This window comes from Streptomyces sp. NPDC001668 (genome assembly GCF_042893155.1).
Lineage (GTDB): Bacteria > Actinomycetota > Actinomycetes > Streptomycetales > Streptomycetaceae > Streptomyces.
In genome coordinates this window covers 57,672-114,026 of sequence record NZ_JBIAUQ010000024.1, presented here as the reverse complement: position 1 = coordinate 114,026, position 56,355 = coordinate 57,672, and the positions used below count along the sequence as shown (strand labels likewise).

Below are 56,355 nucleotides of genomic sequence, written 5' to 3'. Positions count from 1 at the left end.
GAAGACTTCCGAGATGTGGTGCCTGCGCTGCTCCATGCGCACCAGGCCGAGGCCGAGGTCGGCGACGACGTCCCGGACGACGTCGTAGGTCTCCTCGCCCTGTGCGGTCAGCAGCAGGATGTGGCCGGCGCCGGGCAGTCCGCTCTGGGCGTCGAGGATCTCCACCCCGCGCGCGTGGAGCGCCTCGCGCACCGCGCGGGTGCCGTCGGGGTGCTCGTCGGTGTCGGTGACCTCGACCGCGAGGGTCGTCGTGGTCTGGGTGAAGTCGGTGGTGGAGCTGGAGCGCAGGAGCTTGCCGCCGTCGATGACGACGACGTGGTCGCAGGTGCGCTCCAGCTCGCCCAACAGGTGCGAGGTGACCAGGACCGAGATGCCGAAGTCGGTGTGGATACGGCGGATCAGGCCCAGCATGTCGTCGCGGCCGACCGGGTCGAGGCCGTTGGTCGGCTCGTCGAGGAAGACCAGCTGCGGGTCGTGCACCAGGGCCTGGGCGAGCTTCACGCGCTGCTTCATACCGGTGGAGTAGCCGCCGATGGGGCGGTAGCGCTCCTCGTACAGGCCGACGTGGCGCAGGGTGTCCGCGGTGCGCTCGCGCGCGGCGGTGGGCGGCAGGCCGGACATGCGGGCCATGTGCACGACGAACTCGGTGGCCGAGACGTCGGGCGGCAGGCAGTCGTGCTCCGGCATGTAGCCGACCCGCTCACGGATGGCGGCGCCCTTGGTCGCGACGTCGAGCCCGAGCACTTCGGCACGGCCCTCGGTGGCGGGGGACAGGCCCAGCAGGATCTTGATCATGGTGGACTTGCCGGCTCCGTTGGCTCCGACGAGTCCGGTCACACCGGGTCCGACGTCCAAGGAGAGCCGGTCAAGCGCGGTCACCCGGGGGAACCGCTTGGTCAGGCTTTCGGTCGCGATCACAGTCACACCGTCGACAGTAGTGACGTGGGCCACGCCGGTCGTCACTCCGGAGAGCTGTCTCGGCATCAGACTCCAGACGTACGGGCACCTAGGGGTCACCCTGAGGTCTCATCCCCCCTATTGACGCAACCTCTGACAACTGTCACATTCGACAGTGTCACGTTACGGACACGTACCGCGATCGACGGGGGCGGACGGTATGACGACGGCGCTGAGCAGCGAACTTCCCGCAGGGCTGCGGGGGTTCAGGAAGGTCCAGCGGCTGGCGTACGAGTGCGCGGAAGCGGTCGCGGCCCGTCTGGAGCCCGGCGTGAGCGAGCGGCAGGCCGCCCGCATGCAGCGCGATTGGCTGCGCGGGCGGGGGGTCCGGGACTGGTTCCATCTGCCCTTCGCCTGGTTCGGGGACCGCACGGCGTTCACCGGCTTCCGCGTCCCGCTCCAGTTCTTCCCCACCGACCGCCGCCTGGAGCCGGGGATGCCGTTCATCCTGGACATGGCCCCGGTGTACGAGGGCTGCACCGCGGACATCGGCTACTCCGGCTCGCTCGGCGTCAACCCCGTCCAGGACCGGCTGATGGCCGACCTGGAGGCACACCGCGAGCTGATCCTGCGCGAGGTCCGTGAGCGGCGGTCACTGCGCGAGATCTACGAGGACGTGGACCGCCTCATGGTCCGCCAGGGCTACGCCAACCGGCACCGCGCGTACCCCTTCGGCGTGATCGCCCACAAGGTCGACCGGGTCAGGCAGCGCCGCTGGTCACCCCACGTCTTCGGGTTCGGCGTCCAGTCCCTGAAGGGGCTGGCCGCCGACGCGCTGCACGGCCACCGTGAGGGCTGGTCGCCCCTGTGGTCCCCGTACCGCTTCTCCGACCACCCGCCGCAGCCGGGCCTGTGGGCGGTCGAACCCCACCTCGGATTCCGGGGCACGGGCGCGAAGTTCGAGGAGATCCTGGTCGTCACCGACTCCGCGGACCCCGAGCAGAGCGCCTTCTGGCTGGACGACGACCTGCCGCACGTGCGGCGCTGGGCGGAGGAGAAGTGACCTTGCTCGAAGGTGCGCGCGAGCGCCGGGTACGCACCGGCGGCGTCGAACTGTGCGTGGCCGAACTGGGCGACCCCGGGCAGCCGACCGTCGTCCTGGTGCACGGCTACCCGGACAGCAAGGAGGTCTGGTCGCCGGTGGCCGCCCGCCTCGCCGACCGCTTCCACGTCGTCCTCTACGACGTCCGCGGCCACGGCCGCTCCACGGCACCGAAGCCGCTGCGCGGCGGATTCACCCTGGAGAAGCTGACGGACGACTTCCTGGCCGTGGCGGGCGCCGTCAGCCCGGACCGGCCCGTGCACCTGGTCGGCCACGACTGGGGCTCGGTGCAGGCCTGGGAGTTCGTCACCGTGGGGCGCACCGAGGGCCGCATCGCCTCCTTCACCTCGATGTCCGGCCCCTCCCTCGACCACTTCGGCCACTGGATCGCCGGCCGCGTCAGGCGCCCCACCCCCCGGCGGCTCGGCCAGCTCCTCGGCCAGGGCGCCAAGTCCTGGTACGTGTACGCGCTGCACACCCCCGCCCTGCCCGAGCTGGCCTGGCGCGGCCCGCTCGGCAAGGCCTGGCCCCGCATGCTGGAGCGCGCCGAGAAGGTGCCCGCCGACGGCTACCCGACCCCCTCGCTGCCCACCGACGCGGCCCACGGCGCCTGGCTGTACCGGGACAACGTCCGGGCCCGGCTGCGCCGCCCGCGCACCGACGCGTACGCACACGCGCCCGTGCAGCTCATCACGCCCCTCGGGGACGCTTTCCTCTCCGAGAAGCTCTACGACGGTCTGGAGCAGTGGGCACCGCAGCTGACCCGGCGCACCCTCCCCGCCAAGCACTGGATCCCCCGCTCCCGGCCCGACCAGGTGTCCGCGTGGATCACGGAGTTCGTGACGTCCGTCGAGGGCGGCCGACCCCCCGTGCGGGCGACCGGGAAGTACGCCGACCGGTTCGGCGGACAGCTCGTCCTCGTCACCGGCGCGGGCAGCGGCATCGGACGGGCCACCGCGTTCGCCTTCGCCGAGGCGGGCGCGCGCGTGGTGGCCGTCGACCGGGACGCCGAGTCCGCCGCCCGCACCGCCGAACTGTCCCGGCTGCTCGGCGCCCCGAAGTCCTGGGCGGAGACCGTCGACGTCTCCGACGAACAGGCCATGGAGAAACTCGCCGACAAGGTCGCCGCCGAGTACGGCGTGGTCGACGTCCTCGTCAACAACGCCGGGATCGGCCTCGGCGGCTCCTTCCTCGACACCACCACCGAGGACTGGAAGAAGATCCTCGACGTCAACCTGTGGGGCGTCATCCACGGCTGCCGGCTCTTCGGCAGGCAGATGGCCGAGCGCGGACAGGGCGGCCACATCGTCAACACCGCCTCCGCGGCCGCCTACCAGCCCTCCAAGGCACTGGCCGCCTACGGCACCTCCAAGGCGGCCGTCCTCATGCTCAGCGAGAGCCTGCGCGCCGAACTCGCCGGCCAGGGCATCGGCGTGAGCGCGATCTGCCCCGGCTTCGTCAACACCTCCATCACCTCCACCGCACGCTTCGCGGGCGTCGACGCCGACGAGGAGAAACGCCGGCAGAACCGCGCGGCCCGCCTCTACCGGCTGCGGAACTACCCGCCCGAGAAGGTCGCCGACGCGATCCTGCGCGCGGTCGTGCGCAACCAGGCCGTCGTACCGGTCACGCCCGAGGCCCGCGGCACACGCGCCCTGGCCCGATGGGCACCCAAGGCGCTCCGGGCCCTCGCACGGCTGGAGCCACCCCTGTGAGCCACGGGATCGCCCCACGCCGCGTGTCCTTCGACTGGTCCCGCACGCCCCTGCACTGGATCCCCGGCGAGCCCACCGCCACCCACGTCATCAACGTGCTGCACCTGCTGCTGCCGGCGGGGGAGCGCTGGTTCGTGAAGGTCTTCAAGGAGGCTCTGCCGCAGGTCACGGACGCCGAACTCCGCTCCGACGTCAAGGGGTTCATGGGACAGGAGGCCACCCACAGCGTCCAGCACACCCACGTACTGGACCACCTGGCCGCGCAGCACCTCGGCACCGCCGACTTCACCAAGTACGTCGACTTCCTCTTCCAGCGCCTGCTCGGCGAGCGACCTCCCCTGGGCGCGCCCGTCCCCGCGCGCGAGTGGCTGCGCCTCAGGCTCTCGGTCATCGCCGCGATCGAACAGTTCACGGCCGTGCTCGGCGACTGGGTCCTGGCCGCCGACAGCCTCGACAGGGCCGGCGCCGACGAGGTCATGCTCGACCTGCTGCGCTGGCACGGCGCCGAGGAGGTCGAACACCGCGCGGTCGCCTTCGACATGTACCAGCACTGCGGCGGCACCGGCACCCCCCGCTACGCCCGCCGGATCGCGGGCATGGCGGTGACGGCCCCGGTCATGCTGTACCTGTGGGCATGGGGGACGGCCTACCTGATGCGCCACGACCCCCAGCTCGCCGGCCGGCTGCGCTACTCCCTCAAGGAGCACGAGAAGGCCGTGCGAAAGGGCCTGCTGCCTGCCTGGCGAGAGCTCGGCGCGGCCGTACCGCGCTACCTGCGGCGGTCCTACCACCCGTCACGGGAAGGGTCGTTGAGCCGCGCGGTGGAGTACCTGAAGCGGTCACCGGCGGCGAGGGCGGCCTCGTGAGCGACACCCCCGCCTACCGGATCGAGGACCTCGCCCACCTCAGCGGCGCCACCGTCCGCACCATCCGCGCCTACCAGGACCGCGGGCTGCTCCCCCGCCCCGAGCGCCGCGGCCGCGCCAACATCTACACCGACACCCACCTCGCCCGGCTGCGCCAGATCGCCGACCTCCTCGACCGCGGCTACGGCCTGGCCTCCATCAAGGAGCTCCTGGAGGCCTACGACTCCGGCCGCGGCCTCGGCGGGATCCTCGGCCTGGTCGCCGAGGTCGACGGCCCGTGGACCGACGAGGAGGCCGTCCGGATCTCCCGCGCCGAACTGCACACCCGCTTCGGCGGCAGCTCCGACGAGGCCGCGGTCGCCGAGGCCGTGGAACTCGGCGTGCTGGAGCCGGTGCCGGGAGACGAGAACACCTTCCTCGTGCCGAGCCCCCAAGAGCTCGCCGTGGCCGTGGAGTTGCATGCCGCGGGGGTGCCGCTCTCCGCGATCTCGGGCCACCTGCGGGAGTTGAGGGGGCAGGTCGAGCACATCGCCGCGAGATTCCTGGAGTTCACCACCGAGCATCTCTTCGCCCGCTACCTGGACGGATCGCACCGGCCGACCGACACCGACGCCGCCGAAGCGGCCTCTCTCGTACGGCGGCTGCGGCCTCTCGCGCAGCAGACGGTGGACGCCGAACTCGCGCGCGCGATGCGGACCTTGGCGGTACGGCAGTTGCGGCGCCACCTCGGTTCCGGGGAGACGCCGGAGGGGCGTCCTGCGTCACGTTCCGTGGCCGTGCCCGAGGAGACGATGCGGGCGGTGGAGGGGCTGGTTGGGGCGGAGCGGGCGGCGGAGTTCTTTGTGCTGGCGGCTGAACGGGAGGTGCGGGCAAGGGCGTTGGATGCGCTCACGTCAAGTGGACGGCCCCCTGTCGATCTTGACGAAGAGGGCTGACATGACAGGGAGTTGTCCACAGAAACGCCAAGTAACCTGTGGATAACTACAGTTGGTTGTGGATCAAACATCCGGCCCAAAATCATTCGCGTGATTCACGTCTCTCCCGGCACCCTGGCGCCATGGACGAAAGACGCACCGTGAAGGTGTCGAAGTACCTCTCGAAACACCTGCGGCACCAGCCCGAACGGATCGGGCTCACGCTCGACGAGGCGGGCTGGGTCGAGATCGACGCCCTGCTCGCCGCGACCGCCGCGCACAACTTCCGCATCAGCCGTGAGGAGCTGGACCAGGTCGTCGCCGCGAACGACAAACAACGCTTCGCCATCGTCGGCACCCGCATCCGCGCCAGCCAGGGCCACAGCGTCGAGGTCGACCTCGGACTGCCCCCGGCGACCCCGCCGCCGTACCTCTACCACGGCACCGTGGCCCGCCACCTGGACGCCATCCGCGCCGAGGGACTGCGCCCCATGAACCGGCATGACGTGCACCTGTCTCCCGACCGCGAGACCGCGACCCGGGTCGGTGCCCGCCGCGGCCGTCCCGTCGTGCTCTCCGTGGACGCGGCGGCCATGCACCGCGACGGCCACGTCTTCCACGTCAGCGCCAACGGGGTCTGGCTGACCCGGGCCGTGCCGCCGCGTTATCTGCGGTTTCCCGAGTCGCACTGACCCCACCCAGGCATGATCAGTGGTATGGACCAATTGCCCACCACTGAGGCCGCCGTCACCGCACTCCGCGCCCTCGCCGCCGAGTACGGTCTCGCCATCGAGGTGAGCCACGACATCGGCGCCGACCAGACCTCGCGCCGCAGCGCCGCGGGCGTCGGCGTCACCACCGACCCGGACGGCACCCTGCCCCACGAGGCCTACGTCGAACTCGGCGGCCGGCCCCGGGTGGATGTGCGCCTGTTCCCGGACGACGACGCCCTGATCACCGTCGACGGCGTCGAGTGCCCCGACATCGCCCGCGACGACGTCCCCGCCTTCCTCCGCGCCCTCTACGAAGGCCACGCCTGGGTGAAGGCACGCCGCTTCCCGCCCAGCCACTTCCTGATGGTGCCCCTCCCGGGCGACCGCGTGCACAAGGAGTTCATCACGGTCGGGCTCAGCCCCTGGCTCAGCGGCCGCAGACAGTGACCGTGAGTCACTGTTTCACGTGAAACACGGTCCGGCGCATACGCTCGGACACATGAGTCTGCGCCTGAGCACCGTGATCCTCCCCTACCGTCGCTGGACCGAGGGAGGGCGTGCGTCATGGCAGCGGGCGGAACAGCTCGGCTTCCACACCGGATACACCTACGACCACCTGTCCTGGCGCACCTTCCGTGACGGCCCCTGGTTCGGTGCCGTGCCCACGCTGACCGGCGCCGCGGGCGTCACCGACCGGCTGCGCCTGGGCACCCTGGTGACCTCGCCGAACTTCCGGCACCCGGTGACCCTCGCCAAGGAACTGATCACCCTCGACGACATCTCCGGCGGCCGCGTCACCCTCGGCATCGGCGCGGGCGGCACCGGCTTCGACGCCACCGCGCTCGGTCAGGACCCCTGGAGCCCGCGCGAGCGCGCCGACCGGCTCGCCGAGTTCGTCCCGCTGCTCGACCGCCTGCTCCGCGAGGACTCCGTGTCCTACGAGGGCGACTTCTACTCGGCGCACGAGGCCCGCAACATCCCCGGCTGCCTCCAGCGGCCCCGGCTGCCCTTCGCCGTGGCCGCCACGGGGCCCCGCGGCCTGAAGCTCGCCGCTCGCCACGGGCAGGCGTGGGTGACCACCGGCGACCCGAAACTGTTCGAGAACGGCACGCCCGAACAGTCCCTCCATGCCCTCCGCGGCCAGGTCGACAGGCTCACCGACACCTGTGCGGCGCTCGGCCGGGACGTGAAGACCCTGGACAAGATCCTGCTCACCGGCTTCACCCCGGACCGCGGCCGCCCGCTGGAGTCCCTCGACGCCTTCGTCGACTTCGCGGGCCGCCATCAGGAGCTCGGTTTCACGGAACTCGTGCTCCACTGGCCCATCCCCGACTCGGACTTCGCCGCCGACGAGAAGGTCTTCGAGCGGATCGCCATGGAAGCGCCGGCACAGCTGGGCTGAGGCGGCAGCCCCGGGGCGGGTGGGGCCGCCCCCGCGTCACCCTTGGCCCGCCCCCGCGTCATCTTTGTCTCACCTGTGCGGGCGCCCGCCCGGTCGTGCAGGCATATGCGGGAGAATGACCCGGTGACCTCAGCGACTCGAGAGCCCGAGACCCCGGCCGCCGACATACCGCCGCGCCTGATCGCCACCGATCTCGACGGCACTCTGCTGCGCGACGACAAGTCGGTGTCCCCCCGCACGGTCGCGGCCCTCGCCGCCGCCGAGGAGGCCGGCATCGAGGTCTTCTTCGTCACCGGCCGGCCGGCCCGCTGGATGGACGTCGTCAGCGACCACGTCCACGGCCACGGCCTCGCCATCTGCGGCAACGGCGCGGCGGTGGTCGACCTGCACGGCGGCCCCGGCGCCCACCGGTTCGTGAAGGTGCGCGAGCTGGCCCGGGAGAACGCGCTGGACGCCGTACGGCTGCTGCGCGAGGCGGCCCCCGGCACGGTGTACGCGGTGGAGCAGACCTACGGCTTCCACCAGGAGCCGGACTACCCCAAGCTGCACATGGAGATCCCGGACAACCTCGCCCCCGCCGAGGAACTGCTGGCCGAGGACGGCCCCGGTGCCGCCGAGCCGGTGCTGAAGATCCTCGCCTACCACCCCTCGATCGAACCGGACGCCTTCCTCACCCTCTCGCGCCTGGCCATCGGCGACCGCGCCAACGTCACCCGGTCCAGCCCCAGCGCCCTGCTGGAGATCAGCGGCCCCGGCGTCTCCAAGGCCAGCACGCTCGCCCTGTGCTGTGCCGAGCGCGGGATCTCGCACGAGCAGGTCGTCGCCTTCGGGGACATGCCCAACGACGTCGAGATGCTCACCTGGGCGGGACAGTCGTACGCGATGGGCAACGCCCACCCGGACGTGATCGCCGCCGCCTCGGGCCAGACAGTCGCCAACAACGACGACGGGGTGGCCGTCGTGATCGAGCGGATGCTGGAACGGCTGTAGCCGTCGACGCGGCCCGGCTCAGCCGACCGGCACCCCGCGTGCCGCCAGCCACGGCACCGGGTCCACCGCTGAGCCCGTCTCGGGCGTGACCCGCACCTCGAAGTGCAGGTGCGGGCCGGTCGAGTTGCCGGTCGTGCCCGACTGGCCGATCCACTGCCCGGGGACGACGCTCTCCCCCTGGTCGACGGTGGCGGCGGCGAGATGGGCGTACTGCGTGTAGTAGCCGTCCGGGTGCTCGACCACGATCTCGATGCCGAAGGCGCCGCCGCAGGACACCTTCACCACCCGCCCCGCCCCAACCGCCCGGACCGGCGTGCCGATCGGCACCGCGAAGTCCTGCCCTGTGTGCCGGTTCACCCACCGCGACCCGCCACTGCCGAACCCGGCGGACAGCTCGTACACCGCCACCGGCGTGACCCAGGCGCCCGCCGGGGCCTGCTGCGGCTGCTCCAGGCGTACGGCCCCCGGACACGACCCGGCCGCCACGGAGGCGTCGGCCTGTCCCTGCAACTGCCCACGAGCCTCTTCGAGTCTGCGCTCGATGTCCTGCTTCAGCGCGGCGAGTCCGGCGTTGCGCTGCTCCAGCGTCCGCCAGGCGTCCGCTGCCTTCGCCTCGTCCGCCGCGAGCCTGGCCTCGGCCCGGCGGCTCTTCTCGACCGCGTTGTCGAGAGCCAGCGAGGTCCGCGAGAAGACGTGCTGACCTCGCATCAGTTCAGTGGTGTCGTCCGCGAAGATGAGCTGGGCGGTGAGCGGGACACCGCCGCCGTCGCGGTACTGGGCCCGGGCGATACGTCCGAGATCCTCGTGCAGCACGGCGATCTCCCGGCGCTCCCGGCCCAGGAGCTGCTCGAACCGCTGTGCCCGCGCCCGCTGCGCCTCCGCCTCCAGGTGCCCCGCCTCGTACCGCTGGGTCGCCAGCGCCGCGTCCTGGTACAGCCGCACCACCTGAGCGCTGACCCCCGGGTCACCGGCCTCGCGGCGGCCCACACCGTCCCCTGCGGCCCCCGCGGGACGAGCCACCAGCACCGCGCACGCACACAGCAGCGCCGGAACGAGCAGCGGATGACGGCGAGGTGATCGCATGTCAGCGATCCTGTCCCGGGCAGCGGGACCCGGTCCTGTTCACGTCGTCCGGCCGGGGGACACGTTGCTGCGGACGGGTCAGTGCGGCACCTGCTTCATCCAGTGAGCCGGACCGGCCTTCCGGAGCTCTGTCTCAGCGCGCTCCCACCAGCAGCTCCGACTCCGCCTCCCGCTCGGCCATCCCCCGCAACGGCCCCTCCACGGCCGTCAACTCCGCGTAGGAACCCCGCTGCACGACCCGGCCGCCGTCGAGTACGACCACCTCGTCGACCGACTCAAGCCCCGCCAGGCGGTGCGTGATGAGGAGGGTCGTACGGCCCTCGGTGGCGGCCAGCAGATCGGCGGTGAGCGCGTCGGCCGTGGGCAGGTCGAGATGCTCGGCCGGCTCGTCCAGGACCAGGACGGGGAAGTCGGCGAGCAGCGCGCGGGCCAGCGCGAGACGCTGCCGCTGGCCTCCGGACAGCCACGCCCCATGCTCGCCGACCAGGGTGTCGAGCCCGTCGGGCAGGCTCTCTGCCCAGTCGAGCAGGCGGGCCCGTCGCAGCGCGTCCCGCAGTTCGTCCTCGGTCGCGTCCTTCTTCGCGAGGAGCAGGTTCTCGCGCACCGAGCTGTCGAAGAGGTGGGCGTCCTGCGCGCACAACCCCACCAGCCGCCGTACGTCGTCGCTGTGCAGCCCGTAGGCGTCCACGCCGCCCAGGGTGTAGGTGCCGGTGTCCGCGTCCAGGAAGCGCAGCAGGACCTGCGCGAGCGTCGTCTTGCCCGAGCCGGAGGCGCCGACCACGGCGATCCTCCGGCCCTCGGCGAGGGTCAGGTCGAGGCCCGCCAGCGCGTCCCGGTCCTGGCCCTCGTGCCGGGCGGCCAGTCCCTTGAGCACGACCGGGAACGGCGAGGCGGGCGCCTGGCGCGCGTGCTCCGGCTCCCGTACCGGCTCGGGCGCGTCCAGCACCTCGTGGACGCGTTCCGCACTCCTGCGCACCCGCTGGCGGTACTGGACGGCGAGCGGCAGCCCGAGGACGGCCTCGAAGGCCGCCAGCGGAGTGAGCACGACCACGGCCATGACGACCCCGCCGAGCCGCCCCGAGGCGACCGCCTGAGCGCCTACTAGGGCGGTCGCGGTCACGGTCAGGCCGCAGATCAGGGCGGTGAGGCCGTCACCGAGCGCGGTGGCGGTGGCGGCGCGGGAGGCGATCCGGGTGAGGACGCCGTCGGCCCGCCGTGCCTCGGCGGTACGGGCCGGCAGGGCACCGGCGACGGTCAACTCCGCGGTCCCGGTGAGGAGATCGGTCACGCGGGTCGACAGTTCCCCGCGGGCGGGGGCGAGCCTGCGCTCGGCACGGCGCGCCACGGCCGCCGTGACGAGCGGGACGCCCACACCGGCGGCGAGCAGACCCACGGCGAGCGCGGCCCCTGCCTCCGGCAGCAGCCAGGCCGTGAACCCCACGGAGGCCGCCGACACCACGACAGCCGCACCGGCGGGCAGCAGCCAGCGCAGCCAGTAGTCCTGGAGGGCGTCCACGTCGGAGACGAGCCGCGAGAGCAGATCACCCCGGCGGGCCGTACGCAGGCCTGCGGGGGCCAGCCGCTCCAGGCGCCGGTACACGGCGACCCGGGTGTCGGCGAGCATCCGCAGCACGGCGTCGTGCGACACCAGCCGCTCGGCGTACCGGAACACGGCCCGCCCGATACCGAAGGCCCGGGTCGCCGTCACGGCCACCATCAGATACAGCACGGGCGGCTGCTGCGAGGCCCGCGAGATCAGCCACCCCGAGGTGGCCATCAGCCCCACGGCACTGCCGAGGGCGAGGCTGCCGAGCAGCAACGCGAGCAGGAGCCGGCCTCGCCGGGGGCCGGACATGGCGCGGACGCGGGCGAGAGCTCCGCGCCCCTCCGCCGGCTGCTCTGTCGTCCCTGGCTCGGCCTCGGCGGAGCCGCTGTCCTCCACGGCGCGCGCCGTGGCCGTCCTGGCCGTGGCGTCCACGGGAGCCGGTGCCGCGGGGGCCGCGAGCCGGACGACCCGGTGCGCCACGCCGAGCAGCGCCGGCCGGTGCACCACCAGCAGCACCGTCCGCCCGGCCGCCAGCCGCCGTACCGCTGCCACGACCTCCGCCTCGGTCGCTCCGTCGAGCGCCGCCGTCGGCTCGTCGAGGAGCAGGACCGGCCGGTCCGCGAGGAACGCCCGGGCCAGCGCGAGGCGTTGCCGCTGCCCGGCGGACAGCCCGGCCCCGTCCTCACCGAGCACGGTGTCGGCCCCCAGGGGAAGCGCGTCGACGAATTCCAGCGCCCCCGCGTCGCCCAACGCCCGCCGTACCGCTGCTTCGTCGGCGTCGGGTCGTGCCAGCCGTACGTTCTCCGTGATCGTCCCGGCGAACAGCTGCGGCCGCTGCGGCACCCACGCGATGCGCGCGCGCCACTTCTCCAGGTCGACCTCGGCGAGATCGGCTCCCCCGATGCGCACCCGTCCCTCGGCAGGCCGTACGAATCCCAGCAGGACGTTCAGCAGTGTCGACTTGCCGGCGCCGCTGGGCCCCACCAGGGCGACCGTCTCCCCGGGCGCGACCTCGAAGGACACGTCCGTGACGGCGTCCCCGGAGCGGCCCGGGTACCTGACCGTGACCTGCTCGAAGGCCAGCGCTCCGGCGGGCACCACGGCCGTGCCCGTCGCCGGTACCGGGGTCTCCAGTACCGAGAAGATCTCCTCGGCGGCCGCCAGTCCCTCCGCCGCCGCGTGGTACTGCGCGCCCACCTGCCGCAGGGGCAGATACGCCTCGGGGGCCAGGATGAGAATGACCAGGCCGTCGTACAGATCCATCTCACCATGGACGAGACGCATCCCGATCGTCACGGCGACCAGCGCCACCGAGAGCGTCGACAGCAGCTCCAGGGCGAAGGAGGAGATGAAGGCGATCCGCAGCGTCCGCATGGTCGCCTGCCGGTACTCGCCGGTGATGCGGCGGATCGACTCGGCCTGTGCCTTGGCCCGGCCGAACACCTTCAGGGTCGGCAGCCCCGCGACGACGTCCAGGAAGTGCCCCGACAGCCTGGACAGCAGCCGCCACTGACGGTCCATCCGGGACTGGGTGGCCCAGCCGATCAGCATCATGAAGACCGGGATGAGGGGCAGGGTCCCGACGATGATGGCGGCCGAGACCCAGTCCTCGGTCACGATCCGCGCCAGCACCGCCACCGGCACGACCCCCGCAAGGCCCAGCTGCGGGAGGTAGCGCGAGAAGTAGTCGTCGAGGGCATCGACTCCTCTGGTGGCGAGGGCGACCAGTGACCCGGTCCGCTGCCCGCTCAGCCACCCGGGCCCCAGAGCCGTGGCCCGCTCCAGCAGCCGCCCCCGCAGCTCCGACTTCACCGCCGCGCTCGCCCGGTGCGCGGCGAGCTCGGTGAGCCAGGAGACCAGCCCGCGGCCGACGGCGACGGCCGCCAACAGCAGCAGGGGAGTGCGGAGTTCAGTGACCGCCAGGCCGTGCTGGAACGCGCCGACCACGACTTCGGCGATGAGCATCGCCTGAGCGATGACCAGCAGGGCGCCCAGGCCTCCCAGACCGACGACGGCCACCAGGAAGAGGCGGGTGGCCCGGGCGTAGCGGAGCAGACGCGGGTCGATTGGTTTCACGTGAAACACACCTCAGTGCGCGGTCTCAGCGATGTGCTGGGTGCCGATGCGCTTACGGAACACCCAGTAGGTCCAGCCCTGGTAGAGCAGCACGATCGGCGTGGCGATCCCCGCGCACCAGGTCATGATCTTCAGCGTGTACGGGCTCGACGAGGCGTTGGTGACCGTCAGGCTCCAGTCCGCGTTGAGCGAGGACGGCATGACGTTCGGGAAGAGCGTCAGGAAGAGCATCGCCACGGCGGCAACGATGGTGACGCCCGACAGCGCGAACGACCAGCCCTCACGCCCGGCCTGGTTGGCCGCCAGCGCGGCGACCAGTGCGGCCACGGCGACCACCAGCGCGACGAGGCTCTTGGCGTCACCGCTGTCGACCTGCGTCCACAGCAGGAAGACCAGCGCGAACGCGGCCGTGACGAGACCGACCCGGGTGGCCAGCTTCCGGGCCCGCTCCCGGATCTCCCCCACGGTCTTCAGGGCCGTGAACACCGTTCCGTGGAAGGTGAACAGTGTCAGCGTCACCAGTCCGCCGAGCAGGGCGTACGGGTTGAGCAGGTCCCAGAGGGAGCCGATGTACTCGAAGTGCTGGTCGATCTTCACCCCGTGCACGATGTTGCCGAAGGCCACGCCCCACAGGAACGCGGGGATGAGCGAGGTCCAGAAGATCGCGGTCTCCCAGTTGCGCTGCCAGTTCTCCTCGGGCCGCTTGGCCCGGTACTCGAAGGCGACCCCCCGGACGATCAGGCAGACCAGGATGACCAGCAGCGGCAGGTAGAACCCGGAGAAGAGGGTGGCGTACCAGTCGGGGAAGGCGGCGAAGGTCGCGCCGCCCGCCGTCAGCAGCCACACCTCGTTGCCGTCCCAGACGGGACCGATGGTGTTGATCAGGACGCGCTTCTCGGCCCGGTCGCGGGCGAGCAGCCTGGTGAGGACGCCGACTCCGAAGTCGAAGCCCTCCAGGAAGAAGTAGCCGGTCCACAGGACGGCGATGAGCACGAACCAGACGTCGTGAAGTTCCATGACTCGATCTCCCTCGGCCTAGTACGAGAAGGCCATCGGCTTGTCGGCGTCACGGGTGTCGCCGCCGATCTTCGTGGGCGGGTTGAGGTCGGCCTCGGTGAGCTCGGGCGGGCCGGCCTTGACGTACTTCACGAGCAGCTTGACCTCGACGACGGCGAGGATGGCGTACAGCGCTGTGAAGACGAGCATCGAGATGAGGACCTCGGCCTGGGAGACGCCGGGGGAGACCGCGTGCCGGGTCTGCAGGACGCCGTAGACGACCCAGGGCTGACGGCCCATCTCGGTGAAGATCCAGCCCCAGGAGTTGGCGATGAGCGGGAAGCCCAGGGTCCAGATCGCCGCGAGCCAGTAGAGCCTGCCGAGCTTGGGGCTGAGGGCCTTGTTCTTGAAGAGGACCAGATGCGGCACCTCGTCGTCGGCGACCCTCAGGTGCTGCGGGAGCATGAACTTCTTGCGGGTCAGCCAGAGTCCGGCGAGGCCGATGGCGAAGGACGTCATGCCGAAGCCGATCATCCAGCGGAACGCCCAGAAGGTGACGGGGATGTTGGGCCGGTAGTCGCCCGGCCCGTACTTCTGCTGCTCGGCCTTGTTGACGTCGTTGATGCCGGGGATGTACGAGGTGAAGTCGTCGTTGGCCAGGAAGGACAGCAGGCCCGGGATCTCGATGGCCACGGTGTTGTGGCCCTTCTCCACGTCGCCGTAGGCGAAGATCGAGAACGGCGCTGAGTCCTGGCCGTCCCACAGCGCCTCGGCGGCCGCCATCTTCATCGGCTGCTGCTTGAACATGACCTTGCCGAGGGTGTCACCGCTGATCGCGGTGAGCATGCCGGCGATGACCACGGTGACGAGGCCCAGCCGCAGCGAGGTCTTCATCACGGGGATGTGCTTCTTGCGGAAGAGGTGGAAGGCCGCGACACCGACCATGAACGCGCCCCCGGTCAGGAAGCACGCGCTGAGCGTGTGGAAGGCCTGGGCGAGCGCGGTGTTCTGGGTCAGCACTGCCCAGAAGTCGGTGAGTTCGGCACGGCCCCTCGCCTTGTTGATCCGGTAGCCGACCGGGTGCTGCATCCAGGAGTTGGCCGCGAGGATGAAGTACGCCGACAGGATCGTGCCGATCGAGACCATCCAGATGCAGGCCAGGTGGATCTTCTTGGGCAGCTTGTCCCAGCCGAAGATCCACAGGCCGATGAAGGTGGACTCGAAGAAGAAGGCGATCAGGGCCTCGAAGGCGAGCGGGGCACCGAAGACGTCGCCGACGAAGCGCGAGTAGTCGGACCAGTTCATGCCGAACTGGAACTCCTGGACGATGCCGGTGACCACACCCATCGCGATGTTGATCAGGAAGAGCTTGCCCCAGAACTTGGTGGCCCTGAGGTACTTCTCGTTCTCCGTACGCACCCAGGCGGTCTGGAGGCCTGCCGTGAGGGCGGCCAGCGAGATCGTCAGGGGGACGAACAGGAAGTGGTAGACGGTGGTGATGCCGAACTGCCAGCGCGCCAGGGTCTCCGGCGCCAGAGCCAGGTCCACGTCGCCGCTCCTTACCTCACAGGCTTGTGGAACAAACGCTTGCAAAGCGAAGCGCTTGTGAAAGCGTTCACATTCACAAGCAATTATGACGCATGGCAGTTCGACACGGGATGGGCGGGGGGTCCCTCACCGGGTCCGATAGGTCACATCTGCAGGGGCCGGTCGGCCCCTGGCGCACCGAGGGCCGGGGTTTCACGTGAAACCCCGGCCCTCAGCCGCACTCACCAGCGCGTCACAGCTCCTTGCGGAAGCCCTCCGCCACCTTCAGGAAGATGTCGTTCGCCTCGGCCTCCCCGACCGTCACGCGCACCCCCTCGCCCACGAAGGGCCGCACGACCACACCGTGCTGCTCGCACATCGCCGCGAAGTCGGCCGTGCGCTCCCCCAGCCGCAGCCACACGAAGTTGGCCTGGGTCTCCGGCACCGTCCAGCCCTGGGCCCGCAGCCCCTCCACGACGCGGTTGCGCTCACAGACCAGGGAGCCGACCCGGCCCAGGAGTGCGTCCTCGGCCCGCAGTGAGGCGATCGCCGCCTCCTGAGCGAGCTGGCTCACCCCGAAGGGCACCGCGGTCTTGCGCAGCGCCGCGGCCACCGGCTCGTGGGCGATCGCGAAGCCGACCCTGAGGCCGGCGAGGCCGTAGGCCTTGGAGAAGGTGCGCAGCACACAGACGTTCGGCCGTGTGCGGTACAGCTCCACACCGTCCGGCACCTCGGGGTCGCGGATGAACTCGCGGTAGGCCTCGTCGAGCACCACCAGCACGTCACTCGGCACCCGGTCGAGGAATCGTTCCAGCTCGGCCCGCTTCACGACGGTGCCCGTCGGGTTGTTGGGGTTGCAGACGAAGATCAGCCGGGTCCGCTCGGTGATCGCGTCGGCCATCGCGTCCAGGTCGTGCACATCGCCCTCGGTCAACGGCACCCGTACCGAGGTGGCCCCGCTGATCTGCGTGATGATCGGGTACGCCTCGAAGGACCGCCACGCGTAGATCACCTCGTCGCCCGGTCCCGAGGTCGCCTGGATCAGCTGCTGGGCGACGCCGACCGAACCGGTGCCGGTGGCCAGGTGGGCGAGCGGGACACCGAAGCGCTCGGACAACTCCTCCATCAGGCCCGTGCAGGCCATGTCCGGGTAGCGGTTGAAGGAGGAGGCCGCCGCCGTCACGGTCTCCAGCACACCCGGCAGCGGCGGATAGGGGTTCTCGTTGGAGGACAGCTTGTAGGCCACCGCACCACCGGCCGCGGCGGGCTTGCCCGGCTTGTACGTGGGGATACCCTCCAGCTCGGCGCGCAGCTTGGGGCTCGTCTCGCTCACCGCAGTCCTCCTCATGACCACCGGTTCCAATGCTGCTCACCTTATGAGGATTGGGCGCCGGTGCGTACCGGTGCGGCGTGACGTGACCGCCGGTGGCCCGCGCACCCCATCTGTCCCACAGGCATCAGGGGCATCACTGTACGAAGGCAGACGAAACAGGGGGCGCGGCCACATATATCTATGCGCCGGTGGCTTGCGCCGTGGCGCGCGTCACCCGTGAAGGTGAGTTGAGACCTCTTCGAAACATCGGAGACTTGGCAGGCTCATGCGTGCCGACAAGTTACGTAGTGCCATTGGATCGTTTAACTGGCTTTGTTTCACAGGTAGTTGACGCCTGATGACCTTGCAGAAACGTGCCTGTCAACGCGTGCATATGCGTCCGCCCTACCCCACCGCATGAGCCCTACTATCGGCTCGCCATGACAGCAGCAGGGAAGCACCAGGTGAGCCGCGCGGAAACCTCACGTCGAGGCAGTCGGCCGGGCCGGGCGGGCATCAGAGACGTGGCCGCCGCCGCCGGAGTCTCCATCACGACCGTCTCCGACGCCCTGAACGGCAAGGGCAGGCTCCCGGACGCCACCCGCCGCCATGTCAGGGAGGTCGCCGACCGACTGGGCTACCGGCCCTCGGCCGCGGCCCGAACCCTCCGTACCGGCAAGTCGGGACTCATCGGCCTGACCGTGACGACGTACGGGGATGAACCTTTCACCTTCACCGAGTTCGCGTACTTCGCCGAGATGGCGCGGGCCGCCACCTCCGCCGCGCTCGCCCGCGGCTACGCCCTCGTCATCCTGCCCGCGACCTCGCGCCACGACGTGTGGTCGAACGTCGCCCTGGACGGCACGGTCGTCATCGACCCCTCCGACCAGGACCCGGTCGTCAGCGAGCTGGTCCGGCAGGGTCTGCCGGTGGTCTCCGACGGCCGCCCGGCCGGCGCGCTCCCGGTCACCGCCTGGGTGGACAACGACCACGAGGCCGCCGTCCTCGGCATCCTCGACCACCTGGCCGACGCCGGCGCCCGCCGCATCGGCCTGCTGACCGGGACGACGACGGACACGTACACCCATCTGTCGACCACCGCCTATCTGCACTGGTGCGAGCGCGTGGGCCAGGATCCGGTCTACGAGGCCTACCCGGCGCACGATCCGTGCGCGGGCGCCGTCGCCGCCGACCGGCTCCTCGCCCGCCCCGACCGGCCGGACGCCGTCTACGGCCTGTTCGACCCGAACGGCACCGACCTGCTGGCCGCCGCCCGCCGCTACGGGCTGCGCGTCCCGGACGACCTGCTGATCGTCTGCTGCAGCGAGTCCACCGTGTACGCCAGCACCGAGCCGCCCGTCACCACGCTCTCGCTCAAGCCCCGGCGCATCGGTACGGCAGTGATCCAGCTCCTCATCGACGCCATCGAGGGGGTCGAATCGGACCAACCGGTCGAGCAGGTGATACCGACCGAGCTGATCGTGCGCACCTCGTCCCAGCGACGGGCCCCGCGCACGACGGTCAGCCCGCCGCGGTCGCCCGAGGAGGAGTAGCCGACGGGCGGCCGGGCAAGGGGGCGAAGCCCGGCCCAATCGGGGCGAATGCCGCGGTGGACAGGAGTCTTGCTCCGATTCACCACCCCTGGGTCATCACACGGCGCGATCCGCATTCCTATGATGGGCCCACGACACCGCGGGCCGCTGCGACCAGGCAGTCCGAAGCGGTGCAGATGCGGCGCGATGGTGGAGGGGTCTGATGACTCAGGGGGCCGGTCAGGGACCCGAGGTGGAGCGCACGGCGGTGCTGCGCGACTTCCGGGTGCCCGCGTACGTCAACGAGACCGGTCCGTACGGCCACAGCGTGCACCCCGGCGACGTCGCCCCGGCCCATGAGGACGCCTACCCGGAGGGGTACACCCCCACCGAGCAGGACCTGCCCGTCATCAGCCCCGGTGACGGACTCCAGGCGGCCGCCGACCCCGCCGCGCAGCCGGAGGAGGGTCCCGGTCCGCTGTTCGTCGTCGGCGACGTCCACGGCTACCTCGACGAACTGATGGCCGCACTCCACGACAAGGGCCTGGTCGACGCCGCGGGCAACTGGTGCGCCGGCACCGCCCGGCTGTGGTTCCTCGGAGACTTCACCGACCGCGGCCCCGACGGCATCGGCGTCATCGACCTCGTCATGCGGCTGTCCGCGGAGGCCGCGGCGGCGGGCGGCTACTGCAAGGCCCTCATGGGCAACCACGAGCTGCTGCTGATCGGCGCCAAGCGGTTCGGCGACACCCCCGTCAACTCCGGCGCGGGCACCGCCACCTTCCAGGCGGCCTGGCTGCTCAACGGCGGCCAGAAGACCGACATGGACCGCCTCCAGGACCACCACCTGCAGTGGATGGCCCGCCTGGACGCCGTAGAGGAGGTCGACGGGCACCTGCTCGTGCACTCCGACACCACCGCCTACCTCGACTACGGCGACTCGATCGAGGCGGTCAACGACACCGTCCGCGAGACCCTCACGCGCAACGACGCGGACGAGGTGTGGGACCTGTTCCGCAAACTCACCAAGCGCTTCTCCTTCCGCGACGAAGGCGGCGCCGACCATGTGCGCTCCCTGCTCGACACGTACGGCGGCACCCGCATCGTCCACGGCCACAGTCCGATCCCGTATCTGCTCGGCGAAGTGGGCTCCGAGGACGGCGAGGACGAATCCGGTCCGGTGGTCGAGGGACCGCACGTCTACGCCGACGGACTGGCCATCGCGATGGACGGCGGGGTGACCATGGCCGGAAAACTGCTGGTCCAGCAACTGCCCCTGGATATCTGAGCATTCACGGGGCAGACATTCCCCCATGGCGGACTGACCGTCGAGAGCGCAGGCCAGAGGCCAATTTCTGGAAACCCCCTGTCACCCTGTGCCGTCACCGCTCTACCATCGGCTTATCCGTAGCAGGCTCCCCTCCGTTTCTGCCCGACGGCTCGTTGGCATGCGAGCCCCAAGCCCTACGGAGCATCGGGGGATGCACATGAACAGCGTTCCGCAGCACCTGCACAGCGAGGACCGCCAGGAGTACGAGCGGATCCTCGACGAGGCGCTGCGCTCCGCACCACACCGTCCCGAACTGGCCGCTGTCGGACAGCGGCTGAACCCCGAACAGCTGCGCACCATGGCGCTGAACGCCACCGCACTCATCACGGCGGCCGCGGCGACCGAGTACCAGCACTACGTGAAGGTCCGCGAGGAACAGCGCCGCCCGGCGCCGTCCACCCTGTCGTCCGTGCACGAACCCGGCCCCGCCGAGTCGGGCACGGGTGCGATGGGGCTCGCCACCACCATGGGAGAGGTCGCCGAGACCGCCGGTGCGGGCGCCGTCGCCGTCGCCGCAGTTCTGACACCTGTCCTCGCCGGCATAGCCGCGGCGATCTTCCTGCTCGTGGGCTACATCCTCCAGATGCTCAGCCCTCCGCCGGCGGTCGCCCCCGCCATGATCACTATCGGATGGGTGTTCGGTGCCCTGACCGCGGTCGCGATCCTGGTCGCCGCCGGCGGCCTGCTGATCACCGCCCTGCGCAACCGGCCCTCGCCGGACGCGGGATACGGCGAGCTGAGCGAGGAGGTGGCGCGGGCCAGGGACGCCTGGCGCGAGGCCCTGCTGGAACGCGGCATCCTCCCCTTCCTCAGGGACGCACTGGCCGACCCGGGTACCGCCGCACTGCACCACACGGCACCGCCCGCACCGACCAGCCGGATGCCCAGCCTCGGCTACGACCGCCCCGGCTTCAGCAGCCCGGACGACGGAGCCTCCGGTGCCCGTCCGAGCTTCACGAGCCCGGACTACACCAGTCCGGACTTCGGGGGGCCGGAACACCAGCCGGAATGACATCCGGCACCGCCCCTCGGCTTGCGCCCCCACCATGGGGAGCGCAAGCCGAAGACCCGGCCGCGGGCCACCCGCCGGCGGTCCGCCGCCCACGGTCGGCGGTTCGCCTGCATCAGTCGACGACCGGCAGGGCGATGATCGCGATGCCCTCCGGCTGCGCTACGGCCAGGCGGATGCCATCCGGGTGCAGGGCGGCAACGGGCGTCGGAATGTGCGTGACCCCGTAGCTGCCGTCTCTCCGGGGCACCTCCACGGTCGGCCATTCCGCCACTACGGCACCCGTCGTGACGTCGATCAGCCGCGGATGCCCGTACAGCGAGACGACCGAGTCGCCCCGGGCGATCAGAGTGCCGATGTGGAAACCGACCCTGCTGCGATGGATCCACCGCTGCGCGGAGAGCGACCACACACCCAACTGCCGTGGGCCCAGGGCAGGCTTCTCCTCGTCGTCGAGGAACTCCTCCCCGGTCGCCACGGCCAGGCGGTCACCGTCGAGCCAGCAGGCCGAGACGACCTCCGCGTCGATGCCCGGGTCCGACGGCAGCACGCCACGGCCATCGAGCACAGCGGGATCCGTCAACGCACCGACCAGGTCGAAGACTTCGACGACCCCGTACGGATGCCAGAACCAGCCGGCCGACAGCAGGTGCGTCCCGTCCGGGCTCACCTCCAGCCGCGAGTGGAAGACGTCCTTCGGATCACGTTCACCACTGGTGAGCCGCTCTCCCGTCTCCGCGTCCTCGATCTCGAGGACGTTGTACTCCTCCGGGCAGTGCACCAGCACCTCGCGGCCGTCCGGCAACGTCCCGAGCGCCACCGGATAGTCGAAGGCATCAGCTTGGTAGTAGCTGCGGTTCAGCTCACGGACGAGCCGGTCACCCTCCAGCAGCAGCGCCTTGGTACCCCGCTCGGCATAGACGACGGAGTAGCGACCGGACGGGGAGACGACGCTCCGGTCGAAGGGAAACCTACGGATGACCGAGGCACACTGCTCCACGCCATCAGGACCCCACCAGCGGCCACCACCGACCACGTCGACCAGATCGTCGCCGTCCCACACCAGCGACTGCGCCTCTTCCGTCACGCTCAGAACGATCAAGACTCCGCCCCCCCTCGTCCCATCCCCGAAACGCACGATGGCGCTGCCCCGAAGCCACCCACCCTCCGGAACAGCGCCAATCTACGGACCTCAGTCCGCCAGCGGCAGGTACACGCGATTGCCGCTCGCTGCGAACTCCTTCGACTTCTGCGCCATGCCCTCCGCGATCTCCTCCTGACTGGCGCCGTGACGGCGGCGGATGTCCTGGGAGATCTTCATCGAGCAGAACTTCGGCCCGCACATGGAGCAGAAGTGGGCCGTCTTGGCCGGTTCGGCCGGGAGGGTCTCGTCGTGGAACTCGCGGGCCGTGTCGGGGTCGAGGGCCAGGTTGAACTGGTCCTCCCAGCGGAACTCGAAGCGGGCGTCGGAGAGGGCGTCGTCCCACTCCTGGGCGCCTGGGTGTCCCTTGGCGAGGTCGGCCGCGTGAGCGGCGATCTTGTAGGTGATGACACCCGTCTTGACGTCGTCCCGGTTGGGCAGGCCCAGGTGCTCCTTGGGCGTGACGTAGCAGAGCATCGCGGTGCCCCACCAGGCGATCATCGCGGCGCCGATGCCGGAGGTGATGTGGTCGTAGGCCGGCGCGACGTCGGTGGTCAGCGGGCCGAGCGTATAGAACGGAGCCTCATCGCAGATCTCCTGCTGAAGGTCGATGTTCTCCTTGATCTTGTGCATCGGGACGTGTCCCGGGCCCTCGATCATGGTCTGTACGTGGAAACGCTTCGCGATCCGGTTGAGTTCCCCGAGCGTGCGCAACTCCGCGAACTGCGCCTCGTCGTTGGCGTCCGCGATCGAGCCGGGCCTGAGGCCGTCGCCCAGCGAGTACGTGACGTCGTAGGCGGCGAGGATCTCGCACAGTTCCTCGAAGTTCTCGTACAGGAACGACTCCTTGTGGTGCGCGAGGCACCACGCCGCCATGATCGAGCCGCCGCGCGAGACGATGCCCGTCTTGCGGTTGGCCGTCAGGGGTACGTACGGCAGGCGCACGCCCGCGTGGACGGTCATGTAGTCCACGCCCTGCTCGGCCTGTTCGATGACCGTGTCCTTGTAGATCTCCCAGGTCAGCTCCTCGGCCCTGCCGTCGACCTTCTCCAGGGCCTGGTAGAGCGGCACCGTGCCGATGGGGACGGGGGAGTTGCGCAGCATCCACTCGCGAGTGGTGTGGATGTTGCGGCCCGTGGAAAGGTCCATGACCGTGTCGGCTCCCCAGCGGGTCGCCCAGGTCATCTTCTCGACCTCCTCCTCGATGGAGGAGGTCACCGCCGAATTGCCGATGTTGGCGTTGACCTTCACCAGGAACCGCTTGCCGATGATCATCGGCTCGATCTCCGGGTGATTGACGTTCGCCGGCAGCACCGCGCGGCCCGCCGCGATCTCCTCACGGACGACCTCGGGAGAGACGTTCTCCCGGATGGCCACGTACTCCATCTCCGGTGTGATCTCGCCGCGGCGGGCGTACGCGAGCTGTGTGACCGCGTTGCCGTCACGACTGCGGCGCGGCTGGCGGGGCCGCCCCGGAAAGACCGCGTCGAGGTTGCGGAGGCCGCCGCGCGGTGAGGTGTGCTTGATCCCGTCGTCCTCGGGGCGCACGGGCCGGCCCGCGTACTCCTCGGTGTCCCCGCGGGCGACGATCCAGTTCTCCCGCAGCGGCACGAGGCCCCGGCGGACATCCGTCTCGGTGAGCGGATCGGTGTACGGGCCCGAGGTGTCGTACAGCGTGACCGACTGCCCGTTGGTGAGGTGCACCTGACGGACCGGCACCCGCAGATCGGGGCGCGAGCCCTCGACGTACGCCTTGTGCCAGCCGATGGACTTCCCGGCCTCCGTGTCGAGCTGGTCGTTCTGCTCGTTCTGGTCGTTCTGCTCGTTCTGGTCGTTCTGCTCGGAGGCAGGCGTGCGCGCGTCCTTGATGGTCATGAGACCTACTCCCTACGCCGGCATTACCCGGTAACAGGTTCGGCGGTCGACGCAGCGGTTTCCGTCTGCCGACGTTTCGTGGGGAACGTCACTCGCTTGAGGTGATGTTCCACGTGAAACATCGCTGGGACGGAGGTCAGCGCCCTCTCAGCCCGGTGCTCCGAGCTCCCGCGTGTACAAAAGGTGGCACCACGCTAGCGTCAATTCGGGCGCGGTGAACAGAGGGCCCCTGTCGTTCTTGCGATGATCGGTCGGTGACCACGACACATCAGCCCCCGTACCCGCCGCCCGAGCCTCCGCGCCGACCGGGCTCCGGAAACGGCCCTGGATACGGCCCGGGCGGCCTGCCCGGAAGAGGGCTCGGAGGTCGGCCGGGAGGTGGGCCCGAGGGTGGGCCGAGAAGTGGCGACGGCCGCACCGATGGACCTGATACCGGTGGCTGGGACGCCTTCGGGCACGGGCAAGGGCACGGGCACGGGGGTGATCCGGGGCACGGGGTCGACGACGGGCACCGGCACGAGTACGGGCCCGGTGTCGGCGGGGGGCCCGGTCAGGGCTCCGGCAGTCATGGGGACGCCGTCGGCGGCGGGCACGGGCGTGGATCGGGTGGTGGTGGCGGTCACGACCACGGCCATGGCTCCGGTGACGGATCCGGCGGTGGCGGCGGCCACGACCACGTGGCAAGGGACGGTAGCCAAGACCACGGCCACGGATCAGGTGGTGGCGGCCACGGTCACTCCCACAGCCATGGCCCGGCGGCCCCCGTCTCCAAGCACCTGCGCAAGGTCATCGCGGCGATCCTGATCCCCTTCGGCGCGGCCGTCGTGGTGGGCCTCGCGGTGCTCTGGCCCGGTGGCGCGCCGGCGCACGAGCGCACCGGGGTCGGCTTCGACCGGCAGACCCAGCAGGCCACGGTCAGCAAGGTCGTGAGCGTCAGCTGCAAGTCGGTGAACGCCTCGGGGGAGGCCCCGACCGGGGACACGTCCACCGCCGAGGGCTCGTCCGCCGAGCAACAGGCGAACGGCACCTGCAAGAAGGCGACGATCCGGGTCGACACCGGCAAGGACACGGGCCGTACCTTCACGGAGATCGTCCAGCCGGACCAGCCGCGGCAGCTGCACGAGGGGCAGAAGGTCGTGGTCGCGTACGAGCCCTCCGCCCCCAGGGATCTCCAGTACTCGGTCACCGATGTGAACCGCCGGATCCCGATGGCCGTGCTCGCCGGCATCTTCGCACTCGCCGTCGTGATCGTCGGCCGGATGCGCGGTGTCATGGCGCTGGTCGCCCTCGCCGTCAGCTTCCTGCTGCTGAACTTCTTCGTCCTTCCCGCCATCCTGCAGGGCTCGAACCCGCTGCTGGTGGCGGTGATCGGGTCGAGCGCCATCATGCTGATCGCCCTCTACATGTGCCACGGGTTGTCGGCCCGTACCTCCGTGGCGGTACTGGGCACACTGATCTCCCTGGTGCTGATCGGCATCCTCGGTTCGGTGTTCATCGACTGGGCCGCGCTCACGGGCAACACCGACGACAACACCGGGCTCATCCACGGCCTGTACCCGTCGATCGACATGAGCGGTCTGCTGCTCGCCGGCATCATCATCGGCTCACTCGGTGTCCTCGACGACGTGACGGTCACACAGACCTCGGCGGTCTGGGAGCTGCACGAGGCCAACCCCACGATGGGCTGGCGCGGGTTGTACCGCGCGGGTATCCGTATCGGCCGGGACCACATCGCGTCCGTCGTCAACACGCTCGTCCTCGCCTACGCCGGCGCCGCGTTGCCGCTGCTGCTGCTCTTCTCCATCGCGCAGTCCAGCGTGGGGACGGTCGCCAACAGCGAGCTGGTGGCGGAGGAGATCGTGCGCACGCTGGTCGGCTCCATCGGTCTCGTCGCGTCGGTACCGGTCACCACGGCCCTCGCGGCCCTGGTGGTCTCGGCCGACCGTCCGGGGGCGGAGACGGTGGGCGTGGCGGCTGGAGCGCCTACGCCTGTACCGGCGACCAGTGCGAGCGCCGGCACAGCCGACAGCCGGCCGGCAACGGGACGCGGAGGGAAGGGACGGCGGCGCAAGCACTGAGAGGGGCCCACGAGCCAGACAGAGGCTCCCGTCTCCTGGCTCCCGTCTCCCGGCTCCCGGCTCCCGGCTCCCACGAGGGGGCCTGGTCTCCGTGGAACCCGTGCGTCTACACGCGCTGGAAATGGTCGCCCGCGATCCTGGCGAGCAGGGCCGCGCCCGACCCCGAACACTTCGCGCCCCACCCCACACCCAGTCCCAACCCCGGCAGAAGCGTTCCTGCACCCTCCCGCTCCAAGAGGAAGCGTTCCGCCACCTCTCTGCCGCCGCAAGGCATCAGCCCGCGCTCTGCTCCTCCGCCAAAATCCGGTCCAGCGCCTCGTCGAGGTGGGTGTCGAAATCGGCCATCGCGGCCTCCTGGCCCAGCGGGACCAGCTTGTCGGTGCGATCGAGGAACGCGATGATCGGCGCCGTCGACGAACGGAACAAGGCCTGGTCGCCGCCGACCTGAAGCCTGATCAGGACGTCGCCCAGCAGGTCGGAACCGGCGGGCGAGACCCGTACGTCACCCTCCCCGCAAGGCCTACCCACCCCGTCGATCAGCAGCTCACGCCCGAAAGCCCAGGTCACCGGGGCGTCGCCCGGGAGATGGAAGGTCAATCGGACCGCGTAGGGATCGCAGGCCTCGTAGCGCAGCTCCACCGGAATGCGAAAGGAGAGCTCCTCCGAGACGAGAAAGCTCATCATGACCTCTGCCTGTACCGACTCGCGCATCGCCTACCCCGTCATCTGCCTTCATTGGCCGGGAATGATCCCTCTGACACTGGTGGCATCTTGCTGAACGTGTACGACAGATCACAAGGAGTGAGTTTTCAGATACTGATAGAGATCGCGAGCGAACCCATCAGACGCCCGATTTCCGCTTGTAGTTGCTGGGTTGCGGTCGGCAGACGGTCCGCCTGATGGGCGGGAAGCGAGATGGCCATCGTTGCCGCTGTATTACCCAACGTGATCGGAATCGCCGCACACACCGTCCCCAACGCGTACTCCTGACGCTCGATCACCGGCTCCATCCGCGCGGTCCGTTCGAGACGCCGGAGCAGGCTGTGGCCGTCGCGCACGGTGTACGGGGTGATGGACCGCACGGGGTACCGGTGGAGGTGGTCGCGCCGGGCCTCGTCGTCGAGCTGCGCCAGCAGACACTGCCCGATGGCGTGGGCGTGCCCGGTCTCACGGAAGTCGGCCCACTCCTCGACCGCCGGGCTGCCGGGGCTGTCGGATACGCAGAGGACGTCGATCTCACCGTCGCGGTACTGCGCGTAGTACACCGGTACGCCGATCAGGTCACGCCAGTGCGCGAGCGCCTCGACGACGGTGCTGCGACGTTTCTGCTCGGCTCCGCTGCTGCTCAGCCGCTCTGCCGCCTCCCCGAGGAAGAACAGGCCCTTGTCGCGGCGCAGATAACCCTCGTACACGAGGGTGCGCAGCAGGTGGTAGGCCGTGGGGAGCGCCAGCCCGGTCTCGCGGGCGAGTTGTTTGGCGGGGGCTCCGTGTTGGTGTTCCGCGACGGACTCGAGCAGGCGCATCGCGCGCTGGACCGACCCGATGAGGGTCGCCGAGTGGGTCGGTTCGGCAGGTTCGGAGGAGAGCGCCGCGTGCCGCTGGACGGGTGCCGACGGCGGTCCGGCAGCTGACGGCCGTACAGGAGCCGACGGCCGTCCGGCAGCTGACGGCGGTACGGGAGCCGACGGCCGTACAGAAACGGATGTCCGCACGGAAGCGGGAGTGGAGGTCCGTGCGGAAGCGGGAGTGGAGGTCCGTGCGGGAGCTGACGGCCGTGCCGGGGCTGTCGGCTGTGCGGGCGGTACCGGACCCGGACCTTCGGGAGCCGTCAGTCGTCCCGAGGCCGTCGGTTGTGCGGGAGGCGTCGGCGGGCGGGCGTCGGTCTGTGCGGGTGCGGTGTCAACCGTGGCCAAGGGTCACTCCCGGAGCGCGAGGGGGCAGCCCGTGCGGGGGGGGGGAACACGGGAGGGGGTGTACGCCGCTCGCGGGGTCGTCCCCGCGTCGAGTTCCGGACTTTAACGGTCCGCCACCGCGCGCATACGGCCCGTCCGGAAAACTTCCCCCGCCCGAGGGAACAGGTGGTTCCTGTTACCGGTCGCCCCGCCCGCCCCGGGCGCTCACCAGTCGCTGCGCGACGAGGAGCTCGACATGAACTTCCGTACGACGTAGACGAGTCCGCCGACCAGGGCCACGAAGACCAGCAGCTTGAAGAGGAGGCCGATGACGAAACCGACGACGGTGGCTATCAGGCCGCCGAACACGACCAGGGCGATGACCGGCACCGCGATCCACTTCACCCACCACGGCATCCCCGCGAAGATCTCTCCCATCGTCCTTACCTCTCTGCAGTCCGGCACTGTCCGGCCCCTCTGGTACCGGATCCACCAATGTCCTGCACTCGATGCTAGGCCGGGCAGGTGCTCCAGCGGGGGCCTCGCACCCCTTGTCCTCCCCTGACTGATCCCCTAGGGAACCCCGAGGCCGCGGGTCAGCTCTCCGGGGGAGAGAACACCACCATGACCCTGAGGTCCTCGCTGATGTGGTGGAACTTGTGGGCGACGCCGGCCGGTACGTACACCACGCTGCCACGCGCCACCTGGGTGGTCTCCATGCCCACGGTGATCGCGGCCCGGCCGCTGACCACGAAGTAGACCTCGTCCTGGTGGTGCGGCTGCTGCGGGTCCTGCGCACCCGCGTCGAGCGCGTACAGGCCGACCGACATGTTCCGCTCACGCAGGAACTGCAGATAGGCGCCGTCGTTGGCGGCGCGCTCCGCCTCCAGTTCATCCAACCGGAATGCCTTCATCGACTTAGTCCGCCCTCGTCGTACCCGTAACCGATCTCTTCTGCCACGATCAGACACATGAAGAATTTCCTAGTCAAGACGATCGCCAACGCGGGTGCTCTGGCGGTCGGCGTATGGCTGCTCGACAAGATCACCCTGACCGGTGACAGCACCGGCAAGAAGGTCTGGACGCTGATCCTCGTCGCGCTGGTGTTCGGCCTCGTGAACTGGCTGGTCAAGCCGGTCGTGAAGCTGCTCACCTTCCCGCTGTTCATCCTGACCCTCGGCCTGTTCACGCTGATCGTCAACGCGCTGATGCTGCTGCTGACCTCGTGGCTCGCCGACAAGCTCGACCTGAGCTTCCACGTCGAAGGGTTCTGGACCGCCGTCCTGGGCGGCCTGATCATCTCGATCGTGTCCTGGGCCCTGCATGTCGTCCTGCCCGACGAGGACTGAGGAGGCATGACCTACCGCGTCTGTTTCGTCTGTACGGGCAACATCTGCCGTTCCCCGATGGCGGAGTCGGTCTTCCGCGCCCGCCTGGCGGAGGCCGGCCTGGACGGCCTGGTCGAGGTGGACAGTGCCGGTACGGGCGGCTGGCACGAGGGCGACGCCGCGGACCCGCGCACCGTGTCCGTCCTGGAGGAGCACGGCTACGACGGCGCCCATACGGCCCGCCAGTTCCAGCCCTCCTGGTTCGCCCGCCTCGATCTCGTCATCGCCCTCGACGCCGGCCATCTCAAGGCCCTGCGACGCCTCGCACCCACGCCCGAGGACGCCGCGAAGGTCCGGCTGCTGCGTGCGTACGACCCCGCCGCGGGCGACGACCTCGACGTTCCGGACCCGTACTACGGGGGCCCGGACGGCTTCGAGGAGTGCCTTGAGATGGTGGAGGCGGCGAGCGAGGGCCTGCTCGCCGAGGTGCGTGAGCGGACGGAAGGACGGGTGGCATGAGCGCCAGGGACGCGGACAACGGGGAAGGCACGCGCGCGGTACGGGCCGGACTGCCCGAGGCGGTCAAGAACGAACCGACCCTGCCCGGCCCGGCCTTCGCCGCCCACTTCCATCTGCCGGGCGAGGTGGACGGCCCGTACACCTACGGCCGCGACACGAACCCGAGCTGGAGCCTGCTGGAGCGCGCCATCGGCGAGCTGGAGGCGCCGGGACAGGACGGTGTGGAGACGCTGGTCTTCGCCTCGGGCATGGCCGCCATCTCCGCCGTGCTCTTCTCGCAGCTGCGCGCCGGGGACACCGTCGTCCTGCCCAGCGACGGCTACCAGGTGCTGCCGCTCGTCCGCGCCCAGCTGGAGGCGTACGGCATCGAGGTGCGCACCGCGCCGACCGGCGGCGACGCCCAGCTCGACCTCCTCGGCGGCGCGCGGCTGCTGTGGCTCGAGAGCCCGTCCAACCCCGGTCTCGACGTGTGCGACATCCGGCGGCTCGTGGAGGCGGCACACGCGCGCGGGGCGCTCGTCGCCGTCGACAACACGCTCGCCACCCCGCTCGGACAGCGCCCGCTGGAGCTCGGCGCCGACTTCTCCGTCGCCAGCGGCACCAAGCAGCTCACGGGGCACGGAGACGTCCTCCTCGGGTACGTCACCGGCCGCGAGGGCGAGGCCATGGACGCCGTACGCCGCTGGCGGAAGATCGTCGGGGCGATCGCGGGGCCCATGGAGGCCTGGCTCGCGCATCGCTCGATCGCCACCCTCCAGATGCGGGTCGACCGGCAGAACGCGAGCGCCCTGGTGCTCGCCGAAGCGCTGCGCACGCGCCCCGAGGTGAGCGGGCTGCGCTACCCGGGACTGCCCGACGACCCCTCGTACAAGATCGCCTCGCAGCAGATGCGGCGCTATGGATGCGTGGTCTCCTTCACGCTGCCCACGCGCGCGCGTGCCGACCGTTTTCTTGACGCGCTGCGGCTGGTGGACGACGCGACGAGCTTCGGCGGGGTGCGCTCCACGGCCGAGCGACGCCGGCGCTGGGGCGGCGACGACGTGCCGGAGGGCTTCATCCGCTTCTCCGTCGGGGCGGAGGATCCCGAGGACCTGGTGGCGGATGTGCTGCGTGCGCTGGACGAGTCGGCCGACTGACCGTTTCGTCGGAGGCTGCACGGTCGTCCGGCCATGTCCGACTACGTACAACGGACGGTCCGAGCCTCCCCCCTCGTGGCTCGGACCGCCCCGGTTCCGCGCGCGAAGAACCGCGCGAACAAGGCTAGTTGACTCTGTGTCAGTGTCCAATCACAGTAGCGACAGAGACCTATCGACATATTTATAGTTGGGCCTCTGTCCGGCCGGGAGAAGGGCAGGGAAGGGGGCGTCGCCATGGATCTGGCCTTGCTGCGCACCTTTGTGACGGTGCACCGGGCCGGTTCCTTCACCCGCGCCGCCGCGCTGCTCGGACTGTCTCAACCGGCCGTCACCTCGCAGATCCGCACCCTGGAGCGGCAGTTGGGCCGTCCCCTGTTCTTACGGCAGGCCCGCGGCGTGACCCCCACGACCATCGGCGACGAACTCGCCCACAAGGCCGCGCCGCATCTGGACGCCTTGGTCGAGATCGCCGAGACCGGGCTCGACGACGAGTCGTCCCTGCGCACACTGCATCTCGCGGGGCCTCCCGAGTTCACCGCCGAACGGGCGCTGCCGGCGCTCACCGAGCTGACCGGCGAGGATGGCCAGGGCTTCGCCCTGCGAGCTTCTTTCGGGAACGCCGAGGAGACCCTGGAGGGTCTTGCCGCCGGGCATCATGATCTGGCCATCACCACGGCCCGTCCGCGGGGTGCGCTGCTCACGGCGAGCACGCTCTGCGACGAGGAGCACGTCCTGGTCGCCGCGCCGGGCTGGGCCGGCGCGGCCCCCGTGTTCGAGCACGTCCCCGTGATCGAGGTGCACGAGTCCCTGCCTTTCGTCTCGCGCTACTGGGCCGCCGTCTTCGATTCCCGCCCTGCGGCACCCGGCACCGTCGTCGTCCCCGACCTGCGGGCGGTCCTCGCCTGCGCGGTAGCGGGCGCCGGCCTCGCGGTGCTGCCCCGCTATCTGTGCGCGACAGCCCTGGAGCGCGGTGACGTCGTCGCACTGCACGAGCCCGCCGTGCCCCCGCTTCGGACCTACTTCCTGGTGGTGCGCACCGGCACCCTGGCCATGCCGCATATCGCGCGGGCGCACGAATGGCTGCTGCGAGCCGCGGCCGACTGGTGCTGACCAGGGGTTTTGCGCTCTTCACGCAGCGATCCCGGCCGGTGACAGCACGCGATGTTTCACGTGGAACCATCCGGGCCACATTCCCCCCATGACCGTCCGACCCGTGGTCAAGCGCACCGCCCGTGCCGTCCTGCTCGACGGCGACGATCTGATCCTGATCAAGCGCACAAAACCCGGCATGGATCCTTACTGGCTGACTCCCGGCGGTGGAGTCGAGCCGACGGACACGACCGTCGTCGACGCCCTGCACCGCGAGGTGTACGAGGAACTCGGCGCCAAGGTCACCGACGTGGTGCCCTGCTTCGTGGACACCGTCGAACACATCGGCGACGACGGAGGCGCGACGGGAGTGAAGGTGCAGCACTTCTTCGTCTGCCGTCTGGAGTCGATGGACCCCTCTCTCCGTCACGGTCCCGAAGTGGACGAGCCCATCGGGGAGTACGAGATCGTCCGGGTGCCGTTCACCCGCGTCGGGATCGCCTCCGTCCACCTGGTCCCGCTGTCTTTGCGCCACTACCTGGACGGCAACATCGAGGGCGTACGGGCCATGCACGCACCGGACCTGGGCTGACCCCTCGCCTACCGATGGACGGGCCCCGTGCTCGGCCACGTCCTCGACCAGCGCCTTGGTCGGGGCTGTGCCGGTACCGCCGCCGCCCAGGCAGAGCAGTCCGCTGTCAGCGGTGTGGTCCACGGTCATGGAGCCCGTCGGCGGCCCGAGCCTGACGTCGCGGGAGACCCAGCCCGCGGGGGCGGCCTTCACGTAGAACGACAGCAGGCCGTCCGGCGGGTGCCGAGGCGAAGGAGTAGGGCCGCCATATACGCGGCCACCACGACGTCTCCAGGCTTGTGTACTGGCCGCCGGTGCGCACAGTTCCTCCGCGGCAGCCGCGTCGGTCATCACCTGCGAGATCCCCGTACGGGCCAGGGCCCCGCACCATGCCTCAATCACTGGGCGTGGCGCACCAATTCATAGGCTTCCCACAGATCCATGCCCTGGTACGAATGGGTCGAGATATCGGACAGATGATGGTCCGCGTTGACCGCCACGGAGATCGGCACCGCAACGAACAGGTCTTTGTCGGAGGACGAGTCGCCATAGGCAATGCAGTCCGCCCGTGTCACTCCGAACTGCTCGCACAGGCGATCTGCTATCAGCACCTTGGCAGCAGCGCTGAGTACTCCGGCCGGATCCACGGGCTCGGTAAAGGGGACGGCTGGAAAACGGGACCCGTGCGCGGCATGAGCTCCCCAACCCGTCAGCCGTTCCACGAAGAATGACGGCGACAGGGACACGACCGCGCAGTAGTCGCCCTGTTCCCTGATCTCCGCCCAGACCTCGCGAATGCGGGCCAGCCACGGAGCACCTTCGAAAGCTACCGGCGGATTACGCGCAGCAGGTGTACGAGCTGTGGGCGTCCCTGACCGAGGAGCATGTCGTCGCGGCACGGGCGCACTGGTCCCGTGGAGCAAGGTGCCATCGAGGTCGAAGAGATGAAGTCTCGCCATGTTCTTGAGGCTAGTGGTGCGCGCCGGACGGTCACCGTTCTCCGATGTTTCACGTGAAACACCCGACATCTGCTCGCCTGCTGTGCGCTCCGCCACGACATGGCCAAAAGCTTGTACGCACCCCGGGAAACGGGTGGACGCCGAGGGCACCTGTCGGACAGCCTGACCTGCGTGCCGACTCCTTCTCTCACCGCCCTCCCCATCCGCCGTCTGACGCTCCGTGATCTCAACGCCTGCGCCGACTTGGCCGAGGACCGGGGGTGGCCACGCGAGGAGCACAAGTGGGGCCTCCTCCTCGCGGCCGGGAAGGGCTACGGCATCGATGATCCCGACGGAGGCCTCGTCACGGCCTGCGTGGTCACTGAGTACGGCCCTTACAGCGAGCCCGACCTGGCAGCGATCGGAATGGTGCTGGTCGCCGAACGGCACGCCCGCCAGGGCATCGGCCGTCGGCTCATGCGTCACATCCTCTCCGCGATGGGCACCACCCCGCTGACTCTTCACGCGACGCCCTACGGACGCCCGCTCTACGAGGAACTGGGCTTCAAGGTCATCGGCCGGGCGGAGATGCTCCGTGGACACTTCACTCCGGGCGGCCCGGCGCCGTCGGTGAGCACACGTGCGGCCACCGCCGAGGACGTCGCCGCGGTTCTCCGGCTCGACGAGGAGGTGCTCGGCACGGATCGCACGCACCTCATCACCCGGCTGCCCGCTTTCGCCGACCAGTTCCGCGTCGCCGAGGACAGCGGCCGGATCATCGGGTACGCGGCCGCCTGGCCCAACATGGACACCCATGTCGTGGGACCACTGATCGCCCGTGACACCGAGACGGCCCAGGCCCTCCTCACATCGCTCGCCGCAGGCACCGACCGTCCCCTGCGTACGGACATCGACGTACGGCACGAAGAGCTACGGGTGTGGGCCAGGGAACGCGGTCTCGCGTCGGTCACCCACAACTCGGTCATGACGTACGGGATCGCGGATCTGCCGGGCGACTGGAGCCGGCGGTTCGCTCCGCTGACGGTGGCGGCGGTCTGAGGCACGTCGGTACGACGGCGTCGGCACCCCGGACTTCGGGGAACCGGCGCCGTCGTCGTGCCCGGCTGCGGGCCGCGCGCTTTCAGTGGTGCACCGCGGTCCGCTGGTCCGCCGGCATGGCCCCTGCGACGACGGTGCTGGGGGCGTTGTCCCGGCGCTCCAGCGCGGCCGAGAGGAAGGCGAGGAGGAGAGCACCCGCGGCCAGGGCCGCGCCCACCCAGTTGGGGGCGGTGTAGCCGAAACCGGCCGAGATGACCAGGCCGCCGAGCCAGGCGGAGAGGGCGTTGCCGAGGTTGAAGGCGCCGATGTTGACGGCTGAGGCGAGCGTCGGGGCGTCGTGTGCCTGGTCGAGGACCCGCTTCTGGAGCGGCGGCACCGCGGCGAAGCCCAGGGCTCCGATGAGGACGATCGTGACGCCGGCCAGGACCTTGTGGTGCGCGGTGAGGGTGAAGAGCGCGAGCACGAGGGCCAGGGCGCCCAGGGAGACGTACAGCATGGGCATCAGGGCCCGGTCGGCGTACTTGCCGCCGACGAGGTTGCCGGCGACCATGCCGAGGCCGAAGAGGACCAGCAGCCAGGTCACCGAGCCGTCGGCGAAGCCCGCCACATGGGTCATCATCGGGGCGATGTAGGTGATGGCTGCGAAGACACCGCCGAAGCCGAGGACGGTCATCGCCATCGCGAGCAGCACCTGGGCGTTCTTGAAGGCGGCCAGCTCGTGGCGCAGGCGCACGCCCTCCGGCCGGGGCATGTCGGGGACGAGCCTGGCGACGCCGATCAGGCCGACGACGCCGAGGGCCGCGACGATCGTGAAGGTGAGGCGCCAGCCTGCGCTCTGGCCGATCAGTGTGCCGAGCGGGACACCGACGACATTGGCGACGGTCAGGCCGGTGAACATCATCGCGATGGCTCCGGCCCTCTTGTCCGGGGCCACCAGGTCGGCGGCGACGACCGAGCCGATCCCGAAGAAGGCTCCGTGGGCGAGGGAGGCGACCACGCGGCCGATCAGCATGACGGTGAAGACCGGCGCGAGCGCGGAGAGCAGGTTCCCGACGATGAACAGGCCCATCAGCAGCATCAGCATCCGCTTGCGGGAGATCCTGGTGCCGAGGGCTGTCATCAGCGGGGCGCCGAACATGACGCCGAGCGCGTAGCCGGTGACCAGGAATCCGGCGGTGGGGATGGAGACCCCGAAGTCGTCCGCGACCTCGGGCAGCAGCCCCATGATCACGAACTCGGTCGTTCCGATTCCGAAGGCCCCGATCGCGAGGGCCAGGAGCGCGAGCGGCATGGGGGTGAACCTTCCCAGATGATTGCAGGAGCATGTTGCGCACCCTCACAATAATTGCAGACGCTCTTTACTTGCAAGCAGCGGTAATCCCGATCGGTTCCTACCGCCCTCGACCGAGCCGCCCAGAACCCCGAAGTCACCCCCTCGTACAAGCCGTGAAGCCCTCCGCACACCTGCGGTGCCGGTGCACGGGCACCCGACATAGGGTGCGGACATGGGAGATCTTGAAATTCGGCCCGCTACAACGGACGACGTCTCCGCGATCGTCGGCATGCTCGCCGACGACCCCTTGGGCGCCCAGCGCGAGTCCCCTGACGACCTGAACCCCTATCTGGCCGCACTGGAGCGCCTCTCCGCCGACCCGAACCAGCATCTGGTCGTCGCCACGCGTGAGGGTCGCGTGGTCGGCACCCTTCAGCTCACCATCGTTCCGGGACTGTCCCGACGGGGCGCCACCAGGTCGATCATCGAAGGGGTGCGCATCCACGCCGACGAACGTGGCAGTGGACTCGGGTCCCGGCTCATCGAGTGGGCGATCGAGGAATCCCGGCGCCAGAACTGCCAGTTGGTTCAGTTGACGTCCGACACCACACGCACGGACGCCCACCGCTTCTACGAACGGCTCGGTTTCACGGCCTCACACGTGGGTTTCAAGCTGGCCCTGTGATTCCTCTGGCCGTCCGCTCCTCGCACAGCAAAGCGCGCTGTTTCACGTGAAACAGCGCGCCGCTCATTCGATCGGCCAGGACTTCTAGCCGACGCCTCGCCACCCTTCCGGATCCACTCCACCGGGCACGGAAGCTCCCTCGTCGTACGGCTGCCGAGTGAACACGAAGGACCCGAGGTCCAGGTGGTCCACGGATCCGTCAGGCCGCCGTACGGCCTTCAGGCGCTCCCCTTGGAAGTAGCCCTCCAGGCCGGTCCAGGTGCCGTCGCCGTTGGCCCGGAACCGGGAGCGCCGGCCTCCGCCCGACAAGGGCTCCAGCGAGGCGAGCCCGTCCGCCGTGAGCCGCAGGCCGAAGCCGTTCGTTCCCCAGTACCACTGGCCCGCCAACTCCAGCGCCGGCGAGTCGGCTTCGCGCATCGGGCGCCAGGGTTCGGGGATCCTGGGCTCGGCCTCGGCGACGATCCGTACGAGATCGGCTCCTACGACGGACAGCAGGGGGCCGGACGTGCAGTTGGCCAGCACGACCGCGGCCACGTCGTCCGCCACACTGATCGTGAGATTCGCGAGGAAGCCCGGCAGCGAACCCGAATGGCCCACGAGCAGCCGCCCGTCGCGGTGCTGGATCTGCAGTCCGAGCCCGTACGTGGCGCCATCCGCCAGCTCCCCCGTCCCGGCCGGCGCGGCGGGTGTGCGCATCTCGCGTACGGTCTCCGCACACAGCACCCGGTCGTCACCCTTCGCCAGGAAGTCCGCGAAGCGCGCCAAGTCCGCTGTGGTGGACCAGAGTTGTCCTGCGGAAGCCATCCGACCGAGGTCCTCGGAAGGCTCGGGCAGCATCACATCGGCCCATGGATGGACCGCCCAGCCGCCCGCGTGCGGCGCTTGCGGGTGCACGCTCGTGCGGCCGAGACCCAGGGGTGCGAGCACTTCGCGCCGGAGTACCTCCTCCCACGGAGCCCCGCGCAGCTTCTCCACGAGCACTCCCAGCAGGGTGTAGCCGGGGTTCGAATAGTGGAAACGGCGTCCGGCCGGATGCAGGAAGGGCTGCTCGCCCAGGACGTCGGCGAGCTCGGGACGCAGCGAGCCGGGGGTGCGCTCCCACCAGGGCGCGGGGGACTCGGCCGCCAGTCCACCGGTGTGGGCGAGGAGTTCGGCCACGGTGGCCTCCCCCGCTCCCGTGCTGGGTACGTGCTTCTCCAGCGGGTCGCCGAGGTGTAGCAGCCCCTCGTCACGCAGGCGCAGGACGAGGACGGCGGTGAAGGTCTTGGTGATCGAGCCGATGCGGTACTGCACGGTCTCGTCCGGCCCGTGCCCGTCCACCGAGGTACGCGCACCGTGCCACACGGTGCGTCCGTCCCGCACGACCGCCGCCACCAGTGAGGGTGCCCTGCCCTCCGACTGCGCCACGGCGATCCGGTGCAGCAGCGCCCGGCGCGTGCCGGGGAGCAACGCTTCCTGAGATGTCGTCATGCTCCCAGTGGATCCCGCCAAGTGCGCGGACGTCGACTTCTTTAGCCTCGAGGGCGCTCTTGCCGGTCCCCGCTGCCCCGGTGGCCAGCGCGATGCGACGAGCCGCCGCCGTCAGGTCTGGGCCATGTCCACGAAGCGCGAGTAGTGGCCCTGGAAGGCGACGGTGATCGTCGCCGTGGGGCCGTTACGGTGCTTGCCCACGATGATGTCCGCCTCGCCCGCGCGCGGCGACTCCTTCTCGTAGGCGTCCTCGCGGTGCAGCAGGATCACCATGTCGGCGTCCTGCTCGATGGAGCCGGACTCACGCAGGTCGGACACCATGGGCTTCTTGTCCGTGCGCTGCTCGGGACCACGGTTGAGCTGCGAGAGCGCGATCACCGGGACCTCGAGCTCCTTGGCCAGGAGCTTGAGGTTACGGGACATGTCCGAGACCTCCTGCTGACGGCTTTCCTGACGCTTGGAGCCACCGGCCTGCATCAGCTGCAGATAGTCGATGATCACGAGCTTGATGTCGTTGCGCTGCTTCAGCCGCCGGCACTTCGCCCGGATCTCCATCATCGACAGGTTCGGGGAGTCGTCGATGTAGAGCGGGGCGGACGACACCTCGGGCATCCGGCGTGCCAGGCGGGTCCAGTCCTCGTCCGTCATGGTGCCGGACCGCATGTGATGCAGGGCCACCCGCGCCTCGGCCGACAGGAGACGCATCGCGATCTCGTTGCGCCCCATCTCGAGGGAGAAGATGACACTGGCCAGGTTGTGTTTGATCGAGGCCGCGCGGGCGAAGTCGAGGGCGAGGGTGGACTTTCCCATGGCGGGGCGGGCCGCGATGACGATCATCTGTCCCGGGTGCAGGCCGTTGGTGAGCGAGTCGAGGTCGGTGAAGCCGGTCGGCACACCCGTCATCTCGCCGCTGCGCGAGCCGATCGCCTCGATCTCGTCGAGCGCCCCCTCCATGATGTCGCCGAGCGGCAGATAGTCCTCACTGGTGCGCTGCTCGGTGACCGCGTAGATCTCGGCCTGGGCACGGTTGACGATCTCGTCGACGTCGTCGTCGGCCGCGTATCCCATCTGGGTGATCCGCGTCCCCGCCTCCACCAGGCGCCGCAGGACCGCCCGTTCATGGACGATCTCCGCGTAGTACTCGGCGTTCGCCGCCGTCGGAACGGTCTGGACGAGGGTGTGCAGATACGATGCGCCACCGACCTTGTTGATCTCACCGCGCTTGGTGAGCTCGGCGGCGATCGTGATGGGGTCGGCCGGCTCACCCTTGGCGTAGACGTCCAGGATCGCCTGGAAGATCGTCTCGTGGGCGGGCTTGTAGAAGTCGTGGCCCTTGATGACCTCGACGACGTCCGCGATGGCGTCCTTGGACAGGAGCATGCCGCCGAGGACGGACTGCTCGGCGTCCAGGTCCTGGGGCGGGACCCGTTCGAAGGCCGTGCCTGCGCCGTCCCACTCGCCGCTGTCCCTGCCGCGGTCGTGCTGCTCGTCGCGCCCCCGGCCCCCGTCGCCGCGGCGACGCGAGGAAGGCAGACGATCACTGGGACCGCTGTCGGCCCACGGGTCGTCCAAGGGCTCGGAAATACTCACCGAGCCACCTCCTCCCGTCCGCCGAGCGGACCTCGCCGTGCTTCTCATTTCTACGGCACGGCACTGACAAATGAGACGCCCAACTCCGGTTCTGGCGCGTCGGTTTTGTGATGGTTTCCCGGCCGACGGACGGAGTGGGCGCCGGACCACGGTAGGCCCGCGGGCACCGTCAGCCAATCTGGTTATCCACAGGCCATGTGGACGACGGCCCGGATGCTGTGGAGAACTCGGCAAAACCTGTGCACGACCCGGTGGACAGCCCTGTGAACAAGCTCCACCCCACCCTCAAAGAAGGGCTTTGACCTGCACCTTCACCGTCCACCGGCTGTGCAGAAGAAAAACTTTCCCGGTCGGCTCAAGATCAGTTCGAACTGTACGCGGTGACACGCACAGCCTGAACGCGAGTAAGGGTCCAATCTCGGTTGCATCCATTACCTGTGGACGATTAGATTGGTGCACATGACACAGGCCTCCGCGACCTCCAAAGCCATCCGGCGGCAGCACGACCGCGAGATCGTCACACTCGCCGTCCCAGCCTTCGGAGCACTTGTCGCGGAGCCCCTCTTCGTCATGGCCGACAGCGCGATCGTGGGCCATCTGGGCACCGCCCAACTCGCCGGTCTCGGTATCGCGTCGGCCCTTCTCACGACAGCTGTCAGTGTCTTCGTCTTCCTCGCCTACGCCACTACGGCCGCCGTCGCCCGGCGAGTTGGAGCCGGCGACCTCCAAGCCGCCATCCGCCAGGGCATGGACGGCATCTGGCTGGCGCTGCTGCTCGGTGCCGCCGTCATCGCCGTCGTCCTGCCCACCGCACCCTCCATCGTGGAGCTCTTCGGTGCGTCGGACACCGCGGCTCCGTACGCGACCACCTATCTGCGGATCTCGGCCCTCGGTATCCCGGCCATGCTGGTGGTGCTCGCGTCGACCGGCGTGCTCCGCGGGTTGCAGGACACCAGGACCCCCCTCTACGTCGCCGTCGCCGGTTTCGTCGCCAACGCCGCCCTCAACGTGGGGCTCGTCTACGGCGCCGACCTCGGCATCGCCGGCTCCGCCTGGGGCACAGTCATCGCCCAGTGCGGCATGGCCGCCGCCTATCTCGTGGTCGTCGTCCGTGGTGCCCGCAGACACGGAGCCACGTTGCGCCCTGACGCCGCAGGGATCAGGGCTTCCGCCCAGGCCGGCGTCCCTCTGCTGGTCCGCACGCTGTCCCTGAGGGCGATCCTGATGATCGCCACTGCCGTCGCAGCCCGCCTCGGTGACTCCGACATCGCCGCCCATCAGATCATCCTGTCCCTGTGGAGCCTCCTCGCGTTCGCACTGGATGCCATCGCTATCGCCGGACAGGCCATCATCGGGCGCTACTTGGGCGCCAACGACACCGAAGGCGCCCGCCATGCCTGCCGCCGGATGGTCGAGTGGGGTATCGCGGTCGGAGTCGCTCTCGGCATACTCGTCGTACTCTCCCGGCCGCTGTTCCTCCCCCTGTTCACCAGTGACTCCACGGTCAAGGACGCCGCCCTGCCCGCGCTGGTGATCGTGGCTCTCTCCCAGCCCATCTGCGGTGTCGTCTTCGTCTTGGACGGCGTGCTGATGGGAGCAGGCGACGGGCCGTACCTTGCCTGGGCCATGATCGTCACCCTGGCGGTCTTCGCCCCGACAGCTCTGCTCGTGCCTGCACTGGGAGGCGGTCTCACCGCGCTGTGGGCCGCGATGACGCTGATGATGATGCTTCGGATGCTGACGCTCTGGCTGCGAGCGCGCTCGGGCCGCTGGATCGTCGTCGGCGCTACCCGCTGACCGTTTCACGTGAAACATCGTGGGCCGTCACGTTTCACGTGAAACACCGCAAGCTCCCTGCTCGCGCCGAGCATGCAAAAGGGACCGCACCCCTGAAGGTGCGGCCCCTTTCGGAACTGCTCAAACCAAACGCAGCGATCAGGCCGCGACGACCTCGATGTTGACCTTGGCGGCAACCTCGGGGTGCAGACGCACAGACGTCTCGTGGGCGCCGAGCGTCTTGATCGGCGAACCCAGCTCGATGCGGCGCTTGTCGACCTCGGGGCCACCGGAAGCCTTGATCGCGGAAGCGATGTCGGCCGGGGTGACGGAACCGAAGAGACGACCGGCGTCGCCGGAGCGGACGGCCAGACGGACCTTGACGCCCTCGAGCTGGGCCTTCACCTGGTTGGCCTGCTCGATGGTCTGGATCTCGTGGATCTTGCGAGCACGACGGATCTGCTCGACGTCCTTCTCGCCACCCTTGGTCCAGCGGATCGCAAAGTTCCGCGGGATCAGGTAGTTGCGAGCGTAACCGTCCTTGACGTCGACGACGTCGCCCGCGGCACCGAGGCCGGAGACCTCGTGGGTGAGGATGATCTTCATTAGTCGGTCACCCTTCCCTTATCGCGCGGTGGAGGTGTAGGGCAGCAGCGCCATCTCACGGCTGTTCTTGACAGCCGTGGCGACGTCACGCTGGTGCTGCGTGCAGTTGCCGGTCACGCGGCGGGCACGGATCTTGCCGCGGTCGGAAATGAACTTCCGCAGCATGTTCGTGTCCTTGTAGTCCACGTACGTGACCTTGTCCTTGCAGAAAGCGCAGACCTTCTTCTTAGGCTTGCGCACAGGCGGCTTCGCCATGGTGTTTCTCCTGTGTGATCAAGAAGTGTGGGTACGACCCACCCCTCGGCCGAAGGCCTAGAAGGGGGGCTCGTCCGAGTAGCCGCCGCCAGCTCCGCCGCCGCCGGAGTTTCCACCCCAGCCGCCGCCACCGCCGCCCTGGTTGCCACCGGCGGGAGCGCCGGTCGCCCAGGGGTCGTCGGCGGGAGCGCCGCCGCCCTGCTGACCGCCGCCGGAGCCACCGCCCCAGCCGCCGCCACCCTGGCCGCCACCGCCACCGCCGCCGAAACCGCCCTGGCCACCACGTCCGGCACCGCCGGCCGTCTTGGTGACCTTGGCCGTGGCACTGCGCAGGCTGGCGCCGACTTCCTCGACGTCCAGCTCGTAGACCGTGCGCTTGACGCCCTCACGGTCCTCGTAGGACCGCTGCTTCAACCGGCCCTGCACGATGACGCGCATGCCTCGCTGGAGCGACTCGGCGACGTTCTCCGCCGCCTGACGCCAGACCGAGCAGGTCAGGAACAGGCTCTCGCCGTCCTTCCACTCGTTCGTCTGGCGGTCGAAGGTGCGGGGGGTGGACGCGACACGGAACTTCGCGACCGCCGCACCGGAAGGGGTGAAGCGCAGCTCGGGGTCGTCGACAAGATTGCCGACGACCGTGATGACGGTCTCGCCTGCCATGGGGAACCTCTCGGCGGGTTTGCTGCTCTGGCTGCTTGGTTGCTGCTACTCGAATCCCGGGATCAGCTGAGCGGAAGCTCAGTGGGTCTCGGGACGGAGGACCTTGGTCCGGAGGACCGACTCGTTCAGGTTCAGCTGGCGGTCGAGCTCCTTGACGACCGCAGGCTCGGCCTGCAGGTCGATGACCGAGTAGATGCCCTCGGGCTTCTTCTTGATCTCGTACGAGAGCCGACGACGGCCCCAGGTGTCGACCTTCTCGACCTTTCCATTGCCCTCACGGACGACGGAGAGGAAGTTCTCGATCAGGGGGGCGACAGCGCGCTCCTCCAGATCGGGGTCGAGGATGACCATCACCTCGTAGTGACGCATGTGGAACCCACCTCCTTTGGACTCAACGGCCACGGTCGTTCCGTGGCAGGAGGGTTGTGATGCGTACGCAACGGTATCGGCCGCCACTGACAATCGGGGCTTCCTCGCGGTAGACCCGGTCGTGACATGGGCAGACACCGTGCAGACGGTACAGACTACCCGCACACCGGCTTCCGGTTGAAATCCGGCCCCGAGGGCGGTCACTCTGTACCCATCGGGTGTGTATGGCGCTACGGTGCGCCGTCTTCCGCAGGAGGTGCCCTATGGCACAGGCAATGCGACCCAACACCGCCGGAGGCCTTTTCGCCACGGACGGAAAGCCCCACCCCCTCCAGGACACGCTGCTCGCGGTGACCCTGGTGCTGGGCGTCACGGCTTTCGTCTCGGCGATGTTCCACAACCTGCACCTGCTCAGCTCCTGGACCGGCCTGGTGGGTATCCTCACCGGCGCGTACGGCCAGTGGGTCTCGGAGACGACCCGTGAGCGCTTCGGACTGATCCTCGGTCTCGGCGCCGCAGCGGTCGGTTTCTTCCTCGGCATGGCGCACGGCGGCCTCTTCGGTGGGGTCATCAACTGACGCCACGGGCACCGTCCCCCTGACACCACCCAAAGCACCGCGGAACGCCTCGGCGGCCCCTGAGCCGGGGCGCGGGTGCCGTATGCCCAGTCGAGGCGCTCGCAAGGCGCAGTAGGCTTCGGCGCGAGAGCCGGAGCCCTTGTACCCATGGGGACACACCAGCCCGAGGAGCGCCCCGAATGAGCCTGACCCTGAGGACGATCAGCCGCGAGCAGCATCTGGCGTACATCCAGAGCCTGCCCTCGGCGAGCCACATGCAGGTTCCTGCCTGGGCAGACGTCAAGGCGGAGTGGCGCTCGGAGAGCCTCGGCTGGTTCGACGAGAAGACCGGCGAACTGGTCGGCGCGGGTCTCGTCCTCTACCGCCAGCTGCCCAAGATCAAGCGCTACCTCGCCTATCTGCCCGAGGGCCCGGTCATCAACTGGTTCGCGCCGAATCTGACCGAGTGGCTGGAACCGATGCTCGCGCACCTCAAGCACCAGGGCGCGTTCTCCGTGAAGATGGGGCCACCGGTGATCATCCGGCGCTGGGAGGCCACCTCCATCAAGGCCGGCATCCAGAACCCGGACGTGAAGCGCCTGCGCGACATCGAGGCCGACTTCATCGAGCCGCGCGCCTTCGAGGTCGCCGACAAGCTGCGCCGCATGGGCTGGCAGCAGGGTGAGGACGGGGGAGCCGGCTTCGGTGACGTGCAGCCCCGCTACGTGTACCAGGTGCCGCTCGCGAACCGGTCCCTGGAAGAGGTCCACAAGAACTTCAACCAGCTGTGGCGCCGCAACATCAAGAAGGCCGAGAAGGCCGGCGTCGAGGTCGTCCAGGGCGGTTACGAGGACCTCGAGGAATGGCAGCGGCTGTACGAGATCACGGCGGTGCGTGACCACTTCCGGCCCCGCCCGCTGTCGTACTTCCAGCGCATGTGGACGGCCCTCAACTCCGAGGACCCCAACCGGATGCGGCTGTACTTCGCCCGGCACGAGGGCGTGAACCTGTCGGCGGCAACCATGCTGATCGTCGGTGGCCACGTCTGGTACTCCTACGGCGCCTCCGACAACATCGGCCGTGAGGTCCGGCCCTCGAACGCGATGCAGTGGCGGATGCTGCGGGACGCCTACGCGCTCGGCGCGACCGTCTACGACCTGCGGGGCATCTCCGACTCGCTGGACGAGACGGACCACCTCTTCGGTCTGATCCAGTTCAAGGTGGGCACGGGCGGCCAGGCCGCAGAGTACCTGGGCGAGTGGGACTTCCCGCTCAACAAGCTGCTCCACAAGGCCCTCGACATCTACATGTCGCGCCGCTGACGTCGCGCTGTTCGCTTCAATAGCTCGCATACCTCTGATACACCGCAGCCACTAGAAAGGTTCCGGGTCCGGCCATGGCGCTCACGCTCTACGTCGACACCGCGCGCTGGCGGGCGCACCACAAGCACGTGCAGGAGCAGTTCCCGGGGCTCGTCCCGGTCTGCAAGGGCAACGGCTACGGCTTCGGGCACGAGCGGCTGGCGGAGGAGGCCACCCGGCTGGGCTCGGACGTCCTCGCCGTCGGCACGACCTACGAGGCCGCGCGGATCAAGGACTGGTTCGGCGGTGACCTGCTGGTGCTGACGCCGTACCGCCGGGGCGAGGAACCCGTACCGCTGCCCGACCGGGTCATCCGCTCGGTGTCGTCGATCGACGGGGTCTACGGACTGGTGGGCGCCCGCGTGGTCATCGAGGTGATGTCCTCGATGAAGCGGCACGGCATCAGCGAGCAGGACCTGCCGCAGCTGCACGCCGCCATAGAGAACGTCCGCCTGGAGGGCTTCGCGATCCACCTGCCGCTCGACCGCACCGACGGCTCGGACGCCGTCGAGGAGGTCATCGGCTGGATGGACCGGCTGCGCGCGGCCCGGCTGCCGCTGCACACCATGTTCGTCAGCCACCTCAAGGCCGAGGACCTCGCCCGGCTGCAGCAGCAGTTCCCGCAGACCCGCTTCCGGGCCCGCATCGGGACCCGGCTCTGGCTCGGGGACCACGACGCCACCGAGTACCGCGGCGCCGTCCTGGACGTCACCCGTGTCTCCAAGGGGGACCGGTTCGGCTACCGGCAGCAGAAGGCGGCCTCCGACGGCTTCCTGGTCGTCGTGGCGGGCGGTACCTCGCACGGTGTGGGTCTGGAGGCCCCGAAGGCCCTGCACGGCGTCATGCCGCGCGCCAAGGGGGTAGCCCGGGCCGGCCTGGCCACGGTCAACCGGAACCTTTCTCCGTTCGTCTGGGGCGGCAAGCAGCGCTGGTTCGCCGAACCGCCGCACATGCAGGTCTCGATCCTGTTCGTTCCCTCGGACGCCCCGGAGCCGAAGGTCGGCGAGGAGCTGGTGGCCCATCTGCGGCACACCACCACACAGTTCGACCGGATCGTCGACCGCTGAGCAGCACCTTCAGCACCGCATACGAAAAGGCCGTACACGGGGATGTCCGTGTACGGCCTTTTCGTATGCGGCCCGACCGGCGTACGCCATACAGGGGCTGTTCGCTCAGAGCGAACCGTCGGTGTGCTTGCGGTCGCCGCCCCACTCCACCTGCGGTCCGTCGAACTGGGCCGCGTGCCGCGGCGGATGGGCGGCGGAGCCCAGTACGAAGACGTCCTCGGCTCCGTCGAGCACACCGCCCGAGGGATCGTCGTCGCCGGCCCCGCGCACCACGTCCCGTTCCGGCATGAGGATGTCGCGCACGACCACCGCGCACAGGTAGGCCGTGCCCAGCAGATGCACTCCGATGGCCCAGTAGTAGCCGTCGGCCGGCAGACCCTTGTGAGCGTCGCCGCTGGTCGTGTACGCGAGGTACAGCCAGATCCCGAGGAAGTACGTCACCTCGCACGCCTGCCAGATGAGGAAGTCCCGCCACTTCGGCCGGGCCAGTACGGCCAGCGGCACCAACCACAGGACGTACTGCGGTGAGTAGACCTTGTTGGTCAGGATGAACGCGGCGACGATCAGGAAGGCGAGCTGGGCGAACCGCGGTCGGCGCGGAGCGGTCAGGGCCAGTACCGCGATGCCCGCGCAGCACAGCAGCACCAGCAGCGTGGCGAAGATGTTGACGGTCTCGGTGCTCAGCGGGTCGGAGGACTTCTGGGCCATGATCAGCCAGAAGGAGCCGAAGTCCACGCCCCGCTCCTTGCTGAACGTGTAGAACTTCGACCAGCCGTCGGAGGCGAAGTACATCACGGGCAGGTTCACCACGAGCCAGGAGACGACCGTGCCGGCCAGGGCCTTGCCGAAGTCCCGCCACTTGCCCGCCCGCCAGCACAGCACGAACAGCGGCCCGAGCAGGAAGACCGGGTAGAGCTTGGCGGCCGTGGCGAGCCCCAGGAGGACACCGAAGGCGAGCGAGCGGCCCCGCGCCCACATCAGCATCGCGGAGGCCGTCAGAGCGACCGCCAGCAGGTCCCAGTTGATGGTGGCGGTCAACGCGAAGGCGGGAGCCAGGGCGACCAGCAGGCCGTCCCAGGGCCGACGGGCGTGCGTACGGCTCACGCAGACGACGATGACGGCCGCGCAGACCATCAGCATCCCGGCGTTGACCATCCAGTACCACTGTTCCTGGTCCTGGATGCTGCCGCTCCCGGGGGTGAGCCAGGCGGCGACCTCCATGAAGACACCGGTCAGCACCGGGTATTCGAGGTACTGCATGTCGCCGGGGAGCTTGTCGAAGTACGGGACGAGTCCGTCGGCGAAGCCGCGGCCCTGATACAGGTGCGGGATGTCCGAATAGCACGCGTGCGTGTACTGGGTGCTGGCACCGAAGAACCAGCCGCCGTTGTAGCAGGGCGCCTTCTGGACCAGGCCGAGCGCGAACACGCCGATGGCCACGAGCGCGATGACCCGGACGGGCGTCCACCAGGAGGTCCCCAGCAGGGCGCGCCGCCCTAGAGGGCCACCGATGAACTCGCTGCCGCTCCGGGAGACCTCGTCGTCCTTGGTCGGACGCACTGGGTCCGAGTCGTGCACGCTCGCTGGCGTCGATTCAGCACTGGGCATGCGGCCCATCCTGCCGTACGAGTCCAGGAGTACGCCGAGGGCCGCCGCACCTGGTGGGTGCGACGGCCCATGTTTCACGTGAAACACCCTCAACGGGGCATGTGGCGCCTATCCGCCCGGGCCGCCGAAGAGGCCGCCATTGCCGTTGCCGTTGCCGTTGGTGTTGCCGCCGTTCAGGTCCGTCGATGTGGCCGTGGGCGTCGAGCTCACCCCTCCGTCGGTGCCGCCGTTGTCCGTACCGCCCGTGTCGCTGCACTGCCAGTCGAACCGGCAGGTCTCGGTCGCCGTGGGCGTCGGGGTGATGAGCGACTGGCTGGGCGTCGGGGTCGGAGTCGGGGTGGCCGACTCGGTCTCCGTGGGCGTCGGCGTGGGAGTCGGGCTCGGCTCCTCGTTGACGATCTTACCGATGGGCTCCGGCGTCGGGAAGTCGATCGCCTTCTGGCCCTTCAGCGCCTGCTCCATGTAGTCGTGCCAGATCTCGGACGGGAACGAGGCACCGTGGATCTTCTCCTGGCCACCCGTTCCGTACATCTCCAGGAACGTGCGGTTCTTCTTGCTCTCGTCGTCGTCCAGCCGGAACATCGTGATCGACGTGGACAGCTGCGGGGTGTACCCCACGAACCAGGCGGACTTGTTGCCGTCCGTGGTACCGGTCTTGCCGGCCACCTCACGGCCGGCCAGCTGGGCGTTGGTACCCGTGCCCTTGTCGACCACGGTCTTGAGCACGTCGGTGACGTTGTCGGCGACCTTCTTCTCGAAGGCCTCCTTGGGCTTCGCCTTGTGGTTGAAGACGTCACCGTCGATGCTCGTGACTTTCTCGACCGAGTACGGCTCGTTCTGCTTGCCGCTGGCCGCGAAGGTGGCGTACGCACCCGCCATACGGATCGCACTGGGGTCGGAGATACCGATGGAGAAGGACGGATAGTTGGTGCCGGCCAGGCTGTTCTCCTTGAGACCCGCGTCCATGGCCGCCTCCTTCACCTTGTCCAGGCCGACGTCCATGCCGAGCTGCACGAAGGCGGAGTTCACCGACTCCCGCATCGCCTCACGAAGGTCGATCTGGTACTTGGGCGGAGAGCCGTAGGACTGCTTGCCGTCGTTCTCCTGGAGCCACTCCTTGCCCTCCTCGTTCTTCCAGATCGAGCCGTCGTAGTTCTCGATCTTGAGATCGTTCTTGCCGCTGAACAGGCTCTTCGCGTTGACGACCGTGCGCTCGTCCTGTGCCTGGCTCTCACCGAGGTCCGGATCGCGCACGCCCCACTTCATCGCCGCGGCGAGGACGAACGCCTTGAAGGTCGAACCGACCTGGGCACCGGTCGAGTCGCAGTTGTTGGTGAAGTGGGTGGTCGCGTCCTCGCCTCCGTAGCAGGCCCGGATCGCACCGGTGGACGGCTCCACGGAAGCGCCGCCGAACTGGACGTAGGTGTCCTTGTCCGGCCGCTTCTTGGGATCGATGTTCTCCTTGCGGACCTTCTTGACCGCCGCCTCGAGCTCGTTGACCTTCTTCTTGTCGAAGGTTGTGTAGATCGAGTAGCCGCCCTGCTGGAGCTTGTCGGCGCTGATGATGTTGTTGTTGATCAGGTAGGCCTTGGCGAGGTCGACCAGATAGCCGATCTGCCCCTTGAGCTGGGTGTTTGACCGGGGGTTCTTCACGGCGGGGAGCGTGGTGTACCTGGCCCGCTCGGCCGCGCTGAGGTGGCCGTACTCGACCATCTTGTCGAGGGTGTCCTGCATCTGCCGCAGGGCCCGCTTCTTGTTGGCGTCGGGCGTGGCACCCGTCGGGTCGATGGAGATCGCGCCCGCCGGGTCGTAGTACGTGGCGCCCTTCAGCATGGCGGCCAGGAAGGCGCACTCGCCCGGATCCAGATCCTTGGCCTGCTTGTTGAAGTAAGCGCGCGCGGCCGCCTGAATGCCGTACGCGTTGCGCCCGTAGTACGCGGAGTTGAGATACCCCTCCATGATCGTGTCCTTGTTGACCGTGGCGCCCACCTTGATGGAGATGAAGATCTCCTTGAACTTGCGCGTGATGGTCTGTGACTGGTCGTTCAGGCGCGCGTTCTTGACGTACTGCTGGGTGATGGTGGAGCCACCCTGGGTGTTGCCTCCCCTGGCCATGTTGAACACGGCGCGGGCGATGCCCTTGGGGTCGATGCCGCTGTCGGTGTAGAAGGTCTTGTTCTCCTGGGAGACCACCGCGTACTGCATCGCCTTGGGGATCTGCGCGAGGCTGACGATCTGACGGTTGGTCTCACCACCGGTGGAGACCATCTCGGTGTCGTCGGACCAGTAGTACACGTTGTTCTGCGCGGTCGCGGTCTCGGCGACGTTCGGAATGCTCACGAGGGCGTAACCCACGCCGGCGACCGCCACCAGGCTTCCGATGAAGCCGATGAACAGGCCCGTCACCAGCTTCCAGGAGGGCACCCAGCGCGCCACGCCGTACTTGCCGGCGCGCGGATAGTCGATGAGGCGCTTCTTGCCCGGGTCGGACGCGCGGCCGCGGCCCGCAGGCGCCCCGCGACGGCCCCCTCGTGCCGGCTCCGCCCCTCTGCGGCGACCACCGCCCGTGCCTCTCTGGGCCGCACGGCGGGCCTCGGCTCGGCCGCTGTACGTACGTTCCTCGCCTTCCAGGCCGTACGAAGCCGACTCCTGGGAGCTCGTCCCATAGGAGTCGGCAAGAGACCCGGTGGCGCCTCGCGGAGCCGCGCGGCGGCCGGAGGACGAGCCGGACTGGCCGCGTCGGGCCGCGGCACGTCCGCCTCCCTGCGGCTGCGGCGGTTTGCGACGGTGCTCGCTCATCGAACGACTACTCCTCGGGCAGGCGCACCCGTGCGCGCCTGGAAACGGCGGCTGGTTTCCGGTCCCCCCGAAGTACGGATGTGGTCGGTCCCGCATTCATCCGTACCGCACCGGGACAGCGACGCCCCCCAGGCGTCACTCGATTCCCGGTGGTGTGCATGTCGCACAGACTACGCATCGTCAAAACTCGCCGAGCCCCGAAGTTCACCCCAAACCGGGCAACTTGGTTCGCATGAATCCTTGTTGTGATCCCGTTCACCGTCCCCCCACTTGTCGCTTCCGGAAGGGCGTTCTATCGTCTTGATGTATCGAGTCGATACATCGGGGCGAGACAGTGACGAGGAGGCGACGATGAGCCGGCGTTCCGGGATCCTCGAATTCGCCGTGCTCGGCCTGCTCCGCGAGTCCCCGATGCACGGCTATGAGCTGCGCAAACGTCTCAACACGTCGCTCGGCGTGTTCCGGGCGTTCAGCTACGGCACGCTCTACCCCTGCCTCAAGACGCTGGTCGCCAACGGCTGGTTGATCGAGGAACCGGGAAACACCACCGAGGACGCCCTCGCCGCACCACTCGCAGGGCGTCGCGCCAAGATCGTCTACCGGTTGACGGCGGAAGGTAAGGAGCACTTCGAGGAACTGCTCTCGCAGACGGGCCCCGACGCGTACGAGGACGAAACCTTCGCCGCTCGTTTCGCCTTCTTCGGGCAGACCTCGCGCGACGTGCGCATGCGAGTCCTCGAAGGCCGCCGCAGCCGGCTGGAGGAGCGCCTGGAGAAGATGAGTGCCTCGCTGGCACGCACCCGGGAGCGCCTCGACGACTACACGCTTGAGCTCCAGCGCCACGGGATGGAGTCCGTGGAGCGCGAAGTGCGCTGGCTGAACGAGCTCATCGAGAGCGAGCGGGCCGGACGGGACCTGAAGGGCCCCGTCCACGGAGAAACCGCTCGCGACACCACAGAGGGAGCGCCGGGCGTCCTGCCCCGGTCCGGGGACACCCCCGGGCCGGATACGCCCGGCGACACCGCCACGTGAGGTCCCTGCCAGGGCCTCACTCGTACACACAGGGAGCAACCGGAATGGGTTCGGTTCGCGTAGCCGTCGTCGGCGTGGGCAACTGCGCCGCGTCGCTGGTTCAGGGAGTCGAGTACTACAAGGACGCCGACCCGGCGTCGAAGGTCCCCGGGCTGATGCATGTCCAGTTCGGCGACTACCACGTTCGTGACGTCGAGTTCGTCGCGGCGTTCGACGTCGACGCGAAGAAGGTCGGTCTCGACCTCGCCGACGCCATCGGCGCCTCCGAGAACAACACCATCAAGATCTGCGACGTGCCGAACACCGGCGTGACCGTCCAGCGCGGCCACACCCTCGACGGCCTCGGCAAGTACTACCGCGAGACCATCGAGGAGTCCGCCGAGGCCCCGGTCGACGTCGTCCAGGTCCTCAGGGACAAGCAGGTCGACGTTCTCGTCTGCTACCTGCCCGTCGGCTCCGAGGACGCGGCGAAGTTCTACGCCCAGTGCGCCATCGACGCCAAGGTCGCCTTCGTCAACGCCCTCCCGGTCTTCATCGCCGGTACCAAGGAGTGGGCGGACAAGTTCACCGAGGCGGGCGTCCCGATCGTCGGTGACGACATCAAGTCCCAGGTCGGCGCCACCATCACGCACCGCGTCATGGCGAAGCTGTTCGAGGACCGCGGTGTCGTCCTGGACCGCACGATGCAGCTGAACGTCGGCGGCAACATGGACTTCAAGAACATGCTCGAACGCGAGCGCCTCGAGTCCAAGAAGATCTCCAAGACGCAGGCCGTGACCTCTCAGATCCCCGACCGGGATCTCGGCGCGAAGAACGTCCACATCGGCCCGTCGGACTACGTGCAGTGGCTCGACGACCGCAAGTGGGCCTACGTCCGCCTTGAGGGCCGCGCGTTCGGCGACGTGCCGCTGAGCCTGGAGTACAAGCTGGAGGTCTGGGACTCCCCGAACTCCGCGGGTGTCATCATCGACGCCGTGCGCGCCGCGAAGATCGCCAAGGACCGCGGCATCGGCGGCCCGATCCTGTCGGCCTCCAGCTACTTCATGAAGTCCCCGCCGGTCCAGTACTTCGACGACGAGGCCCGCGAGAACGTCGAGAAGTTCATCAAGGGTGAAGTCGAGCGCTAAGGCTCACTCAAAACGCTCCTGCCAGGGCTATAGAGGGTCCCCGGGTTGTACCACCCGGGGACCCTCGCCGTATGTGAGGCTGTGCCCCATGCCCGTCGTCCGCGATCTGCGTGTCCTTATCCGCTTCCGGGACTTCCGACGCCTGCTCACCGTGCGTCTGCTCTCCCAGGGCGCGGACGGCGTCTACCAGATCGCCCTCGCCGCGTACGTCGTCTTCTCCCCGGAGAAGCAGACCTCGGCCACGGCGATCGCCTCCGCGATGGCGGTGCTGCTGCTCCCTTACTCCTTGGTGGGGCCCTTCGCCGGCGTTCTCCTGGACCGCTGGCGCCGCCGCCAGGTCTTCCTCTACGGCAACCTCGTGCGCGCCCTGCTGGCCTCGGCGACGGCCGTCCTGATGCTCAGCCACGTCCCGGACTGGCTCTTCTACGTCTCCGCCCTGTGTGTCACCGCCGTCAACCGCTTCGTCCTGTCCGGCCTGTCCGCCGCACTGCCCCGTGTCGTGGACGAGGAGCGGCTGGTGATCGCCAACTCCCTCTCTCCGACAGCCGGAACGCTCGCCGCGACCGCGGGCGGCGGCCTGGCCTTCGTCGTACGGCTGCTGGTCGCCGACTCCGACGCGGCCGTGGTGCTGCTGGGAGCGGGGCTGTACCTGTGCGGTGCGCTCGCGGCACTGCGTATGCCACCGGAACTGCTGGGCCCGGACCGCGAGCTGACCCGGCCCCGCCTCGGCGCCGCCCTCACCGGAACGGCCCGCGGCCTGGCCGCCGGGGTCCGGCATCTGGCCGCGCCCTCACGCCGGTCGGCGGCCCGGGCGCTCGGCGCCATGTCCCTCATGCGGTTCTGTTACGGCGCTCTGCTCGTCATGGTGCTCATGCTCTGCCGGTACGCCCTGACATCCGATCCGGACGACGGACTCGCCCTGCTGGGGCTGGCCTTGGGAATCTCCGGCGCCGGCTTCTTCGTCGCCGCGGTCATCACCCCTTGGACCGCGGGGAAACTCGGACCGGAACGCTGGATCGCCGTGTGCGCGGCAGCCGCCGCGGTACTGGAGCCCGCCCTCGGACTCCCCTTCGCCACCGCCCCCATGCTCATCGCGGCGTTCGTGCTGGGCCTCATCACCCAGGGCGCGAAGATCGCCACGGACACGATCGTGCAGTCCTCCGTAAACGACGGATTCCGGGGCCGGATCTTCTCCGTCTACGACGTCCTGTTCAACGTCGCTTTCGTGAGCGCCGCGGCCGTAGCCGCACTGATCCTGCCGCCGGACGGCCGCTCAGTGACCCTGGTGGTCACAGTCGCCGTCCTCTACGCAGCGATCGCCGTGACGATGACGAAGGCGATGACGAAGGAACGACGGATGGCGACGACACGATGAGGGGCGATGTTTCACGTGAAACATCGCCCCTCGGTGCGCTCGGGGTCATGTTTCACGTGAAACATGACCCCGTTTCACAGCCTCACCCCTGCGCGGCCCACCACTCCTTGAGCGCGGCCACCGCTTCGTCACGCTCCATCGGCCCGTTCTCCAGCCGGAGCTCCAGCATGTGCTTGTAGGCGCGACCCACCGCAGGACCGGGTGCCACGCCGAGGATCTCCATGATCTGGTTGCCGTCGAGGTCGGGCCTGATCGAGTCCAGCTGCTCCTGCTCCTGCAGCTGGGAGATCCGCTCCTCCAGACCGTCGTAGGCACGCGACAGCGCGGCCGCCTTGCGCTTGTTCCTGGTCGTGCAGTCCGAGCGCGTCAGCTTGTGGAGTCGGTCGAGCAGGGGGCCCGCGTCCCGCACATAACGTCGGACCGCCGAGTCCGTCCACTCCCCGGTGCCGTATCCGTGGAAGCGCAGATGGAGTTCGACGAGCCGCGAGACGTCCTTCACCAGCTCGTTGGAGTACTTGAGCGCCGTCATCCGCTTCTTGGTCATCTTCGCTCCGACCACTTCGTGGTGGTGGAACGAGACCCGGCCGTCCTTCTCGAAGCGCCGGGTGCGCGGCTTGCCGATGTCGTGGAGCAGCGCGGACAGGCGGAGGGTCAGGTCGGGTCCCTCCTTCTCCAGCTCGATGGCCTGCTCCAGGACGATCAGCGTGTGCTCGTAGACGTCCTTGTGCCGGTGGTGCTCATCGCTCTCCAGACGCAGGGCCGGAAGCTCGGGCAGGACATGCTCGGCGAGCCCTGTGTCGACCAGCAGGGTCAGGCCCTTGCGCGGATGGGCGGACAGGATGAGCTTGTTCAGCTCGTCCCTGACCCGCTCGGCCGAGACGATCTCCAGGCGCCCGCACATCTCCGTCATCGCGGTGACCACCTCGGGTGCCACCTCGAAGTCGAGCTGAGCGGCGAAACGCGCGGCCCGCATCATCCGCAGCGGGTCGTCCGAGAAGGACGCCTCCGGAGTGCCCGGCGTCCGCAGCACCCGCGCCGCGAGATCGTCGAGGCCGCCGTGCGGGTCGATGAACTTCCTCTCCGGGAGAGCGACGGCCATCGCGTTCACGGTGAAGTCGCGCCGGACGAGGTCCTCCTCGATGGAGTCGCCGTACGACACCTCGGGCTTGCGTGAGGTCCGGTCGTACGCCTCGGACCGATAGGTGGTCACCTCGATCTGGTAACCGTCCTTCTGCGCTCCCACAGTGCCGAAGGCGATCCCGACCTCCCACACCGCGTCCGCCCACGGCCGAACGATCTTCAGAACGTCCTGGGGACGGGCGTCGGTCGTGAAGTCCAGGTCATTGCCGAGCCGGCCGAGCAGCGCGTCCCGGACCGAGCCGCCGACCAGGGCGAGGGAGAACCCGGCCTCCTGGAAGCGGCGGGCGAGGTCGTCGGCGACAGGTGCGACCTCGATCAGTTCGTTCACCGCGTGGTCCTGCACCTGACTCGGGGCACTGAGGCTGTCTTCGTTGGCGTTCGGCACAACAGAAGAGGGTACGTGGCCCGGGCAGGCCCGGGCGCCTCCATTGAACGTGCACAGACTCGCCACCCGGACCTGCACAAGGTCTGCTCCGGAGACTCACGGGCATGCTCCCCTTTATACGTGCACATTCGGGACAGTGCGGCAGCGCCCCCCGATCTTGTGGAGCAGTCCGCGGCACTTCCCCTCAGCGCGCATCGTTACCATGCGTGGACGCACATTCCGACGACCACTGACGACGACGAGGGACGGGCGAGCGCGTGGCCGAGGCGGCAGACTTCCAGGGGACGAGTCCCTCACCTGCCCGCCGCTGGCTGCGGCGCACCGGGGCCCTGCTCGCAGGGGTTCCTCTGCTGGCCGGGCTGTGCCAGCTTCCCGCCGCGCCGCCCGCTCAGGCCGCCGACGACTCCGGATCGGTGTCCGTCGCGGTCGACACGCTCAGCCCCAGCGCCCCTACGGAGGGTGACACTCTCACCGTGTCGGGGACCGTGACCAACAACGGCAAGCAGACCGTCACGGCCGCCCACGTGGGGCTGCAGGTCGGCCCCGAGCTGAACACCCGCTCGTCGATCGACACGGTCGCCGAC

General features: G+C 69.3%; 50 protein-coding genes, 1 pseudogene and 1 riboswitch (2 of these 52 running past the window's edge). Of the genes and pseudogenes, 27 read left to right on the top strand and 24 right to left on the bottom strand.

Features of this window, described 5'->3' with window-relative positions:
• On the bottom strand, positions 1 to 918 hold the 5' portion of the coding sequence (locus tag ACFYZ8_RS43335; RefSeq protein ID WP_388540740.1) for an ABC transporter ATP-binding protein. The gene continues 48 nt to the left of window position 1, outside the view; the window shows 918 of its 966 coding nt (coding positions 1-918); the start codon lies at positions 916 to 918; its stop codon lies off the left edge, out of view.
• A 199-nt stretch (positions 919 to 1,117) separates the two neighbouring features.
• Here ACFYZ8_RS43335 and ACFYZ8_RS43330 point away from each other — a divergent pair, with 199 nt between their 5' ends.
• From ACFYZ8_RS43330 to ACFYZ8_RS43295, 8 genes are all read left to right on the top strand, one after another.
• A complete protein-coding gene (locus ACFYZ8_RS43330; RefSeq protein ID WP_388540629.1) occupies positions 1,118 to 1,960 on the top strand; it encodes a M24 family metallopeptidase in 843 nt (280 codons plus the stop codon).
• On the top strand, positions 1,957 to 3,714 hold the full coding sequence (locus ACFYZ8_RS43325; protein WP_388540626.1) for an SDR family oxidoreductase: 1,758 nt from the start codon (positions 1,957 to 1,959) through the stop codon (positions 3,712 to 3,714). Before ACFYZ8_RS43330 ends, ACFYZ8_RS43325 begins: the two co-directional genes overlap by 4 nt.
• Positions 3,711 to 4,580, top strand: coding sequence for a metal-dependent hydrolase (locus ACFYZ8_RS43320; protein ID WP_388540623.1), 870 nt, complete (start codon positions 3,711 to 3,713; stop codon positions 4,578 to 4,580). The genes ACFYZ8_RS43325 and ACFYZ8_RS43320 overlap by 4 nt, the downstream gene beginning before the upstream one ends.
• Positions 4,577 to 5,515: a MerR family transcriptional regulator gene (locus tag ACFYZ8_RS43315; RefSeq protein WP_388540621.1), complete on the top strand. Its 939-nt coding sequence runs from the start codon at positions 4,577 to 4,579 to the stop codon at positions 5,513 to 5,515. The genes ACFYZ8_RS43320 and ACFYZ8_RS43315 overlap by 4 nt, the downstream gene beginning before the upstream one ends.
• 122 nt (positions 5,516 to 5,637) lie before the next feature.
• Complete coding sequence (locus ACFYZ8_RS43310; RefSeq protein ID WP_388540618.1) at positions 5,638 to 6,186, top strand: RNA 2'-phosphotransferase; 549 nt, start codon at positions 5,638 to 5,640, stop codon at positions 6,184 to 6,186.
• A gap of 24 nt (positions 6,187 to 6,210) precedes the next feature.
• Positions 6,211 to 6,654 (top strand): hypothetical protein, encoded by a 444-nt coding sequence (locus tag ACFYZ8_RS43305; protein WP_388540616.1) that lies wholly within the window; start codon positions 6,211 to 6,213, stop codon positions 6,652 to 6,654.
• 52 nt (positions 6,655 to 6,706) lie between these two features.
• Positions 6,707 to 7,609 (top strand): LLM class flavin-dependent oxidoreductase, encoded by a 903-nt coding sequence (locus ACFYZ8_RS43300; RefSeq protein ID WP_359033889.1) that lies wholly within the window; start codon positions 6,707 to 6,709, stop codon positions 7,607 to 7,609.
• 105 nt (positions 7,610 to 7,714) lie between these two features.
• Complete coding sequence (locus ACFYZ8_RS43295; protein ID WP_388540613.1) at positions 7,715 to 8,599, top strand: HAD family hydrolase; 885 nt, start codon at positions 7,715 to 7,717, stop codon at positions 8,597 to 8,599.
• A gap of 18 nt (positions 8,600 to 8,617) precedes the next feature.
• Here the strand turns inward: ACFYZ8_RS43295 and ACFYZ8_RS43290 are convergent, their stop codons facing one another.
• The 5 genes from ACFYZ8_RS43290 to hisC all read right to left on the bottom strand — a co-directional run bounded on the left by ACFYZ8_RS43290 (position 8,618) and on the right by hisC (position 17,160).
• Positions 8,618 to 9,682, bottom strand: a complete 1,065-nt coding sequence (locus tag ACFYZ8_RS43290; RefSeq protein ID WP_359033885.1) for a M23 family metallopeptidase — start codon at positions 9,680 to 9,682, stop codon at positions 8,618 to 8,620.
• A gap of 133 nt (positions 9,683 to 9,815) precedes the next feature.
• Complete coding sequence (gene cydD, locus ACFYZ8_RS43285; protein ID WP_388540609.1) at positions 9,816 to 13,304, bottom strand: thiol reductant ABC exporter subunit CydD; 3,489 nt, start codon at positions 13,302 to 13,304, stop codon at positions 9,816 to 9,818.
• Between the two features lie 12 nt (positions 13,305 to 13,316).
• Entirely contained in the window at positions 13,317 to 14,321 is a 1,005-nt protein-coding gene (cydB, locus tag ACFYZ8_RS43280) for a cytochrome d ubiquinol oxidase subunit II (protein ID WP_388540606.1), read from the bottom strand.
• Between the two features lie 18 nt (positions 14,322 to 14,339).
• Positions 14,340 to 15,848 carry a cytochrome ubiquinol oxidase subunit I gene (locus ACFYZ8_RS43275; protein ID WP_388540603.1) on the bottom strand — a complete coding sequence of 503 codons (1,509 nt, stop codon included), beginning with the start codon at positions 15,846 to 15,848 and terminating at the stop codon, positions 14,340 to 14,342.
• A gap of 232 nt (positions 15,849 to 16,080) precedes the next feature.
• Positions 16,081 to 17,160: a histidinol-phosphate transaminase gene (gene hisC / locus ACFYZ8_RS43270; protein WP_388540601.1), complete on the bottom strand. Its 1,080-nt coding sequence runs from the start codon at positions 17,158 to 17,160 to the stop codon at positions 16,081 to 16,083.
• Positions 17,161 to 17,579: 419 nt separating this feature from the next.
• Between hisC and ACFYZ8_RS43265 the strand changes: the two genes are divergently transcribed.
• The 3 genes from ACFYZ8_RS43265 (at position 17,580) to ACFYZ8_RS43255 (ending at position 21,013) form a co-directional block, all read left to right on the top strand.
• Positions 17,580 to 18,692, top strand: coding sequence for a LacI family DNA-binding transcriptional regulator (locus ACFYZ8_RS43265; protein WP_359033874.1), 1,113 nt, complete (start codon positions 17,580 to 17,582; stop codon positions 18,690 to 18,692).
• 202 nt (positions 18,693 to 18,894) lie between these two features.
• Positions 18,895 to 19,959, top strand: coding sequence for a metallophosphoesterase (locus ACFYZ8_RS43260; RefSeq protein WP_388540598.1), 1,065 nt, complete (start codon positions 18,895 to 18,897; stop codon positions 19,957 to 19,959).
• A gap of 193 nt (positions 19,960 to 20,152) precedes the next feature.
• A complete protein-coding gene (locus tag ACFYZ8_RS43255) occupies positions 20,153 to 21,013 on the top strand; it encodes a hypothetical protein (RefSeq protein WP_359033870.1) in 861 nt (286 codons plus the stop codon).
• 112 nt (positions 21,014 to 21,125) lie between these two features.
• Here ACFYZ8_RS43255 and ACFYZ8_RS43250 read toward each other — a convergent pair whose 3' ends face one another.
• Together ACFYZ8_RS43250 and thiC are read right to left on the bottom strand one after the other, a co-directional pair.
• A complete protein-coding gene (locus ACFYZ8_RS43250) occupies positions 21,126 to 22,097 on the bottom strand; it encodes a hypothetical protein (protein ID WP_359033868.1) in 972 nt (323 codons plus the stop codon).
• Positions 22,098 to 22,202: 105 nt separating this feature from the next.
• A complete protein-coding gene (gene thiC, locus ACFYZ8_RS43245) occupies positions 22,203 to 24,026 on the bottom strand; it encodes a phosphomethylpyrimidine synthase ThiC (protein ID WP_389050828.1) in 1,824 nt (607 codons plus the stop codon).
• A riboswitch (TPP riboswitch) is annotated at positions 24,019 to 24,208 on the bottom strand. It overlaps the preceding gene by 8 nt.
• Before the next feature lie 495 nt (positions 24,209 to 24,703).
• Here thiC and ACFYZ8_RS43240 point away from each other — a divergent pair.
• Positions 24,704 to 26,104: a YibE/F family protein gene (locus ACFYZ8_RS43240; protein WP_388540592.1), complete on the top strand. Its 1,401-nt coding sequence runs from the start codon at positions 24,704 to 24,706 to the stop codon at positions 26,102 to 26,104.
• A 273-nt stretch (positions 26,105 to 26,377) separates the two neighbouring features.
• On the opposite strand, the gene ACFYZ8_RS43235 is transcribed toward ACFYZ8_RS43240, so the two are convergent.
• The 4 genes from ACFYZ8_RS43235 to ACFYZ8_RS43220 all read right to left on the bottom strand — a co-directional run bounded on the left by ACFYZ8_RS43235 (position 26,378) and on the right by ACFYZ8_RS43220 (position 28,910).
• Positions 26,378 to 26,815, bottom strand: coding sequence for an SsgA family sporulation/cell division regulator (locus tag ACFYZ8_RS43235; protein WP_388540589.1), 438 nt, complete (start codon positions 26,813 to 26,815; stop codon positions 26,378 to 26,380).
• 98 nt (positions 26,816 to 26,913) lie between these two features.
• Positions 26,914 to 27,648 (bottom strand): IclR family transcriptional regulator, encoded by a 735-nt coding sequence (locus ACFYZ8_RS43230; protein WP_388540737.1) that lies wholly within the window; start codon positions 27,646 to 27,648, stop codon positions 26,914 to 26,916.
• 573 nt (positions 27,649 to 28,221) lie between these two features.
• Positions 28,222 to 28,434 (bottom strand): DUF5326 family protein, encoded by a 213-nt coding sequence (locus ACFYZ8_RS43225; RefSeq protein ID WP_020119530.1) that lies wholly within the window; start codon positions 28,432 to 28,434, stop codon positions 28,222 to 28,224.
• A gap of 158 nt (positions 28,435 to 28,592) precedes the next feature.
• Complete coding sequence (locus tag ACFYZ8_RS43220; protein WP_007383239.1) at positions 28,593 to 28,910, bottom strand: cupin domain-containing protein; 318 nt, start codon at positions 28,908 to 28,910, stop codon at positions 28,593 to 28,595.
• Positions 28,911 to 28,967: 57 nt separating this feature from the next.
• Here ACFYZ8_RS43220 and ACFYZ8_RS43215 point away from each other — a divergent pair, with 57 nt between their 5' ends.
• The 5 genes from ACFYZ8_RS43215 to ACFYZ8_RS43195 all read left to right on the top strand — a co-directional run bounded on the left by ACFYZ8_RS43215 (position 28,968) and on the right by ACFYZ8_RS43195 (position 32,660).
• The gene (locus tag ACFYZ8_RS43215) at positions 28,968 to 29,345 is read left to right on the top strand and encodes a phage holin family protein (RefSeq protein ID WP_389050826.1); all 378 of its coding nucleotides are present in this window, start codon (positions 28,968 to 28,970) and stop codon (positions 29,343 to 29,345) included.
• Positions 29,346 to 29,351: 6 nt separating this feature from the next.
• The gene (locus ACFYZ8_RS43210; RefSeq protein WP_388540585.1) at positions 29,352 to 29,843 is read left to right on the top strand and encodes a low molecular weight protein-tyrosine-phosphatase; all 492 of its coding nucleotides are present in this window, start codon (positions 29,352 to 29,354) and stop codon (positions 29,841 to 29,843) included.
• A complete protein-coding gene (locus ACFYZ8_RS43205; RefSeq protein ID WP_359033855.1) occupies positions 29,840 to 30,979 on the top strand; it encodes a cystathionine gamma-lyase in 1,140 nt (379 codons plus the stop codon). Before ACFYZ8_RS43210 ends, ACFYZ8_RS43205 begins: the two co-directional genes overlap by 4 nt.
• A 234-nt stretch (positions 30,980 to 31,213) precedes the next feature.
• Complete coding sequence (locus tag ACFYZ8_RS43200; RefSeq protein WP_388540582.1) at positions 31,214 to 32,089, top strand: LysR family transcriptional regulator; 876 nt, start codon at positions 31,214 to 31,216, stop codon at positions 32,087 to 32,089.
• Between the two features lie 88 nt (positions 32,090 to 32,177).
• On the top strand, positions 32,178 to 32,660 hold the full coding sequence (locus ACFYZ8_RS43195; protein ID WP_359033851.1) for an NUDIX hydrolase: 483 nt from the start codon (positions 32,178 to 32,180) through the stop codon (positions 32,658 to 32,660).
• A 9-nt stretch (positions 32,661 to 32,669) separates the two neighbouring features.
• On the opposite strand, the pseudogene ACFYZ8_RS43190 reads toward ACFYZ8_RS43195, so the two are convergent.
• A pseudogene (locus ACFYZ8_RS43190) lies at positions 32,670 to 32,949 on the bottom strand (flavohemoprotein); the annotation flags it as partial.
• 88 nt (positions 32,950 to 33,037) lie between these two features.
• Positions 33,038 to 33,598 carry an HAD family hydrolase gene (locus ACFYZ8_RS43185; protein ID WP_388540734.1) on the bottom strand — a complete coding sequence of 187 codons (561 nt, stop codon included), beginning with the start codon at positions 33,596 to 33,598 and terminating at the stop codon, positions 33,038 to 33,040.
• A gap of 171 nt (positions 33,599 to 33,769) precedes the next feature.
• On the opposite strand from ACFYZ8_RS43185, the gene ACFYZ8_RS43180 reads away from it, so the two are divergent.
• Entirely contained in the window at positions 33,770 to 34,636 is an 867-nt protein-coding gene (locus ACFYZ8_RS43180) for a GNAT family N-acetyltransferase (RefSeq protein ID WP_359033849.1), read from the top strand.
• Positions 34,637 to 34,718: 82 nt separating this feature from the next.
• Here ACFYZ8_RS43180 and ACFYZ8_RS43175 read toward each other — a convergent pair whose 3' ends face one another.
• Positions 34,719 to 35,927, bottom strand: a complete 1,209-nt coding sequence (locus ACFYZ8_RS43175) for an MFS transporter (RefSeq protein ID WP_388540578.1) — start codon at positions 35,925 to 35,927, stop codon at positions 34,719 to 34,721.
• A gap of 214 nt (positions 35,928 to 36,141) precedes the next feature.
• Between ACFYZ8_RS43175 and ACFYZ8_RS43170 the strand changes: the two genes are divergently transcribed.
• The gene (locus ACFYZ8_RS43170; protein WP_388540575.1) at positions 36,142 to 36,594 is read left to right on the top strand and encodes a GNAT family N-acetyltransferase; all 453 of its coding nucleotides are present in this window, start codon (positions 36,142 to 36,144) and stop codon (positions 36,592 to 36,594) included.
• An 84-nt stretch (positions 36,595 to 36,678) separates the two neighbouring features.
• On the opposite strand, the gene ACFYZ8_RS43165 is transcribed toward ACFYZ8_RS43170, so the two are convergent.
• Positions 36,679 to 38,064, bottom strand: a complete 1,386-nt coding sequence (locus ACFYZ8_RS43165) for a serine hydrolase domain-containing protein (protein WP_388540572.1) — start codon at positions 38,062 to 38,064, stop codon at positions 36,679 to 36,681.
• Between the two features lie 111 nt (positions 38,065 to 38,175).
• Positions 38,176 to 39,654: a replicative DNA helicase gene (gene dnaB, locus ACFYZ8_RS43160; protein WP_359033841.1), complete on the bottom strand. Its 1,479-nt coding sequence runs from the start codon at positions 39,652 to 39,654 to the stop codon at positions 38,176 to 38,178.
• A gap of 459 nt (positions 39,655 to 40,113) precedes the next feature.
• On the opposite strand from dnaB, the gene ACFYZ8_RS43155 reads away from it, so the two are divergent.
• Positions 40,114 to 41,451 (top strand): MATE family efflux transporter, encoded by a 1,338-nt coding sequence (locus ACFYZ8_RS43155; protein WP_388540569.1) that lies wholly within the window; start codon positions 40,114 to 40,116, stop codon positions 41,449 to 41,451.
• A gap of 138 nt (positions 41,452 to 41,589) precedes the next feature.
• On the opposite strand, the gene rplI is transcribed toward ACFYZ8_RS43155, so the two are convergent.
• The 4 genes from rplI to rpsF all read right to left on the bottom strand — a co-directional run bounded on the left by rplI (position 41,590) and on the right by rpsF (position 43,320).
• The gene (gene rplI / locus ACFYZ8_RS43150) at positions 41,590 to 42,036 is read right to left on the bottom strand and encodes a 50S ribosomal protein L9 (protein WP_020134131.1); all 447 of its coding nucleotides are present in this window, start codon (positions 42,034 to 42,036) and stop codon (positions 41,590 to 41,592) included.
• A gap of 18 nt (positions 42,037 to 42,054) precedes the next feature.
• The gene (gene rpsR / locus ACFYZ8_RS43145) at positions 42,055 to 42,291 is read right to left on the bottom strand and encodes a 30S ribosomal protein S18 (protein WP_003949403.1); all 237 of its coding nucleotides are present in this window, start codon (positions 42,289 to 42,291) and stop codon (positions 42,055 to 42,057) included.
• Between the two features lie 57 nt (positions 42,292 to 42,348).
• Entirely contained in the window at positions 42,349 to 42,951 is a 603-nt protein-coding gene (locus ACFYZ8_RS43140; protein ID WP_359033836.1) for a single-stranded DNA-binding protein, read from the bottom strand.
• 78 nt (positions 42,952 to 43,029) lie between these two features.
• Positions 43,030 to 43,320: a 30S ribosomal protein S6 gene (gene rpsF / locus ACFYZ8_RS43135; protein WP_007383258.1), complete on the bottom strand. Its 291-nt coding sequence runs from the start codon at positions 43,318 to 43,320 to the stop codon at positions 43,030 to 43,032.
• Between the two features lie 263 nt (positions 43,321 to 43,583).
• Here rpsF and ACFYZ8_RS43130 point away from each other — a divergent pair, with 263 nt between their 5' ends.
• The 3 genes from ACFYZ8_RS43130 to ACFYZ8_RS43120 all read left to right on the top strand — a co-directional run bounded on the left by ACFYZ8_RS43130 (position 43,584) and on the right by ACFYZ8_RS43120 (position 46,305).
• Positions 43,584 to 43,898, top strand: coding sequence for a hypothetical protein (locus ACFYZ8_RS43130; RefSeq protein ID WP_388540565.1), 315 nt, complete (start codon positions 43,584 to 43,586; stop codon positions 43,896 to 43,898).
• Between the two features lie 179 nt (positions 43,899 to 44,077).
• Complete coding sequence (gene femX, locus ACFYZ8_RS43125) at positions 44,078 to 45,199, top strand: peptidoglycan bridge formation glycyltransferase FemX (protein ID WP_359033832.1); 1,122 nt, start codon at positions 44,078 to 44,080, stop codon at positions 45,197 to 45,199.
• A 74-nt stretch (positions 45,200 to 45,273) separates the two neighbouring features.
• Positions 45,274 to 46,305, top strand: a complete 1,032-nt coding sequence (locus ACFYZ8_RS43120) for an alanine racemase (RefSeq protein WP_037707235.1) — start codon at positions 45,274 to 45,276, stop codon at positions 46,303 to 46,305.
• 105 nt (positions 46,306 to 46,410) lie between these two features.
• On the opposite strand, the gene ACFYZ8_RS43115 is transcribed toward ACFYZ8_RS43120, so the two are convergent.
• Entirely contained in the window at positions 46,411 to 47,913 is a 1,503-nt protein-coding gene (locus tag ACFYZ8_RS43115) for a glycosyltransferase family 87 protein (RefSeq protein ID WP_388540562.1), read from the bottom strand.
• Between the two features lie 108 nt (positions 47,914 to 48,021).
• Complete coding sequence (locus ACFYZ8_RS43110; protein WP_359033828.1) at positions 48,022 to 50,712, bottom strand: transglycosylase domain-containing protein; 2,691 nt, start codon at positions 50,710 to 50,712, stop codon at positions 48,022 to 48,024.
• 351 nt (positions 50,713 to 51,063) lie between these two features.
• Between ACFYZ8_RS43110 and ACFYZ8_RS43105 the strand changes: the two genes are divergently transcribed.
• The 3 genes from ACFYZ8_RS43105 to ACFYZ8_RS43095 all read left to right on the top strand — a co-directional run bounded on the left by ACFYZ8_RS43105 (position 51,064) and on the right by ACFYZ8_RS43095 (position 54,246).
• A complete protein-coding gene (locus tag ACFYZ8_RS43105; protein WP_359033826.1) occupies positions 51,064 to 51,744 on the top strand; it encodes a PadR family transcriptional regulator in 681 nt (226 codons plus the stop codon).
• Between the two features lie 44 nt (positions 51,745 to 51,788).
• Complete coding sequence (locus ACFYZ8_RS43100) at positions 51,789 to 52,871, top strand: inositol-3-phosphate synthase (protein ID WP_359033824.1); 1,083 nt, start codon at positions 51,789 to 51,791, stop codon at positions 52,869 to 52,871.
• An 88-nt stretch (positions 52,872 to 52,959) separates the two neighbouring features.
• Entirely contained in the window at positions 52,960 to 54,246 is a 1,287-nt protein-coding gene (locus ACFYZ8_RS43095) for an MFS transporter (RefSeq protein ID WP_359033822.1), read from the top strand.
• A gap of 82 nt (positions 54,247 to 54,328) precedes the next feature.
• Here ACFYZ8_RS43095 and ACFYZ8_RS43090 read toward each other — a convergent pair whose 3' ends face one another.
• On the bottom strand, positions 54,329 to 55,771 hold the full coding sequence (locus ACFYZ8_RS43090; RefSeq protein ID WP_388540560.1) for a CCA tRNA nucleotidyltransferase: 1,443 nt from the start codon (positions 55,769 to 55,771) through the stop codon (positions 54,329 to 54,331).
• Positions 55,772 to 56,028: 257 nt separating this feature from the next.
• On the opposite strand from ACFYZ8_RS43090, the gene ACFYZ8_RS43085 reads away from it, so the two are divergent.
• Positions 56,029 to 56,355, top strand: partial view of a DUF6049 family protein gene (locus ACFYZ8_RS43085; RefSeq protein ID WP_388540557.1) — the beginning only. 2,043 nt of this gene lie beyond the right edge of the window; 327 of the gene's 2,370 nt are visible here — the first part of the coding sequence; it begins with the start codon at positions 56,029 to 56,031; its stop codon lies beyond the right edge, outside the window.

Excerpts from the sequence above, each read along its gene's own strand:
- ACFYZ8_RS43175 (WP_388540578.1), bottom strand. The coding sequence starts at position 35,927 with ATGCCGCTCGCGCTCCTGGCCCTCGCGATCGGGGCCTTCGGAATCGGA.
- ACFYZ8_RS43195 (WP_359033851.1), top strand. The coding sequence starts at position 32,178 with ATGACCGTCCGACCCGTGGTCAAGCGCACCGCCCGTGCCGTCCTGCTC.
- ACFYZ8_RS43110 (WP_359033828.1), bottom strand. The coding sequence starts at position 50,712 with ATGAGCGAGCACCGTCGCAAACCGCCGCAGCCGCAGGGAGGCGGACGT.
- ACFYZ8_RS43305 (WP_388540616.1), top strand. The coding sequence starts at position 6,211 with ATGGACCAATTGCCCACCACTGAGGCCGCCGTCACCGCACTCCGCGCC.
- ACFYZ8_RS43310 (WP_388540618.1), top strand. The coding sequence starts at position 5,638 with ATGGACGAAAGACGCACCGTGAAGGTGTCGAAGTACCTCTCGAAACAC.
- femX (WP_359033832.1), top strand. The coding sequence starts at position 44,078 with ATGAGCCTGACCCTGAGGACGATCAGCCGCGAGCAGCATCTGGCGTAC.
- ACFYZ8_RS43220 (WP_007383239.1), bottom strand. The coding sequence starts at position 28,910 with ATGAAGGCATTCCGGTTGGATGAACTGGAGGCGGAGCGCGCCGCCAAC.
- rplI (WP_020134131.1), bottom strand. The coding sequence starts at position 42,036 with ATGAAGATCATCCTCACCCACGAGGTCTCCGGCCTCGGTGCCGCGGGC.
- ACFYZ8_RS43095 (WP_359033822.1), top strand. The coding sequence starts at position 52,960 with ATGCCCGTCGTCCGCGATCTGCGTGTCCTTATCCGCTTCCGGGACTTC.
- ACFYZ8_RS43265 (WP_359033874.1), top strand. The coding sequence starts at position 17,580 with ATGACAGCAGCAGGGAAGCACCAGGTGAGCCGCGCGGAAACCTCACGT.
- ACFYZ8_RS43330 (WP_388540629.1), top strand. The coding sequence starts at position 1,118 with ATGACGACGGCGCTGAGCAGCGAACTTCCCGCAGGGCTGCGGGGGTTC.
- ACFYZ8_RS43120 (WP_037707235.1), top strand. The coding sequence starts at position 45,274 with ATGGCGCTCACGCTCTACGTCGACACCGCGCGCTGGCGGGCGCACCAC.
- rpsR (WP_003949403.1), bottom strand. The coding sequence starts at position 42,291 with ATGGCGAAGCCGCCTGTGCGCAAGCCTAAGAAGAAGGTCTGCGCTTTC.
- thiC (WP_389050828.1), bottom strand. The coding sequence starts at position 24,026 with ATGACCATCAAGGACGCGCGCACGCCTGCCTCCGAGCAGAACGACCAG.
- ACFYZ8_RS43210 (WP_388540585.1), top strand. The coding sequence starts at position 29,352 with ATGACCTACCGCGTCTGTTTCGTCTGTACGGGCAACATCTGCCGTTCC.
- ACFYZ8_RS43155 (WP_388540569.1), top strand. The coding sequence starts at position 40,114 with ATGACACAGGCCTCCGCGACCTCCAAAGCCATCCGGCGGCAGCACGAC.
- ACFYZ8_RS43105 (WP_359033826.1), top strand. The coding sequence starts at position 51,064 with ATGAGCCGGCGTTCCGGGATCCTCGAATTCGCCGTGCTCGGCCTGCTC.
- ACFYZ8_RS43215 (WP_389050826.1), top strand. The coding sequence starts at position 28,968 with ATGAAGAATTTCCTAGTCAAGACGATCGCCAACGCGGGTGCTCTGGCG.
- ACFYZ8_RS43235 (WP_388540589.1), bottom strand. The coding sequence starts at position 26,815 with ATGCGCGAGTCGGTACAGGCAGAGGTCATGATGAGCTTTCTCGTCTCG.
- ACFYZ8_RS43185 (WP_388540734.1), bottom strand. The coding sequence starts at position 33,598 with ATGGCGAGACTTCATCTCTTCGACCTCGATGGCACCTTGCTCCACGGG.
- ACFYZ8_RS43115 (WP_388540562.1), bottom strand. The coding sequence starts at position 47,913 with ATGCCCAGTGCTGAATCGACGCCAGCGAGCGTGCACGACTCGGACCCA.
- ACFYZ8_RS43170 (WP_388540575.1), top strand. The coding sequence starts at position 36,142 with ATGGGAGATCTTGAAATTCGGCCCGCTACAACGGACGACGTCTCCGCG.
- ACFYZ8_RS43205 (WP_359033855.1), top strand. The coding sequence starts at position 29,840 with ATGAGCGCCAGGGACGCGGACAACGGGGAAGGCACGCGCGCGGTACGG.
- rpsF (WP_007383258.1), bottom strand. The coding sequence starts at position 43,320 with ATGCGTCACTACGAGGTGATGGTCATCCTCGACCCCGATCTGGAGGAG.
- cydB (WP_388540606.1), bottom strand. The coding sequence starts at position 14,321 with ATGGAACTTCACGACGTCTGGTTCGTGCTCATCGCCGTCCTGTGGACC.
- ACFYZ8_RS43300 (WP_359033889.1), top strand. The coding sequence starts at position 6,707 with ATGAGTCTGCGCCTGAGCACCGTGATCCTCCCCTACCGTCGCTGGACC.
- ACFYZ8_RS43100 (WP_359033824.1), top strand. The coding sequence starts at position 51,789 with ATGGGTTCGGTTCGCGTAGCCGTCGTCGGCGTGGGCAACTGCGCCGCG.
- ACFYZ8_RS43140 (WP_359033836.1), bottom strand. The coding sequence starts at position 42,951 with ATGGCAGGCGAGACCGTCATCACGGTCGTCGGCAATCTTGTCGACGAC.
- ACFYZ8_RS43255 (WP_359033870.1), top strand. The coding sequence starts at position 20,153 with ATGCACATGAACAGCGTTCCGCAGCACCTGCACAGCGAGGACCGCCAG.
- ACFYZ8_RS43130 (WP_388540565.1), top strand. The coding sequence starts at position 43,584 with ATGGCACAGGCAATGCGACCCAACACCGCCGGAGGCCTTTTCGCCACG.
- ACFYZ8_RS43225 (WP_020119530.1), bottom strand. The coding sequence starts at position 28,434 with ATGGGAGAGATCTTCGCGGGGATGCCGTGGTGGGTGAAGTGGATCGCG.
- ACFYZ8_RS43200 (WP_388540582.1), top strand. The coding sequence starts at position 31,214 with ATGGATCTGGCCTTGCTGCGCACCTTTGTGACGGTGCACCGGGCCGGT.
- ACFYZ8_RS43290 (WP_359033885.1), bottom strand. The coding sequence starts at position 9,682 with ATGCGATCACCTCGCCGTCATCCGCTGCTCGTTCCGGCGCTGCTGTGT.
- ACFYZ8_RS43260 (WP_388540598.1), top strand. The coding sequence starts at position 18,895 with ATGACTCAGGGGGCCGGTCAGGGACCCGAGGTGGAGCGCACGGCGGTG.
- ACFYZ8_RS43295 (WP_388540613.1), top strand. The coding sequence starts at position 7,715 with ATGCGGGAGAATGACCCGGTGACCTCAGCGACTCGAGAGCCCGAGACC.
- ACFYZ8_RS43165 (WP_388540572.1), bottom strand. The coding sequence starts at position 38,064 with ATGACGACATCTCAGGAAGCGTTGCTCCCCGGCACGCGCCGGGCGCTG.